General features: G+C 62.7%; 54 protein-coding genes and 2 tRNA genes (1 of these 56 running past the window's edge). 29 read left to right on the forward strand and 27 right to left on the reverse strand.

Features of this window, described 5'->3' with window-relative positions:
* Positions 1-163 (reverse strand): sigma factor-like helix-turn-helix DNA-binding protein (locus A3A9_RS39625; RefSeq protein WP_033838837.1); only part of this gene is annotated, 163 nt, incomplete at its 3' end.
* A 50-nt stretch (positions 164-213) separates the two neighbouring features.
* Between A3A9_RS39625 and A3A9_RS0127565 the strand changes: the two genes are divergently transcribed.
* On the forward strand, positions 214-648 hold the full coding sequence (locus tag A3A9_RS0127565) for a hypothetical protein (RefSeq protein ID WP_027061519.1): 435 nt from the start codon (positions 214-216) through the stop codon (positions 646-648).
* Positions 649-750: 102 nt separating this feature from the next.
* On the opposite strand, the gene A3A9_RS0127570 is transcribed toward A3A9_RS0127565, so the two are convergent.
* Both A3A9_RS0127570 and A3A9_RS45890 read right to left on the reverse strand, forming a co-directional pair.
* Positions 751-1611 carry a J domain-containing protein gene (locus A3A9_RS0127570; protein WP_033838834.1) on the reverse strand — a complete coding sequence of 287 codons (861 nt, stop codon included), beginning with the start codon at positions 1609-1611 and terminating at the stop codon, positions 751-753.
* A 454-nt stretch (positions 1612-2065) separates the two neighbouring features.
* Positions 2066-2638: a hypothetical protein gene (locus tag A3A9_RS45890; RefSeq protein ID WP_245279138.1), complete on the reverse strand. Its 573-nt coding sequence runs from the start codon at positions 2636-2638 to the stop codon at positions 2066-2068.
* Positions 2639-2707: 69 nt separating this feature from the next.
* Here A3A9_RS45890 and A3A9_RS0127580 point away from each other — a divergent pair, with 69 nt between their 5' ends.
* The 4 genes from A3A9_RS0127580 to A3A9_RS0127595 all read left to right on the forward strand — a co-directional run bounded on the left by A3A9_RS0127580 (position 2708) and on the right by A3A9_RS0127595 (position 5101).
* A complete protein-coding gene (locus tag A3A9_RS0127580; RefSeq protein ID WP_027061522.1) occupies positions 2708-3139 on the forward strand; it encodes a cupin domain-containing protein in 432 nt (143 codons plus the stop codon).
* A 158-nt stretch (positions 3140-3297) separates the two neighbouring features.
* Positions 3298-4056, forward strand: a complete 759-nt coding sequence (locus A3A9_RS0127585) for a copper homeostasis protein CutC (protein ID WP_027061523.1) — start codon at positions 3298-3300, stop codon at positions 4054-4056.
* The gene (locus tag A3A9_RS0127590) at positions 4053-4541 is read left to right on the forward strand and encodes a GNAT family N-acetyltransferase (protein WP_027061524.1); all 489 of its coding nucleotides are present in this window, start codon (positions 4053-4055) and stop codon (positions 4539-4541) included. The genes A3A9_RS0127585 and A3A9_RS0127590 overlap by 4 nt, the downstream gene beginning before the upstream one ends.
* A 62-nt stretch (positions 4542-4603) precedes the next feature.
* Positions 4604-5101, forward strand: coding sequence for an SRPBCC family protein (locus A3A9_RS0127595; protein WP_027061525.1), 498 nt, complete (start codon positions 4604-4606; stop codon positions 5099-5101).
* Position 5102: 1 nt separating this feature from the next.
* Here the strand turns inward: A3A9_RS0127595 and A3A9_RS0127600 are convergent, their stop codons facing one another.
* The 4 genes from A3A9_RS0127600 to A3A9_RS0127615 all read right to left on the reverse strand — a co-directional run bounded on the left by A3A9_RS0127600 (position 5103) and on the right by A3A9_RS0127615 (position 10201).
* Entirely contained in the window at positions 5103-6125 is a 1023-nt protein-coding gene (locus A3A9_RS0127600; RefSeq protein WP_027061526.1) for an acyltransferase family protein, read from the reverse strand.
* A 280-nt stretch (positions 6126-6405) separates the two neighbouring features.
* Positions 6406-7203 carry an FAD binding domain-containing protein gene (locus A3A9_RS0127605; RefSeq protein WP_027061527.1) on the reverse strand — a complete coding sequence of 266 codons (798 nt, stop codon included), beginning with the start codon at positions 7201-7203 and terminating at the stop codon, positions 6406-6408.
* 12 nt (positions 7204-7215) lie between these two features.
* On the reverse strand, positions 7216-9567 hold the full coding sequence (locus A3A9_RS0127610; RefSeq protein WP_027061528.1) for a xanthine dehydrogenase family protein molybdopterin-binding subunit: 2352 nt from the start codon (positions 9565-9567) through the stop codon (positions 7216-7218).
* Between the two features lie 133 nt (positions 9568-9700).
* Complete coding sequence (locus tag A3A9_RS0127615; protein ID WP_027061529.1) at positions 9701-10201, reverse strand: (2Fe-2S)-binding protein; 501 nt, start codon at positions 10199-10201, stop codon at positions 9701-9703.
* Positions 10202-10398: 197 nt separating this feature from the next.
* On the opposite strand from A3A9_RS0127615, the gene A3A9_RS0127620 reads away from it, so the two are divergent.
* Together A3A9_RS0127620 and A3A9_RS0127625 are read left to right on the forward strand one after the other, a co-directional pair.
* Positions 10399-11634: an FIST signal transduction protein gene (locus A3A9_RS0127620; RefSeq protein ID WP_027061530.1), complete on the forward strand. Its 1236-nt coding sequence runs from the start codon at positions 10399-10401 to the stop codon at positions 11632-11634.
* A gap of 4 nt (positions 11635-11638) precedes the next feature.
* Positions 11639-12979, forward strand: coding sequence for a hybrid sensor histidine kinase/response regulator (locus A3A9_RS0127625; RefSeq protein WP_027061531.1), 1341 nt, complete (start codon positions 11639-11641; stop codon positions 12977-12979).
* A 118-nt stretch (positions 12980-13097) separates the two neighbouring features.
* Here the strand turns inward: A3A9_RS0127625 and A3A9_RS0127630 are convergent, their stop codons facing one another.
* Positions 13098-13781 (reverse strand): response regulator, encoded by a 684-nt coding sequence (locus tag A3A9_RS0127630; protein ID WP_027061532.1) that lies wholly within the window; start codon positions 13779-13781, stop codon positions 13098-13100.
* A 189-nt stretch (positions 13782-13970) separates the two neighbouring features.
* Between A3A9_RS0127630 and A3A9_RS0127635 the strand changes: the two genes are divergently transcribed.
* The 3 genes from A3A9_RS0127635 to A3A9_RS0127645 all read left to right on the forward strand — a co-directional run bounded on the left by A3A9_RS0127635 (position 13971) and on the right by A3A9_RS0127645 (position 16483).
* On the forward strand, positions 13971-14669 hold the full coding sequence (locus A3A9_RS0127635; protein WP_027061533.1) for a fumarylacetoacetate hydrolase family protein: 699 nt from the start codon (positions 13971-13973) through the stop codon (positions 14667-14669).
* Positions 14666-15316, forward strand: coding sequence for a maleylacetoacetate isomerase (gene maiA, locus A3A9_RS0127640; protein ID WP_027061534.1), 651 nt, complete (start codon positions 14666-14668; stop codon positions 15314-15316). Before A3A9_RS0127635 ends, maiA begins: the two co-directional genes overlap by 4 nt.
* A gap of 126 nt (positions 15317-15442) precedes the next feature.
* Positions 15443-16483: a zinc-dependent alcohol dehydrogenase family protein gene (locus tag A3A9_RS0127645; protein ID WP_027061535.1), complete on the forward strand. Its 1041-nt coding sequence runs from the start codon at positions 15443-15445 to the stop codon at positions 16481-16483.
* 19 nt (positions 16484-16502) lie between these two features.
* On the opposite strand, the gene A3A9_RS0127650 is transcribed toward A3A9_RS0127645, so the two are convergent.
* Complete coding sequence (locus tag A3A9_RS0127650; RefSeq protein ID WP_027061536.1) at positions 16503-17366, reverse strand: DMT family transporter; 864 nt, start codon at positions 17364-17366, stop codon at positions 16503-16505.
* A gap of 105 nt (positions 17367-17471) precedes the next feature.
* On the opposite strand from A3A9_RS0127650, the gene A3A9_RS0127655 reads away from it, so the two are divergent.
* Entirely contained in the window at positions 17472-18890 is a 1419-nt protein-coding gene (locus A3A9_RS0127655; protein ID WP_027061537.1) for a PLP-dependent aminotransferase family protein, read from the forward strand.
* 2 nt (positions 18891-18892) lie between these two features.
* Here A3A9_RS0127655 and A3A9_RS0127660 read toward each other — a convergent pair whose 3' ends face one another.
* Complete coding sequence (locus A3A9_RS0127660) at positions 18893-19783, reverse strand: LysR family transcriptional regulator (protein WP_027061538.1); 891 nt, start codon at positions 19781-19783, stop codon at positions 18893-18895.
* 129 nt (positions 19784-19912) lie between these two features.
* Between A3A9_RS0127660 and A3A9_RS0127665 the strand changes: the two genes are divergently transcribed.
* Positions 19913-21379 carry an MFS transporter gene (locus A3A9_RS0127665; protein ID WP_027061539.1) on the forward strand — a complete coding sequence of 489 codons (1467 nt, stop codon included), beginning with the start codon at positions 19913-19915 and terminating at the stop codon, positions 21377-21379.
* A gap of 179 nt (positions 21380-21558) precedes the next feature.
* On the opposite strand, the gene A3A9_RS0127670 is transcribed toward A3A9_RS0127665, so the two are convergent.
* The 3 genes from A3A9_RS0127670 to A3A9_RS0127680 all read right to left on the reverse strand — a co-directional run bounded on the left by A3A9_RS0127670 (position 21559) and on the right by A3A9_RS0127680 (position 24086).
* Positions 21559-22056 carry a MaoC family dehydratase gene (locus tag A3A9_RS0127670; protein ID WP_027061540.1) on the reverse strand — a complete coding sequence of 166 codons (498 nt, stop codon included), beginning with the start codon at positions 22054-22056 and terminating at the stop codon, positions 21559-21561.
* A gap of 201 nt (positions 22057-22257) precedes the next feature.
* Positions 22258-22686: a phasin family protein gene (locus tag A3A9_RS0127675; RefSeq protein WP_027061541.1), complete on the reverse strand. Its 429-nt coding sequence runs from the start codon at positions 22684-22686 to the stop codon at positions 22258-22260.
* A 104-nt stretch (positions 22687-22790) separates the two neighbouring features.
* A complete protein-coding gene (locus tag A3A9_RS0127680; RefSeq protein WP_027061542.1) occupies positions 22791-24086 on the reverse strand; it encodes a DUF445 domain-containing protein in 1296 nt (431 codons plus the stop codon).
* Between the two features lie 285 nt (positions 24087-24371).
* Here A3A9_RS0127680 and rirA point away from each other — a divergent pair, with 285 nt between their 5' ends.
* Positions 24372-24836, forward strand: a complete 465-nt coding sequence (rirA, locus tag A3A9_RS0127685) for an iron-responsive transcriptional regulator RirA (RefSeq protein WP_027029396.1) — start codon at positions 24372-24374, stop codon at positions 24834-24836.
* Positions 24837-24878: 42 nt separating this feature from the next.
* Here the strand turns inward: rirA and A3A9_RS0127690 are convergent, their stop codons facing one another.
* The 5 genes from A3A9_RS0127690 to hemP are packed head-to-tail and all read right to left on the reverse strand — an operon-like array spanning position 24879 to position 29024.
* Positions 24879-25670, reverse strand: coding sequence for a heme ABC transporter ATP-binding protein (locus A3A9_RS0127690; protein ID WP_027061543.1), 792 nt, complete (start codon positions 25668-25670; stop codon positions 24879-24881).
* Positions 25671-25688: 18 nt separating this feature from the next.
* A complete protein-coding gene (locus A3A9_RS0127695; RefSeq protein WP_027061544.1) occupies positions 25689-26792 on the reverse strand; it encodes a FecCD family ABC transporter permease in 1104 nt (367 codons plus the stop codon).
* Positions 26793-26803: 11 nt separating this feature from the next.
* Complete coding sequence (locus A3A9_RS0127700; protein ID WP_027061545.1) at positions 26804-27700, reverse strand: heme/hemin ABC transporter substrate-binding protein; 897 nt, start codon at positions 27698-27700, stop codon at positions 26804-26806.
* Between the two features lie 11 nt (positions 27701-27711).
* Entirely contained in the window at positions 27712-28773 is a 1062-nt protein-coding gene (locus A3A9_RS0127705) for a hemin-degrading factor (RefSeq protein ID WP_027061546.1), read from the reverse strand.
* 41 nt (positions 28774-28814) lie between these two features.
* Entirely contained in the window at positions 28815-29024 is a 210-nt protein-coding gene (gene hemP / locus A3A9_RS0127710; protein WP_027061547.1) for a hemin uptake protein HemP, read from the reverse strand.
* A gap of 200 nt (positions 29025-29224) precedes the next feature.
* Between hemP and A3A9_RS0127715 the strand changes: the two genes are divergently transcribed.
* From A3A9_RS0127715 to A3A9_RS0127730, 4 genes are read left to right on the forward strand one after another with little or no spacing between them, the layout of a single operon-like run.
* A complete protein-coding gene (locus A3A9_RS0127715; RefSeq protein WP_027061548.1) occupies positions 29225-31468 on the forward strand; it encodes a TonB-dependent hemoglobin/transferrin/lactoferrin family receptor in 2244 nt (747 codons plus the stop codon).
* A gap of 5 nt (positions 31469-31473) precedes the next feature.
* Positions 31474-31917 (forward strand): hypothetical protein, encoded by a 444-nt coding sequence (locus tag A3A9_RS0127720; protein WP_027061549.1) that lies wholly within the window; start codon positions 31474-31476, stop codon positions 31915-31917.
* 1 nt (position 31918) lies between these two features.
* On the forward strand, positions 31919-33049 hold the full coding sequence (locus A3A9_RS0127725; protein WP_343286141.1) for an energy transducer TonB family protein: 1131 nt from the start codon (positions 31919-31921) through the stop codon (positions 33047-33049).
* 60 nt (positions 33050-33109) lie between these two features.
* Positions 33110-33424, forward strand: a complete 315-nt coding sequence (locus A3A9_RS0127730) for an antibiotic biosynthesis monooxygenase family protein (RefSeq protein WP_027061551.1) — start codon at positions 33110-33112, stop codon at positions 33422-33424.
* 6 nt (positions 33425-33430) lie between these two features.
* Here A3A9_RS0127730 and putA read toward each other — a convergent pair whose 3' ends face one another.
* A complete protein-coding gene (putA, locus tag A3A9_RS0127735) occupies positions 33431-37039 on the reverse strand; it encodes a bifunctional proline dehydrogenase/L-glutamate gamma-semialdehyde dehydrogenase PutA (protein WP_027061552.1) in 3609 nt (1202 codons plus the stop codon).
* Positions 37040-37202: 163 nt separating this feature from the next.
* Here putA and A3A9_RS0127740 point away from each other — a divergent pair, with 163 nt between their 5' ends.
* On the forward strand, positions 37203-37655 hold the full coding sequence (locus tag A3A9_RS0127740) for an Lrp/AsnC family transcriptional regulator (RefSeq protein ID WP_027029407.1): 453 nt from the start codon (positions 37203-37205) through the stop codon (positions 37653-37655).
* Between the two features lie 2 nt (positions 37656-37657).
* On the opposite strand, the gene A3A9_RS0127745 is transcribed toward A3A9_RS0127740, so the two are convergent.
* Together A3A9_RS0127745 and A3A9_RS0127750 are read right to left on the reverse strand one after the other, a co-directional pair.
* The gene (locus tag A3A9_RS0127745; protein WP_027061553.1) at positions 37658-38857 is read right to left on the reverse strand and encodes a cytochrome-c peroxidase; all 1200 of its coding nucleotides are present in this window, start codon (positions 38855-38857) and stop codon (positions 37658-37660) included.
* A 7-nt stretch (positions 38858-38864) separates the two neighbouring features.
* Entirely contained in the window at positions 38865-39314 is a 450-nt protein-coding gene (locus A3A9_RS0127750; RefSeq protein WP_027061554.1) for a FixH family protein, read from the reverse strand.
* A 151-nt stretch (positions 39315-39465) separates the two neighbouring features.
* On the opposite strand from A3A9_RS0127750, the gene A3A9_RS0127755 reads away from it, so the two are divergent.
* A complete protein-coding gene (locus A3A9_RS0127755; protein WP_027061555.1) occupies positions 39466-40386 on the forward strand; it encodes a sugar kinase in 921 nt (306 codons plus the stop codon).
* Positions 40387-40517: 131 nt separating this feature from the next.
* Here A3A9_RS0127755 and A3A9_RS0127760 read toward each other — a convergent pair whose 3' ends face one another.
* From A3A9_RS0127760 to A3A9_RS0127770, 3 genes are all read right to left on the reverse strand, one after another.
* Positions 40518-41540, reverse strand: a complete 1023-nt coding sequence (locus A3A9_RS0127760) for an aldose epimerase family protein (protein ID WP_027061556.1) — start codon at positions 41538-41540, stop codon at positions 40518-40520.
* A 92-nt stretch (positions 41541-41632) separates the two neighbouring features.
* Entirely contained in the window at positions 41633-43090 is a 1458-nt protein-coding gene (locus A3A9_RS0127765) for an NAD-dependent succinate-semialdehyde dehydrogenase (RefSeq protein ID WP_027061557.1), read from the reverse strand.
* Between the two features lie 193 nt (positions 43091-43283).
* Positions 43284-44234 carry an AEC family transporter gene (locus A3A9_RS0127770; protein WP_027061558.1) on the reverse strand — a complete coding sequence of 317 codons (951 nt, stop codon included), beginning with the start codon at positions 44232-44234 and terminating at the stop codon, positions 43284-43286.
* A 111-nt stretch (positions 44235-44345) separates the two neighbouring features.
* Here A3A9_RS0127770 and A3A9_RS0127775 point away from each other — a divergent pair, with 111 nt between their 5' ends.
* Together A3A9_RS0127775 and A3A9_RS0127780 are read left to right on the forward strand one after the other, a co-directional pair.
* On the forward strand, positions 44346-47366 hold the full coding sequence (locus A3A9_RS0127775) for a caspase family protein (RefSeq protein WP_027061559.1): 3021 nt from the start codon (positions 44346-44348) through the stop codon (positions 47364-47366).
* A 102-nt stretch (positions 47367-47468) separates the two neighbouring features.
* Positions 47469-48017, forward strand: a complete 549-nt coding sequence (locus A3A9_RS0127780; protein ID WP_027061560.1) for a histidine phosphatase family protein — start codon at positions 47469-47471, stop codon at positions 48015-48017.
* A 59-nt stretch (positions 48018-48076) separates the two neighbouring features.
* On the opposite strand, the gene A3A9_RS39630 is transcribed toward A3A9_RS0127780, so the two are convergent.
* Positions 48077-48586: a hypothetical protein gene (locus A3A9_RS39630; RefSeq protein WP_063827795.1), complete on the reverse strand. Its 510-nt coding sequence runs from the start codon at positions 48584-48586 to the stop codon at positions 48077-48079.
* 11 nt (positions 48587-48597) lie between these two features.
* Positions 48598-48840 (reverse strand): hypothetical protein, encoded by a 243-nt coding sequence (locus A3A9_RS0127790; RefSeq protein ID WP_245279139.1) that lies wholly within the window; start codon positions 48838-48840, stop codon positions 48598-48600.
* Positions 48841-49101: 261 nt separating this feature from the next.
* Between A3A9_RS0127790 and A3A9_RS0127795 the strand changes: the two genes are divergently transcribed.
* From A3A9_RS0127795 to A3A9_RS0127830, 8 genes are all read left to right on the forward strand, one after another.
* Positions 49102-49176: transfer RNA gene (locus A3A9_RS0127795), tRNA-OTHER, on the forward strand.
* A gap of 1 nt (position 49177) precedes the next feature.
* A tRNA-Asn gene (locus A3A9_RS0127800) sits at positions 49178-49243 on the forward strand.
* Between the two features lie 363 nt (positions 49244-49606).
* Entirely contained in the window at positions 49607-50749 is a 1143-nt protein-coding gene (locus tag A3A9_RS0127805; protein ID WP_027061562.1) for a slipin family protein, read from the forward strand.
* Positions 50750-50983: 234 nt separating this feature from the next.
* A complete protein-coding gene (locus A3A9_RS0127810; protein ID WP_027029416.1) occupies positions 50984-51277 on the forward strand; it encodes an acyl carrier protein in 294 nt (97 codons plus the stop codon).
* Between the two features lie 55 nt (positions 51278-51332).
* On the forward strand, positions 51333-52523 hold the full coding sequence (locus A3A9_RS0127815; RefSeq protein WP_027061563.1) for a beta-ketoacyl-ACP synthase: 1191 nt from the start codon (positions 51333-51335) through the stop codon (positions 52521-52523).
* Between the two features lie 48 nt (positions 52524-52571).
* Positions 52572-53843 carry a beta-ketoacyl-ACP synthase gene (locus A3A9_RS0127820; protein WP_027061564.1) on the forward strand — a complete coding sequence of 424 codons (1272 nt, stop codon included), beginning with the start codon at positions 52572-52574 and terminating at the stop codon, positions 53841-53843.
* A 37-nt stretch (positions 53844-53880) separates the two neighbouring features.
* Entirely contained in the window at positions 53881-54909 is a 1029-nt protein-coding gene (locus A3A9_RS0127825; protein ID WP_027061565.1) for a zinc-binding dehydrogenase, read from the forward strand.
* 5 nt (positions 54910-54914) lie between these two features.
* On the forward strand, positions 54915-55901 hold the full coding sequence (locus A3A9_RS0127830) for a lipid A biosynthesis lauroyl acyltransferase (protein ID WP_027061566.1): 987 nt from the start codon (positions 54915-54917) through the stop codon (positions 55899-55901).
* A 70-nt stretch (positions 55902-55971) separates the two neighbouring features.
* Here A3A9_RS0127830 and A3A9_RS0127835 read toward each other — a convergent pair whose 3' ends face one another.
* On the reverse strand, positions 55972-56099 hold the end of the coding sequence (locus A3A9_RS0127835; RefSeq protein WP_027061567.1) for a L,D-transpeptidase. The gene runs 304 nt beyond the window's last position; the window shows 128 of its 432 coding nt (coding positions 305-432); its start codon lies off the right edge, out of view; the stop codon is at positions 55972-55974.

Consider the following 56099-nt stretch of genomic DNA (forward strand, 5'->3'; position numbering starts at 1 on the left):
CAAGCCTGCTCGGCCGCTCTGGAACCTTGAACTTCGGCTCTACCTCGCCCACCCGCAGGTATTTGCGCACCGTATTCCGAGACAGGCCGGTCCTACGGCTAATCTCTCGGATCGATAAATGTTCTCGATAATGCCAGCGTCGGATCACGCTCAATAATGCCATGTCGATCACTCCGTAATCCCCGCTGAAAAAACGCAGGGTAAGGGTCAAACATGGGTCAATTCTCGGTGGAAATATCCTGGGTTGCCGGGTCAGTTCTCAGTGGCAATCAACAGGAAGAGAAGCAGCATGCCGAGTTTGTGCGCATGGCCGACCAGAGCCTTGACCGCTTCAGGGACACCCACAGCGAGCCACAACAGCAGTTCATCGTCGACGCCTATGTGGAGACCGGAGAAATCCTTGCTGGTGAAGCCTACGGCATCGACGAGGTGGAGGCGGCTGTGGTCGAGACTGCATTCACTCAGCACCTCGACCGCAACGTGCTTAGGCAGCATGGGCTGAACCTTCAGACCTACTTCGAGCATGTCGACGAGGCGGATTATCGGGCGCTGCGCAGGGCTGCAGCCAAGGGTGAATGGCATGTCTTCCATGGGCATGCCCAAGCCATAGCAGCCGCCAGGCAGACCGGCACGGCCTTCGCTGACTGACGCAATTCTCACCCCGATGCATCGCCCCAAGAGGTGTGTCGGGGTAGGCCTTTCCACAGGCTACCGTCAGAATGACTGCCGCTCTCAGCATCATCCGAAGGGCTATTCTTCGGCATCCGGTTCCAACTGGAACTGATCTGCATACTCGTCAGATACCCGATAGCGGCGTTTCGAACCCGCCGGCCGCTCCAAAATGCCCAACTCAAGCGCTTTAAACAAGGTCAGCCGCAACCTCTCAGAGCTATTTATTCGAAGCCAGCGAAGTAGTGGATCCCCTCCAAACAAATCGCCTCGGCTCGCGATTTGCGGCGACAGGTCTTGAATGACAAACTCTCTCTTTGACAAGCCGAACCGATTGAGTTCCTCGATGCAAACCTCTTCGTCTCCGAGACTTTCGGTGAACGCCCCAACACGATGATTGTAATCGGATACGAGAAACTGCAGGATAGCGCTAAGAGCCCCGAAGGAAATCGCTATCATCTTGTATGTATGCAATTGTTCCGGGCCAAATCCCTGTGCATCCAGTTGCATGGCTTCGCCACCAAGCCAACCGATGGCTCCGGCCATCGCCGTACCGAGAAAGGCCATGTACTTCACAAGCTGAAAGGGTCGGGTAACACGTGTCGCAATCTTTCGCGTCAGTTCGTCAGCAGACCGCTTCGCTTCTTGACCCTCAAGTGCCCGGCGCTGGGCGACGGCGGTTTGCTCTATCACCTGATTGTTGCGGGCTACTACTTCGGCGAGGTCCTGAACAGCGGTTGGGATGATGGCCCTGTTGGCATGATGCTCCGATAGGAGCTTGTGAGCTTGGTTTAGTAGAGACTGGACCTCGCCATCTCCACTCACATCGGGATGATGTTTCTTGCTCAGTTTGCGAAACGCCTTTGTCACTTCGGGCATTGGCGTTGCATCTGAGACACCCAGCAGTTGCATTGCCTTTTTGATGTCTAATCCAGCTTCCATGTCTACCACCCCGTGTGTACTTCCGCCTATAACAGAGCGGATCAAGCCTTGCACTCCAGCTTGTGAGTTGCTCTGGCTATAAGGAGACGTCGTTGTTCGCTATTTTGCAGACGCACACAGCGCAAAATAGGGTTGACCAAGAGATACACCGCTGCTACCCCTTGAGATACACCAAGGCGGTCAACGTTTTGGGGAGACGGTCGCAGCAAGCGATTGGATTTAAAAGATTTTTTGGCCTTTTTGCACCCGGTTCGATTTATCTAACTTGTCCGGCCCGGGGAGCCAAAAACTTCAAATGCTTCACGACAAGACCGCCCCGTTTAGCAAACGGCCAACCACCTCAGGCAGCCTGCAGGTGGTATTCAAACTCGTGTATCGTTAGCGCTATCCCGGCGTGTTCAGGATGTGGACATAATCCTCGACCCCATAAGTCCGATGTCATCCGGCAGTGCCCTTACGCGATACCGACAAGAATTCGCGCGTGGGCATGGAGCTGTCGGGCTGCCTGACGGTATTCGATCGCGTCACCGCTGCAAACAAGCAGGAACTGCGCCGCGAACTCCTGCGTGTTTGTAGCCGAGATGGCAAGCATCGCCTGCACGATCTCCGACATGTCCTGATAGACGCGTTTCAGATCGCAGTCGGAAATGTCGAAGGAGATCGAATTCATCAGTGCCTGCCACCGGCGGAAGCTAGCCAGGATGGGGCTTTCGTTCGAGTTTGCGGCAAAAATCCCTTCTGCCGCCGCAGCTCCGGTTGGCGGAAAGGAGACGGTCGTGCCTGCCACAGCGCGTTTGGTCATTGCATCATACGTCATATCCGAGCTCCTACGACTGTATGCAACCTTATGGGGTTGCCGATCCGACGCCGCATTGCGCTGGGTCAAATCCGGCAACGCCGAAGGCCGGGGTAGAACCAGCCCTGTCTCCTGACGAAGACGATAAACAGACCAACTGATCGGCCCTCGATGGAAGAGGCGGCGGCGGAATATGAAGGAAGATTTCGGCTCGTGGGTCGATGGAGCCATTCATCGCGCCGCTCCCGCTTGCGCGCGGTTTGCCGCCGCGCGATAGATGCGTCGGTTCAGGGAGGAATCATGCGGAAAATCCTGATATCGGTGCTGCTGCTTGCTACTGCACTTTATGCAAATTGCGCCCTGGCACTCGACAGCAGCGGCACGCCTGTCGTCGTCACGCCGCTTGCATCACGCACGACCACCGCGTCCGGCCAGCCGATCACGCTGCCGCAGAAGAACGTGCAGGTGCTGGTGTCGACCTACGACATCGCGGTCGGCGCAACCTTGCCGGTGCACCGGCACCCCTTCCCGCGCTACGCCTATGTCGAGGCCGGAACGCTCAAGGTCACCAATGTCGAGACCGGCAACAGCAACACCTACAAGACCGGCGATTTCATCATCGAAATGATCGGCCAGTGGCATCAGGCCACCAATATCGGTGATATCGAGGTCAAGCTCCTGGTGATCGATCAGGTCGAGGAAGGCGCCAAGAACACGGAATTGCGCCAGTAGCCACCAAGCCTATGCCCGCAACGAAGGCGGCGGGAAGGCACTGCGCCGCCCGCTTGCCCCGGCTGCTGCTTGGCCCAAATGGCGACGCACCATTCATGCTTTCCTGGCAACCGGTCCGATGCTAGGGCTTTGCGCAACTTCATGGAGTGGATCGTCCTTTGACCGCAGAAAGCCGCCCGCCACTGATCGAAATCTGTGTCGAAGGCATTGATGGCCTGCTCGCCGCGCAGGCCGCCGGCGCCGACCGGGTCGAGCTGTGCGCCAGCCTGGTCGAAGGCGGCATCACCCCAAGCCTCGGCACGGTGCGCGCGGCCCTCGATCAGGCAACCGCGCCGTTTCACGTCATGGTGCGGCCGCGCGGCGGCGATTTTCTCTACAGCGAGACCGAGTACCGCTCGATGCTTGTCGATGTCGAAGCACTTCGCGATCTCGGCGTGCCCGGCGTGGTGTTCGGCTGCCTGAACGCCGACGGCACCATCGACGAGAAGCGCATGGGCGAACTGACGCAAGCGGCAGGGCCTTTGAACGTCACCTGCCATCGCGCGTTCGACATGACGCGCGATCCGACCGAGGCGCTGGAGGCGCTGATCCGCTGCAAGGTCGGCCGTGTGCTGACCAGCGGCCAGCGCGACACGGCGATCGAAGGCCTGCCGTTGCTGGCGGATCTGGTGCGACAGGCCGGCGACCGCATCATCATCCTCGGCTGCGGCGGGCTCGATCTCGCCAACATCGCCGAGGTGCGCGAAGAGACCGGGCTGGCCGAAATGCATTTCGCCGCGCTGAAGGATGTGCCGAGCGCCATGCGCTACCGCAATGCCAAGGTCGGCATGGGCGGCTCCGATCTCGACCGCGAATACCGCAACACATTGACGGACACGCCGCTGGTGGCAGCGACGATCGCGGCGGCCAAGGCATGACCTCCGAGATAGACCGCATAGCGCAAGACGACGAAGCAGCCATTCTGGCGCTCAACAACGAACATGCCGCCGAACTGTCCTGGCTCGAGGCCGAGCGGCTGTCGTTCCTGCTTGGCGAGGCATTCTACGCGCGCCGCATCGGCGATCTCGAAGCTTTCATCATGACCTTCGACCAGAAGGCCAATTACGACAGCCCGAATTTTGTCTGGTTCCGCGAACGGTATGAACGCTTCATCTATGTCGATCGCGTGGTCGTGGCGGCGCATGCAAGGGGCCGCGGCCATGCACGCCGGCTCTATCAGGACCTGTTCGAGCATGCGGAGCGCGCCGGCCACACGCTGGTCACCTGCGAGGTCAACGCCGATCCGCCCAACCCGGCCTCGGATGCCTTCCACGCCGCCCTTGGTTTCGCCGAAGTCGGCGACGCGGTGATCCATGGCGGCAAGAAAGCGGTGCGCTACTATGCCAGGCAGATCACCGCCTGACCCGCTAGAAACATAAAGAAGCTCCACCTAATATAAGGGTTCCGCCAACAGGAGGAACCGCGATGCCAAGCAACGTCTTCCGCTTCGACGAAAGCTGGCACATTCCCGAAGGCACGCCCCAGCAAGTGTGGGACGTGCTCTCCGACGCCGAATTGCTGCCGCTGTGGTGGGGCGAGGTCTACAAGGAGGTCGTGCCGCTCGACAAAAAGGGCAAGGCGGCCGTTGGCGCGCGGGCAAGAGCGCGGGCGCGCGGCGCCCTGCCCTATGAGCTGAACTTCATCATCGAGGCGGCCGAACTCGACCCTGGCCGGCTGGTCGTCGTGAAAACCTTTGGCGACTTCGACGGGCTGTGGCGGGCCGAACTGTCGCCGTTGGGCACCGGCACCCATGTCCAGCTGACTTGGCAGGTCACGGTCGAGAGGCCGATCCTCAAATTCCTCGCCCCTCTGCTGCGGCCGGCCTTCGCCTGGAACCATCGCTGGACAACGCCGCGCGGCGAAGCCGGCCTGCGGCGCTATCTCAGGCTCGGAACAACAGTGCCTCGGCGCGATGAGGCCTGAATCACCAGTTGCGGTTCAACCATTCGCGCGCCGGACGCTCGATCAGGTAGTAGCTGCACAGCGCGCAGGCAAAGACCCCGGCCAGCATCGGCCATGGGTTGCTGCCTTGCTCGTAGACGAATTTGTAGAACGGTTGCTGCCACAGATAGAGCGAGTACGACCACAGGCCGAGCATCGTCATCGGCAAGGCGGACAGCACTCCGCTGAGGTAGCCGCTGCTGAAATCGAGTGTATTCACGGCCAGGGCCAGCAACGGCACGGCGAGAAGATAGTGGATCGGCGTCGGCACTGCGTCCATGAACAGCAGAACCGCGGCCGCGGCGGCAGCCGGAGCGACAAAAGGCCCTTTCAGCAGCGCCGGAAGTTGATCGTCTGCCTTCAGCAGGCAGATTGCCGCCGACAGCAGGATCGACGCGATGTGCACATCCGTCCGCCAATAAGACGTCTCATAATCCATGTGGAGAAACCAGTACGAGACCGCACCGTTGACCATCGCCAGCAAGGCCAGCGCCACAAGCAGCGGGACGACGCGGCCGCGGCTGGCAACGAACACGCTGATCAGCGCCAGGATCACATAGGCATGCTCCTCGACGCAGAGCGACCAGATATGGTCCAGCGCCCCGGCACGGGTGACGAGAATCCCGGCGTAATTGTAGGTGAATGTCAGCGCCGTCAGAGCCGCCTTCCATTTGAAGGCGATGAACGTGCCGGAGAGCGCGACCATGGCGATGACGACGAAGACCAGAAGTGCTGGATAGATGCGTGAAAAGCGGCGTTTGAAGAACTTCTTCAGCGGATAGCGTTCGATGAACAGGATCTCGGCCATCAGCCGGCCGGAGAGCACGAAGAAGAACTCGACGCCCAGCACGCCGAGATTGATTCCAGGAACCGGAAAAAAATGACCGATCAGCACCAGGGCGATCGACAGGCCGCGCCAGCCATCGAGATAGGCCAGTCTTGTCCTGGCCGGTCTGTCGACGACGGACTGGGACGGAATCATATGGGTCGCGGAAATTTCGGACATGCCGATCCTTTCGCACTGGTCATGCGAAAGGGCACGGCGGTACGCATTCCGAACCCGGCTCGCATCCCCGGCCAAGCCCATACTGCAGTGCAATATAAATTTGTGCAAGTGCGAGATTGCCGCCGACGCGGTTTCCGGGCCAGTCCGAGCCGGAATTGCTTCAAGCAAAAGGGATGTGCGCTGCTGCTATCCAATCGAGAACTGGGCGGGGCTACCGGCCGCCACGGACGAAAAAGGGGCCACGCCGGCCCCTTTCCTCGTCGACAACTATGAGTTCGCGTCAGGCGTTGGCCGCTGCCACGGCGCGCTTGGCCATCACCGCGATCAGATTGGCGCGGTAGTCTGATGAAGCATGGATGTCGCTCATCAGGTTCTTCGCCGGCACCTTGACGCCGGCGAGCGAGGCGGCGTCGAAATTCTTTGCCAGTGCTGCTTCGATTTCCTTCGAGCGGAAGACACCGTCGTCGCCGGCGCCGGTCACGGCAACGCTGACGCCGTCCTTGCCCTTGGCCACGAACACGCCGACGATCGCGTAGCGCGAGGCCGGATTGCGGAATTTCTCGTAAGCCGCCTTTGCCGGCGCGGTGAAGGTAACCGCCGTCACGATCTCGCCATCCTTCAACGAGGTTTCGAACAGCCCCTTGAAGAATTTGTCGGCCGGTATCTCGCGCTTGTTGGTGATGATGGTGGCACCGAGCGCCAGCAGTGCGGCCGGATAATCCGCCGCCGGATCGTTGTTGGCGATCGAGCCGCCGATCGTGCCCTTGTGGCGCACCGCCGGATCGCCGATCAGCGATGCCAGATGCGCCAGCGCCGGACAGGCCTTACGCAGCTTATCGTCATTGGCAACATCGAAATGCGTGGTGGCGGCACCGATGGTGACCGTCTTGCCCGACACTTTTATCCCCTGCAAATCCCTTATGCGTGAGAGGTCGACAAGGTCGGAGGGTGCCGCCAACCGCGTCTTCATGGCCGGGATCAAGGTCATGCCGCCGGAGAGCAGCTTGGCGTCGCCACTCTTCACGAGCTTGGCGGCGTCAGCGACCGAGGCGGCACGGTGATAGTTGACCGAATACATGGTTGTTCCTCCTCAGTGCTTCGTCACGGCGCGGATCGCTGCCCACACGGTGGACGGCGAAGCAGGCATGCCGAGATCATTGCTGCCGATGGCATCGGTGATGGCGTTGATCACCGCCGGCGGCGAGCCGATGGCGCCCGCCTCACCGCAGCCCTTGATGCCAAGCGGGTTGCCCGGGCATGGCGTGTTCGAGGTCGAGACCTTGAATGACGGCAGATCGCCGGCGCGCGGCATCGTGTAATCCATATAGCTCGCCGTCAGCAGCTGGCCGCTATCGTCGTAGTGAGCACCTTCCAGCAGCGCCTGGCCAATGCCTTGGGCAATACCGCCATGCACCTGGCCCTCGACGATCATCGGATTGATGATGTTGCCGAAATCATCGGCGGCGACGAACTGTATGATCTCGGTCGTGCCGGTCTCCGGATCGACCTCCACCTCGCAGATGTAGCAGCCCGCCGGGAAGGTGAAGTTCGACGGATCGTAGAACGCCGTCTCCTTCAAGCCGGGTTCCATACCGCCCGGCAGATTGTGAGCGGTATAGGCGGCAAGCGCCATCTGGAACCACGGCACATTCTTGTCTGTGCCAGCGACCTTCAGCGCGCCATTCTCGATGATGATGTCGCCCTCGTCGGCTTCTAGCAGGTGGGCGGCGATCTTCTTGGCCTTGGCCTCGACCTTGTCGAGCGCCTTGACGATGGCCGACATGCCGACCGCACCCGAGCGCGAGCCGTAGGTGCCCATGCCCATCTGCACCTTGTCGGTATCGCCATGGACGATCGAAACAGAATCGATCGGCACGCCGAAGCGCTCATTGACCAGTTGCGCGAACGTCGTCTCATGGCCCTGGCCATGGCTGTGCGAGCCGGTCAGCACCTCGATCGTGCCGACGGCGTTGACGCGCACTTCCGCCGATTCCCACAGGCCGACGCCGGCGCCAAGGCTGCCTACCGCCGCCGACGGCGCGATGCCGCAGGCCTCGATGTAGCAGCTCATGCCGATGCCGCGCAGCAGTCCCTTTTTGGCGGCGGCGGCCTTGCGCTTGGCAAAGCCGGCGTAGTCCGAAGCTTTCATGGCCGCATCGAGCGAAGCCGCATAATCGCCGGCGTCATAGCACATGATGACCGGCGTCTGATGCGGGAACGAAGTGACGAAGTTTTTGCGCCGCAACTCCGCCGGCGAAACGCCGAACTGGCGGGCAGCGGTCTCCATCAGGCGTTCCATGACGAAGGTCGCCTCCGGCCGTCCTGCCCCGCGATAGGCATCGACAGGTGCGGTGTTGGTGTAGATCGCCTTCACATTGGCGTGGATAGCCGGAATGTTGTACTGGCCCGACAGCAGCGTCGCGTAGAGATAGGTCGGGGTCGCCGACGAGAACAGCGACATGTAGGCGCCGAGATTGGCCTGCGTCTCGACCTTGAGACCAAGGATCTTGTGATCCTTATCGAAGGCCATTTCGGCATGGGTGTGATGGTCGCGGCCATGCGCGTCGGTGAGGAAGCTTTCGGTTCGGTCAGCCACCCATTTGACCGGAACGCCGGTCTTCTTCGAGGCCCACAGGCAGACCAGCTCTTCCGGGTAGATATAGATCTTCGAGCCGAAGCCGCCGCCGACGTCAGGCGCGATGACGCGCAGCTTGTTTTCCGGCGCGACATTGTAGAAGGCGCTCATCACCAGCCGCGCGACATGCGGGTTCTGCGACGTCGTCCAGCAGGTGTAGTGGTCCTCGGCCTTGTCGTAATGGCCAAGTGCGGCGCGCGGCTCCATGGCATTGGGAACCAACCGGTTGTTGATGATGTCCATCTTGACGACATGAGCTGCCTTCTTGAAGGCGGCGGCGGTGTCGTCGGCATTGCCGATGTCCCAGTCGAAGATCAGGTTGTTTTCGGCCTCCGGATGGATCTGCGGTGCGCCCTTGTCCATGGCCTTCGAGGCATCGACGACAGCCTTCAATTCCTTGTAGGTGATCTCGACCGCTTCGGCCGCGTCACGGGCCTGGCCCTTGGTCTCGGCGACCACGATGACCACCGCATCGCCGACATAGCGGACCTTGTCGAAGGCCAGCGGCGACCACGCCCCCATCTTCATCGGCGAACCGTCCTTGGAATGGATCATCCAGCCGCAGATGAGATTGCCAATGCCGTCGGCCTTGAGCTCCTTGCCGGTCAGCACACCGATGACGCCGGGCATGGCTTGCGCTTTCTTCACGTCGATCTTCTTGATCTGCGCATGAGCGTGCGGGCTGCGCACGAAGGCCGCATGCTTCATGCCGGGAACCACCATGTCGTCGACATAGCGGCCGGCGCCGGTAATGAACCTTTTGTCTTCCTTGCGCGCGACCCGAGCGCCAACGCCTTCAATGGCCATAAGAAATTCCTCCCGAGATAGCGAATAGTGAGTAGCGAATAGGGAGTAGCGAGCGGCGAAGAACGGCGGGGTGGAGCTTGTCAGAGGGACACTGACTACTCGCTATTCCCTACTCGCTACTCGCTCATTTCCCTCACGCCGCTTGCTTGGCTTTGCCCTTCGACACCTTCGACATCGTCTTCGATGCGGCGAGGATCGCCTTGACGATGTTGTGGTAGCCGGTGCAGCGGCAGATGTTGCCTTCGAGCTCGGCCCGCACCGTCGCCTCGTCGAGGCCCTCCGGATGGCGGTTGATCATGTCGGTCGCCGTCATGATCATGCCTGGCGTGCAGAAGCCGCATTGCAGGCCGTGATGTTCCTTGAAGGCTGCCTGCACGGGATGCAGATCGGCGCCGTTGGCGAGGCCTTCGATCGTCACGATGGTCGACCCGGAGGCCTGTGCAGCGAGCATGGTGCAGGACTTCACCGCCTTGCCGTCGACATGGACGACACATGCGCCGCATTGCGAGGTGTCGCAGCCGACATGGCTGCCGGTGAGGCCGAGATTCTCGCGCAGGAAATGAACCAGCAACGTTCGATCCTCGGCGGCGCCGCTGACCCGCCTTCCGTTCACAACAAACGAAATATCAGACATGAATCCTCCCTGGGTATCAACCTTGGTCGTCACGCTGCCGACGCGCCGCTGGCACTTCGGCCATGCGTTATTCGTACACTGCATAACGGGCAAAAAACAGCGCGCCGAAAACGCCGAACCTTGTACTTTCGGTCATGGCCAAGCCCAAAGTTGCATTGCCAGCCGGCCCATTGCCAAAGCACGGATTGGGGGCAACAATGCCGACCGACGCTGGCGCGCCCGACGCGCACAAAAATGCGTCGGAGGAATTTCGGAGAACGCCGCTGGCCAGTTCACGGACGCGCTACGCATGCGGCTTGTCGGCGTTGACCACGGACGAGCCCGACCCGGATATTTTTGCACGCGCGGTGGCCACCGAGGCGGCTGCAATCAACGCCGGCTTTGCCCTCGTCTTCTTTTCCCAGAGCCTTGTCGAGGCCGGGGCCCTGTCGCGGGCACTCATGGCCTACGCGCCAGGACTCCATCATGCCGGCTGTTCCACCGCCGGCGAGATCACGCCGCAAGGGCTCGAGGAAGGCCATATGCTGGCGATGCTGCTTCCCTCGGTCGCATTTACCGCGGTCAGCACCATGGTCGACAATTTGTCCTCGTCGGGCATGGACAGGATCACCGGCGAGGTCGAGGCCTTGCGGCGCACGCTGCGCGGCCGGGTTGGCGTGGAGCAGACCAGCAACACCTTCGCGCTCTGCTTCATCGACGGGCTGTCCTATGCCGAGGAAGCAGTCAGCTCCGCCATCCATTGGAGGCTCGACGACATACCGCTGCTCGGCGGCTCGGCCGGCGACGATCTGAAATTCGAGACGACCCGCTTGATCTCCAACGGCCGGGTCACCTCGGATAGTGCCATCATCGTGCTGATATCAACGGAAATTCCGTTCCACGTCTTCAAGACCGACAATTTCGTTCCCACCGACGAAAAGCTGGTGGTCACAGCGTCCGACGCCGATCACCGCATTGTGCGCGAGTTCAACGCCACCAATGCGGCGGAGGAGTATGCCGCTTCCGTCGGCATCGTGCCGCAGACCTTGACGCCGCTGAGCTTCGCCTCGCATCCGGTGGTGGTGAAGGTGGGCGGCGAATATTACTGTCGCTCGATCCAGAAGATGCACCCGGATGGCTCGCTGTCGTTCTTCTGCGCGATCGACGACGGTGTCGTGCTGTCGATCGCCCAGCCCAAGGACATGGTCGAATCGACACGCGCGGCCCTGCGCGAAGTCGAGGAGAGGCTGGGCGGGATCGACATGATCCTCGGCTTCGACTGCGTGCTGCGCCGGCTCGATGCGCGCAACCGGCAGGTCTTTCGCGACATTTCGGAACTCTACCGGGTCAACAAGGTCATCGGCTTTGGCACCTATGGCGAACAGTACCGGTCGATGCATTTGAACCAGACCTTCACCGGCATTGCCTTCGGCGAACGGCAAGCAGCGGAATGACAAGATGCCGCTCAAGGACATAAACGACCTCGAAAAGCTGAAGAAGATCAACGCCGCCCTGGTCAGCCGCGTCGAGCGCTCGATGGACCAGCAAGGCAATGCCTTCTCGCTGTTCCAGACCGCGATCTCGCTGGAAAACCGCGTGCGTACGCGCACGGAAGAGTTGCACTCGACGCTGCGCAGGCTGGAACAATCCAACATCGATCTCAGCGCCGCAAAGGAAAATGCCGAGCTGGCGAACCTCTCCAAGACGAGGTTCCTCGCCGCCGCCAGCCATGACGTGCTGCAGCCGCTGAACGCGGCCCACCTGTCCGTGTCGGCACTCGCCGAGGTCCAGACCAGCGACGAAGGCCGGAAGCTGGTGCGGCAGGTCGAGCGCTCGCTGGAAACGATGGAGGACCTGCTGCGCACCTTGCTCGACATTTCCAAGCTCGACGCCGGCGTGGTGGAGCCTGATATCGGCGACGTCAGCCTGGAGGCGCTGTTCTCGTCGCTGCGCTCGGATTTCCAGCCTGTCGCGGAAATGAAGGGCCTGTCGCTGAAGTTCCGGCCGGTCGGTGCCGTCGTCCGTTCCGACCGGACGCTGCTGCGCCGCATCTTGCAGAACATCCTCTCCAACGCGCTGGGCTATACACGTTCGGGCGGCGTCCTGGTCGGCACCAGGCATCGCGGCGACACCATCCGCATCGATGTCGCCGATACCGGCTGCGGCATTCCCGAGGACCAGCGCGAGGCGGTGTTCGAGGAGTTCCATCGCGGCACCTCACCGGCCAGTTCGGAACGTGACGGCAACGGTCTCGGGCTCGGGCTTGCCATCGTACGCCGCATGGCCGGCGCGCTCGGCCATCCCGTGACCTTCTCGTCGAAGGTCGGGCGCGGCACGATCTTCCACATCGATGTCCCCGTCGGTATCGGCGCGCCCGCCGACGCCATCGCCAGCGCCACCAGTCTGGAGCGGTCGCGCGGCTACGGCCTGTTCGGCACCAAGGTGCTGCTGGTCGAGAACGACATCGAGGTGCTGGAGGCCATGACCTTCCTGCTCGAGCGCTGGCAGTGCCTGGTGCGGTCCGCGACCTCGACCGACGATGCAATGGACCTGCTCGGCGACACCGACTGGGTGCCCGACATCGTCATTGCCGACCAGCATCTAGACGGCGGCGACTTGGGCACCGCCACCATATCGGAAGTCCGCGACTATCTAGGCCGCGCCGTGCCGGCGCTGATCGTCACCGCCGACAGTTCCGAAGCCGTCGCCAAGGCGGCAAGGGCCGGCGGCATCGAACTGATGCGCAAGCCACTGAAGCCGGCGCAGCTAAGGGCGCTGCTGGCGCATTTGCTGGCCTAGGGGCTTTACCCTCCCCTTGATGGGGAGGGTCGGCGCGTAGCGCCGGGATGGCAGCGCCAAGCTCCCCTCCCCGCTCCGCTTCGCGGATCGACCCTCCCCACAAGGAGGAGGGTAAAGATCAAAATCCCGCCTGATCCCTAAACAGCTCGGCATTATCCAGCTTCGAAACCTCGATGACCGCTTGCGTGCGGCTATATACATTCAGCTTGCGCAGGATCTCCGAGACATGCGCCTTCACCGTGGTCTCGCCCACCTGCAGCTCATAGGCGATCTGTTTGTTGAGCAGGCCCTGGCGCAGCATCTGCAGCACCCGCAGTTGCTGCGGCGTCAGCTTGGACAGGCGCTGGACCATGTCGGCGCGGTCGACGCTATCGGCGTCCGCCGGCTGGCCTTCATAGATTTCCGGCACATAGATCGCGCCGTCCATCACCGTGCGGATTGCGGCGGCCAGGTCGCTCTTGCGCGCCGATTTCGGGATGAAGCCGGCGGCGCCATAGGACAAAGCCTCGGAAATGATCTTGGGCTCCTCGTAACCCGACACGATCACCACCGGCAGGCGCGGATAGCGGGTCCTGAGCTGCAGCAGCCCGTCGAAGCCATGCACGTCGGGCATTGAGAGATCGAGAAGCGCAAGGTCGAACGGCTTGGCGTCGGCCAGAAGTTCAAACGCCTCGGTGATCGAACGCGCCTCCACCGTGTCGACCTCCGGATAGGCCATCTGCACGGCACTGTGCAGCGCCTCGCGAAACAGCGGATGGTCGTCGATGATCAGGAACCGGGCGCGATCATTGGCTGCTGTCATGTGGCTCGTTCCGATTTACCGGCGACAGCATAGTCCCGTGACCATGGCCGGATTATTGCCAAATAGTATACCGCCGCCATCCGGATTCCTTGCACGATCTTTTGCGAATCGCTGCTGCGCCAGATGCGACGCTTGCCCGGCCCCCGAAATCGGTCAAAGGTGCCCGTGACCTTCCTGCAGAGACAGACCATGACCGACTTTGTTCTTCCCGTGCCCCCCACGCCTTCAGTCGCCATTGCGGGCTCCAGCGAACGCTTCGCAGTGCGGCGCATCTTCTGCGTCGGCCGCAACTATGCAGCGCATGCCCGCGAGTTCGGCAATGATGAACGCGATCCGCCTTTCTTCTTCACCAAGCCGGCCGACGCTGTCGTCGATTCCGGCAGCGAGATCCCCTACCCGCCACTGACCGAAAACCTGCATTTCGAAATCGAACTCGTGGTGGCGATCGGTACGGCAGGTTTTCGCATTGCCCGCGACCAGGCGCTTGATCATGTCTGGGGCTATGGCGTTGGCATCGACCTCACCCGCCGCGATCTGCAGGATGTCGCCAAGAAGGCGGCTCGGCCATGGGACTGGTCGAAGGCCTTCGACCGCTCCGCGCCCTGCGGCCCGCTTGTTCCCGCGCAGAAATCCAGGCACCCCGCGAATGGCCGCATCTGGCTCGCCGTCGACGGCGCGGTGAAACAGGACGCCGACCTCGCTGAGCTGATCTGGCCAATTGCCGATATCGTCTCGATCTGCAGCGAGGGCGTCGAATTGCAAGCCGGCGACCTGATCTTCACCGGCACGCCGGCCGGTGTCGGCGCCGTCAAGCCGGGCGAGACGATGACCGGCGGTGTCGATGGCATCGGCACGATCGAAGTGACGATCGGCCAGCCCCGGTTATGAGCGACATCGTCCTGCACAATTATTATCGTTCCTCCACCTCCTACCGGGTGCGGATCGCGCTGGAGATGAAGGGCCTCAGCTATAACTACGTCCCGCATCATCTGCGCCATGGCGATCACCTGGAACCATCCTATCTCGCGGTCAATCCGCAAGGGCTGGTGCCGGCATTGGTGCTCGACGGCGGCACGCTTCTAACGCAATCGCTGGCGATCATCGAATATCTCGACGAGATCCAGCCCGCGCCGCCATTGCTGCCCAGGGATGCACTTGGCCGGGCGCGCGTGAGAATGCTGGCGCAGATGATCGCCTGCGACATCCACCCGGTGAACAATCTGCGCGTGCTGACCTCGCTGCGCACCCTGTTTGGCGCCGGCGACCAGGACGTCATCAACTGGTTCCGCCACTGGGCGAACGAAGGTTTCCAGCCGCTTGAAAAGATTCTGGCTTCGTCATCCGAGACCGGGATATTCTGCCACGGCGAGACACCGGGGCTCGCCGATATTTGCCTTGCGGCACAAATCACCAGCAATGCCCGCTTCGGTGTCGACCTGGCGCCCTACCCGACGATCACCCGCATCAATGCCGCCTGCATGGCACTGCCGGCCTTCCAGAAAGCCGCGCCGCAGAACCAGATCGACGCCGAGTGATCTCATTTGTCCACGCAGCATCAGCATCCAGAGCAGCATGTCTGGCGGAATCGATTTCCGCTTGACCAGACAGGGAATCGGCTATCGTTTCCGGCAATGCGTGCCGTCTTAAGGGTGGAGTGACCGATGAAAGCCGTGGTCTTCGAGAAATTCGGCGAAGCGCCGACGATCCAGACCGTCCCCGATCCGAAGCCGGCTGCCGATGGCGTCGTCATCAAGGTCGAGGCGACGGGACTGTGCCGTAGCGACTGGCATGGCTGGATGGGCCATGATGACGGCATCACGCTGCCGCATGTTCCTGGCCATGAACTGGCCGGCATCGTGGTTGCAGCCGGCAAGCAGGTCACGCGCTGGAAGGCCGGCGACCGCGTCACAGTTCCGTTCGCCGTCGGCTGCGGCCGCTGCTTCGAATGCAACTCGGGCAACCACCAGGTCTGCGAGCACCAGACGCAGCCAGGCTTTACCGGCTGGGGCTCGTTCGCCGAATATGTCGGCATCGAGCACGCCGACACCAATCTCGTGCGCCTGCCCGCGGAGATGGAATACGCCACCGCCGCCAGCCTCGGCTGCCGCTTCGTCACCTCGTTTCGCGCCATCGTTGACCAGGGCCGGGTAAAGCCGGGCGAATGGGTGGCGGTGCATGGCTGCGGCGGCGTCGGCCTGTCGGCGATCATGATCGCCAGTTCGATGGGCGCCAATGTCATCGCCATCGACCTCACCGACGAGAAACTGGAGTTCGCCAAAAAGATCGGCGCCGTCGCCACCGTCAATGCATCGACGACGCCCAATGTGGTCAAGGCCGTCAAGCAGATCACCAATGGCGGCGCGCATATGTCGATGGACGCGCTCGGCCACCCGACCACCTCGTTCAACTCGATTGCCAATCTGCGCCGGCGTGGCCGCCATGTGCAGGTGGGGCTGATGCTGGGCGAGCACGCCCGCCCGCAGGTGCCGATGGACAAGGTCATCGCCTTCGAACTCGAAATCCTCGGCAGCCACGGTATGCAGGCCTATCGCTACCCCGCGATGATGGAGATGATCCGCCATGGCAAACTCAAGCCGGAGCTTCTGGTTGGCAAGAAGATCAGCCTCGACGAAGCGCCCGCAGCCTTGATGGCGATGGGTGGCTTCGAGGGCATCGGTATTGGGGTCGTAACGAAGTTCTAGGCGCGGCAGCCCTACCGAACTACCGCGCGAACTTCTTCGCCCCGAACACACACATCACCACACCCAGAGTAACGACCACCATCATGGGGCTGACCTGCTCATGCAGCAGTGTCGCCGCTAGCGCCAGACCGAAGAAAGGCTGCAGCAACTGCAATTGGCCAACGGCGGCAATGCCGCCTTGCGCCAGGCCACGATACCAGAACACGAAGCCGATCAGCATGCTGAACAACGAGACATAGGCGAGCCCGATCCAGGCGGGGGAGCCGACCGCCGCAAAGGATAGCGGCAGGGTCGCTAACGTCAGCACCAGCATGATCGGCAGCGACAGCGTCAGCGCCCAGCAGATCACTTGCCAGCCACCGAGCCTGCGCGACAGCGCGGCCCCCTCGGCATAACCCAGGCCGCAGACGACAATGGCTGCAAGCATCAGACCATCGCCGACCGGCGAGGCCGTCACGCCTTGCATCAGCGCGAAGCCAGCAACGAGCGCGCTGCCGATGCACGAGAACAGCCAGAACGCTGGTCGAGGACGCTCGCCGCCGCGCAGCACGCCGAAGATCGCTGTTGCCAGCGGCAGCAGGCCGACGAAGATGATCGAGTGGGCGGAGGTGACATGCTTGAGCGCCAGCGCGGTCAGCAAGGGAAAGCCGACCACCACGCCAAGTGCGACGATCACCAGCGACAACAGATCGCCCCGCCCCGGGCGTTTCTGCCGGAACAAGAGCAGCATTGCCAGGCCGAGCAGTCCGGCAATCGCGGCGCGGGCCGATGTCACGAATGTCGGATCGAAGTCCATCACGGCCACGCGTGTCGCCGGCAGTGAGCCTGAGAAGATCAGCACGCCGATAAATCCGTTCAGCCAGCCGCTCGCGGTCTTGTCCATTCCAGGCTCCCTATCTTTCGCCCTCTATCGGACAGATGCCATGGCGCGGCCAGAGACAATGGGGTACAATTCAGCGAAACTGTAATGGTCAAATGAGCAGTACGGATGACGGATATCGCTCTTGAAACTGACGGCGGGGGAACCTTGGTCAGTCCTACGCTGGTCGAAAGCGTCATGGCGACCATCCGCCAGCGGATCGCCTCGCGCAGCCTGACACCGGGAGCGCGGCTGCCTTCGATCCGCGCCTTCGCCCAATCCATGCAAGTGTCCAAATCGACGGTGGTCGAAGCCTATGAGCGGCTCGCCGCCGAAGGCACGATCCGGTCGAGGCCGGGTTCAGGCTTCTATGCCGCCGGCTCACTGGCGCCGCTATCGCTGGCCGAGATCGGTCCCCGGCTCGACCGTGCCGTCGACCCGCTCTGGGTCTCGCGCCAGTCGCTGGACGCCAGCGACGAGACCCTGAAGCCCGGCTGTGGTTGGCTGCCGGCCTCGTGGATGCCGCAGGCCGGCTTACGTCGCGCATTGCGCACGGTCGCACGCGCCGACGATGTCGCGCTTGCCGATTACGGTACGCCGCTCGGCTTGCCACCGCTGCGGCAATTGCTGGCGCGGCGTATGGCCGGGCATGGCATCGAAGCCTTTCCCGAACAGATCATGCTGACGGAATCGGGCACGCAGGCCATCGACCTCCTATGCCGCTTCCTGATCGAGCCCGGCGACACCGTGCTGGTCGACGACCCCTGTTATTTCAATTTCCACGCTTTGCTGCGCGCCCACCGCGCCAAGGTCGTCAGCGTTCCCTATACGCCGTCGGGTCCTGACATCGAGCTGTTCGCGCAGGCGCTGGCCGAGCACCGGCCGCGGCTCTACATCACCAACTCCGCCATCCACAACCCGACCGGCGCGATCCTGTCGCCGGTCACCGCGCACCGTTTGCTCAAGCTCGCCGACCAGTCGGATTTGACCATTGTCGAGGACGACATCTTCGCCGATTTCGAGCACGCCCCTGCCCCAAGGCTGGCGGCCTTCGATGGCCTCAGCCGCGTCGTCCAGATCGGCAGCTTCTCCAAGACGCTGTCGGCATCGGTGCGCTGCGGTTTCATCGCCGCGCCCCGCGACTGGATCGAGGGCCTGACCGACCTCAAGATCGCCACCACCTTCGGCGGCGGACGGCTGGCGGCCGAGCTGGTGCTGACGCTGCTGAAGGACGGCAGTTACCGCAAGCACATGGATTTGCTGCGCGCGAGGCTCGCGCGCGCCATGGTCGAGACCGGCACGCGGCTGAAGGCAATCGGCATCACGCCCTGGATCGACCAGCCGGCCGGCCTGTTCCTGTGGTGCGGCCTGCCGGATGGCATCGACGCAGCCGAAGTCGCACGCCGGGCTCTTACCGACAATGTCGTGCTGGCGCCCGGCAATGCGTTCAGCCTGTCGCAATCTGCCAGCCGTTTTCTACGCTTCAACGTCGCCCAGTGCAAAGACGCGCGAATTTTCAAGGTAGTCGAGGCGGCAATGGCGCCCTGATCTCAGCGGCTCGCACAGACCTCCCGCACGCAGTCGCGCAGCCAGCGTTGCGCCGGGTCGGCATCGAGGCGCGGATGCCAGAGCATGGAGATGGTGACTTCCACGGTGGCGACCGGCAGCGGAAAACTGTGCATGCCTGAGCGCGCGCCGGCCGTGTGCCGCTCGGGCACACTGGCGATCAGCTCCGAGGCGCGCGCCATGGCGAGCGCGGCCGAGAACCCCGAGACCATGCACACGACCGTCCGCTGCAAGCCTAGCCCGCTCAGGGCCTCGTCGATCGGCCCTCGCTCGCGGCCACGCCGCGAGACACTGATATGCCGGCCCGCTGCATAGCGCTCCGGCGTCACCGCGCCCTCGCTCAGGGGATGACCTGATCGGACCGCGCCGATGAAGCGGTCGCGAAACAGCGCCTGGATGCGCACTTCGGGCCCAGTTTCACCGGCGACACCAATTTCCAGGTCGATCGCCGCTTCGCGCAGCGACATCACATCCTTGTCGGACTTGGGCGCGAAACGCAGCCGCACCCCTGGCGCATCGGCCTCGATGCGGGCGACCAGACGCGGCCCGAATTCCTCGACTAAGCCTTCGTTGGTGCGCAGCGTGAAGACCTTGTCCAGACTTGAGGGATCAAGCAACTCGGCAGGGCGCAGCAGCGCCTCCGCGTCCTGGACGACCGGGCCGACCTGCCGGCGCAATTCCTCCGCGCGCGGCGTTGCCACAAGGCCGCGCCCGGCGCGGACCAGCAGGGGATCGCCCGTTGCCTCGCGCAGCCGCGCCAGCGTCCGGCTCATTGCCGAAGGGCTGAGCCGCAGACGGCGCGCGGCGCGTGCCACGCTGCCTTCCGCCAGCAAGGCGTCGAGGGCGAAAAGCAGATTGAGATCGGGCGATGTCATTCGCGGATCGTAACATGATATGGCGTCAGGCACACTGATATGATGCAAATGCTGCGCCTTCCGCCATACCAAGCGCAGGACTAAATCTCCGACAGCCCCGTTATGGGGGCCAACGAAAAGGAGATCGCCATGACAGTCGACGAGCAAAATCTGGACGGGCTGGTGTCAGCCCCGCAACAGAACCGATCGGTTGGCTGGGCGCTGGCAAGCCTGTCGCTCGCCACGCTGCTGTCGTCGCTCGGCACCAGTATTGCCAGCATTGGGCTGCCCTCGCTGATGCAAGCGTTCGGGGCGACGTTCCAGGCCGTGCAATGGGTGGTTCTGGCCTATCTCCTTGCCATTACCACGCTGATCGTCAGCGCCGGACGGCTGGCAGACGTGTTCGGGCGTCGGCCCTTGCTGCTTGCCGGCATCGCCCTGTTCACTTCAGCATCAGTTTTGTGCGGCCTGGCGCCGACACTCTGGCTGTTGATCGCCGCGCGTGCCGTGCAAGGGCTTGGCGCAGCGCTGATGATGGCGCTGACGCTCGCCTTTGTCTCGGAAACCGTAAGCAAGGAGCGAGCCGGCAGCGCCATGGGTCTGCTCGGTGCCATGTCATCGGTCGGCACGACACTCGGCCCCTCGCTCGGCGGCTTGCTGATCGCCGGCCTCGGCTGGCGGGCGATCTTCCTGGTCAACGTCCCGCTCGGCCTGCTGACCTTCGCCATCGCCTGGCATGCCTTGCCCGCTCGCGGCAAGACGGCACAGGCCACTCAAGGCAAGTTCGACACGATGGGCACTGTCCTGCTGGCTCTGACGCTGGCCGCCTATGCACTGGCCATGACGCTTGGGCGGGGCAATTTCGGCGCGCTCAACATCGGCCTGCTGGCTGCGACAGGCATAGGCGTTGTTCTCTTCGCCGCCACGCAGGCGAGAGTGAAAAACCCTTTGGTTCAACTCGCCAGCTTTCGGGATCCACGGCTCAGCGCCAGTCTGGCCATGAACCTCATCGTCGCCACGGTGATGATGGCGACCCTGGTGGTTGCCCCGTTCTATCTGTCGCGAGGGCTGGGACTCGATGCGGCGATGGTTGGCGTGGTGCTTTCGACCGGGCCGTTTGTCTCCGCCCTGTCGGCGTTGCTGGCCGGGCGGCTTGCCGATCGATTCGGATCCCATAGGATGATGGTCGCCGGCCTGACCAGCCTCGCAACGGGCACATTCCTGCTCTCGCTGGCCATGACAAGCCTCGGCATTGTCAGTTATGTCGTTCCCATCACCGTCACCTGCTTCGGCTACGCCCTGTTCCAGACATCCAACAATGCGGCCGTCATGAGCGGTATCAGTGCCGGCGAACGCGGCGTCATATCGGGCCTGCTCAACCTGTCGCGCAATCTCGGCCTCATCACCGGCGCATCCTTGATGGGCGCGGTGTTTGCCATCGCTACGGGGCAAGGCACTGCGGACACGACGATCCTGTCGCCGGCCGCGGCCGCGCAGGGAATGCAGACCACTTTCGAAGCGGCAACCGGCATGGTGCTAGCTGCGCTGATCCTAGCCGTTCTTTCAGCCCGTTTTGCCAGCCGGATACCTAGCACGTCCGCCTCACAATATTCTTGATGCGGACCATTCAGGGTATGTGGAGATTCAGGTCAGGCCGAGCCGAAAACGGTGGATTCCGAGAACCGGAGCGGTGCGTACTGAAGTACGTGAGCACAGTTCTACTGCGACGCAGTAGAACTGGGAAGCGCAGGAAGCCAGCGTTTGCAGGCCGGCCTCACCTGAATATCGACATACCCTCAGGCCCCTGCCCGTTTGCGGCGCTCATAAAGCATCACCAAAGTTTCCGCCATCAGCGCCGGCTTTTCCTCGCCTTCGATCTCGACCGTGTTGGCTGCTTTCATCAGATATTGGCCGGGGCCCCTGTCCTCCATGGAAAGCAGCACCGCGCGCAGTCTGATGCGCGCGCCGACCTTGACCGGCGCCAGGAAACGCACCTTGTCGAAGCCATAGTTGAAGGCGGCCTGCGTGTTTTCCGGCACTATACCCATGCCGAGCGCCAGCGCGCCGATAATCGACAGCGTCAGGTAACCATGCGCGATCGTCGTGCGGAACGGGCTTTGCCGCCGCGCCCGCTCAGGGTCGACGTGGATCCATTGATGGTCGCCGGTGCATTCGGCGAACTGGTTGATACGGTCCTGGTCGACCGTGGTCCATTCCGAAACGCCAAGCTCCTGCCCGGACATCGTCCTCAACTGCTCGTAGGTCGGCGGCGTTTTAGGCCGTACTTCAGTCATTCCTGCTTTCCCGATAGCTTGCCGCGCCTCCGGACCACGAACGGACGGCCCCTGTCAATTCGCCTTGCATGAATCCGTTCCGCCGAATTCCGGCTGAATGGTGCCATGCCGCCAATCGCGTGGCGCGGATGCAACTGTGCGTGGGGCTAGGAGCAGCGGCCAAAGTGCTTGGGGAAGTACGGAACAACAGGCCATACAGGCCTATCTCTTCTCGTAGCCGCCGCGGACTTCCTCCATCGCGTCCTTGATCCGCGCGCGCAGGATATCGATCGATTCGGCGCCTGATTTCCGTGCCAGTTCAGCAACTTCACCGGCATTCTTGAGTGCGGCTTCGAAGGATTTCCTGGCGAACTCCGTCTGCTTGGCCAGGAGTTCCTGCGGATTGCCGGGCGCTCGGTAGCTCTGCGCCACTTCGGCAACCTCGCGCAGCGTGTCCTGCAGCATTTCGCGTTGCCTTGATAACAGCGAGGTCGCGCCAGTGGCACTGGCTCGCGCCGCCTTTTCCAGCGCTTCGAGGTTCTTGCGATGATGGGCGAGGATTGCCTCGACATCGACATTGGGCACCTTCAGGTCGCGGCCAAACTTGCCGAACATGTCCATGAAGGAATCGGATTCCGGTTGTTTTGCCATGGTGTCTTCTCCCCTGTCGCCGCGGATGCGGGTGCCCTCATGGCGAGGATAGCACTCGGGTGGCGTATGTCCATTTCGAACACAGGCCCGGCGATCGATACGCATCAATTGACCGGGAGCAGCAGCTCGATCGTATAGAGCACGATACCCGCCAGCCCGCCGATGATCATGCCGTTGAAGCGGATGTATTGCAGGTCCCTGCCGATATTCATCTCGATCAGCCGCGTCAGTTGCGCAAGATCCCAGCGCTTGACCTGATCGGCGATGAATTTCGACACGCCGCTCTTCTGGCTCTCGACAAAGGAGGCCAGCGCCACGACGAATCCCCCGTTCATATCGGCCCTGATCTGCGGATCGCTGGCGAGATGGCGGCCGACCTCGACGAACATGTTGGCAAGATGCGTGCGGATGATCGACTCGGGTGCCTTGGCGTCCTGCTCGATAAACTGGCTGAGGCTCGCCCACATGTCGCCGGCCAGCGCCCTGACTTCGGGCCTGGCCAGAAAATCGCGCTTCAGCTTCTCGGCGCGCTTGGCATATTGCTTCGATGTTCTGAGCTTTTCGATGAAGGCCAGGGCGAAACTGTCGAACTCGGCACGCATCGGGTGGTCGGGATCGGTCCGCACCTCGTCAAGCAGAGAACCGGCCGATGCGACGATCTTCTTCAGGAGATAGGCGTCGGCTCGAAACAGGTTGAACAGCGACGGCAGCTCCTCGCGGATTTTTTCGCGCATCGTCGCCAGCGCCTGCTCGTCATTGAGAAACCGGCCGATCACCTTGGTGAACTCGTCGAACAGTTTCTGGTGACGGCGATCGTCGGTAAGCGCCGACAAGAGTTCCGCCGCTAGTGGCGCCAGAGGCACCTTTTCGACCTGCTCCAGCATGCGGCTGGTGACGAAACCGCGCAGGCCGGATTGTTCGACCGCGGCCAGTGTCTGCGGCACCAGCCGCACAACGAAGCGCGACAGGCCCGCGGCGCGTTCGGCATCAGTCAGCCAATCGGCGACGAGTGCTGCAAAATCCACCTCGGCCAGTTTTTCTTGCACCGGCTCCGGCGCCAGGAAATTGGCCTCGATGAAACGGCCGAGATTGTCGGCGATGCGGTTTTGGTTTTCCGGGATGATGGCGGTGTGCGGGATCGGCAGGCCAAGCGGCCGCCTGAACAGCGCAACCACGGCGTACCAGTCGGCAAGGCCGCCAATGGTCGCCGCCTCGGCGAAGGCAGCGACGAACCCCAGCCATGGATGGGACTTCTCGAACGACTTGGCCAGGGCGAACACCAGCACGCAAAGCGCCAGCGCGGCTGTCGCGACGACTTTGGTGCGGCGCAGCGCCGAGAGCTTGACGGCCGCGTCGGCATCGAACCGAACGGGCGCCAGGGACGGAGCCGATTGGGACATGAATAAGATGCTCCTCGCCGAAATCCGGGTCTTTATCGGCCTATTTAGTGCGTCGGCCGCCAAAATGCCCGTGACAGCCGGTTTCCCCCACGTTCGGCCCACTTGCGCACATAAAGTTGACGAGAATATTCATCTATTATGCGAAGCTAGTCTGGAATTATTCCAAGGTATAGGCCATATTCGGCCAAGGCCAGTGTGGCGCATCCGAAATTCCGGATGAGCGCCGCGCCAACAAAGTTCGGGAATCTGGCGTGTTGCACCGCGTCAGCGCCTAGTGAGGACAATATGCGGCTTACCCGCCAGACCAATTATGCCATGCGCATCCTGATGTACTGTGCCGCCAACAATGACCGGTTGAGCCGCATTCCCGAAATCGCGGCCGCTTATTCGGTGTCGGAACTGTTCCTGTTCAAGATCCTGCAGCCGCTGGTCGAGCATGGTCTGGTCGAGACCGTGCGCGGCAGAAATGGCGGCGTCCGGCTTGGCCGCGCCGCGGAATCCATCAACCTGTTCGACGTCGTGCGCGTGACGGAAGAGAGCTTCGCCATGGCCGAATGCTTCGAGAACGATGCCGCCGAGTGCCCGCTGGTCGACAGTTGCGCGCTGAATTCGGCGCTGCGTGAGGCACTCAACGCCTTCTTCGCCGTGCTTGCCCGCTACACGATCGCCGATATGGTGGCGGCGCGGCCCAGTGTGCGCAACCTGCTCGGCATCGACATGCTGGTCGAACGCCGCGCTCCGGCTGCCTGATCGCACCGATTAAAGCCAGTCGCGGCCGGCCTCACCTGAATATCAGCTGCCCGATGATTGCGGCAGCACGAACGGCATGTTGCCGGCCGGCAGCACGCCGACGCGGAGCCGGCAATCGAAGACCTTTTCGATCAGGTCATCACTCAACACGTCCTGCGGTGACCCGGTTGCGGCCAGCCGCCCACGATGCATGACGAAAATCCGGTCGGCATACATGGCCGTCAGGTTGAGGTCGTGCAGGATGGCGACCACTCCACCGCCCCTTCTGGCGAAATCGCGGGCGATGTTCATGATGATCAGCTGGTGCTTGATGTCGAGGCTGGAAACAGGTTCGTCGAGGAACAGATAGCGCGGCTTGCCATCCAGCACCGGCGCCGGGACCTGGCACAGGATGCGCGCAAGCTGGACGCGTTGCTGCTCGCCGCCTGAAAGCTCCTGGTAGAAACGCCCGGCAAAGCCATCGAGATCGACGCGGGCCAGCGCCCGTTCCGGCAGCCGCGCATCCTCGCCCGGCAAGGCACCCGAGCGGCCGCCGACAAGGCCGAGCTTGACCACCTCGCGCACGGTGAACGGGAACGACAGCGTCGTCGCCTGCGGCAGCACCGCCCGCTGGACGGCAATCTCCACCGGCTTCATCGAAGACAGGTCACGGCCATTGAGAGCTACGTGCCCGGTATAGGCGAGGTCGCCCGACAGAGCCTTCAGAAAGGTCGTCTTGCCAGAGCCGTTGGGGCCGACGATGGCCGCGATCTCGCCGGGTCGCGCATCGAAATCGACACCGCCGACGATGCGCTTGCCGGAAATCGCCACGGAAACGTCCCTTGCCTCGATCATCCCAGCCTCACAGAAGTCTCACAGATCAATCACGCCGCGCTTGCGCAGCAGGATCCACAGGAAGAACGGCGCGCCTGATATCGCAGTGACGATGCCGATCGGCAATTCGGCCGGCGCCACGATGGTGCGGGCGACCGCATCCGCCAGAAGCAGCAGCGAGGCCCCGAGCAGCGCCGAGGCCGGCAGCAGATAACGGTTGTCCGGACCGATCAGCAGGCGCAGCAGATGCGGTACGACGATGCCGACGAAGCCGATGCCGCCACTGACGGCGACGGACGCGCCGACCGCAGCCGAGACACCGATGATGGCCGTGTACTTCAGCCGCTGCACCGGAATGCCGAGATGGCCGGCGGTCGCCTCGCCCAGTGCCAGTGCGTTGAGGCCCCGCGACAGGAACGGCATCGCCGCCAATGCCACTATGATGATCGGCCCCACAGAACCGATCTTCTGCCAGGTCGCGCCACCGAGCGACCCCAATTGCCAGAAGGTCAGGTCGCGCAATTGGCGATCATCCGCCATGAAGATGAGGATGCCGGTCAGCGCGATGGCAAGTGCTGCCAGCGCGATGCCGGCGAGCAGCATGGTGGCGACCGAGGTTTGCCCGCGCCGGGTGGCGACCTGATAGAGCACCAGTGTCGTGGCAAGGCCGCCGACGAAGGCGGCCAACGGCAGTGCAAGCGTGCCGAACAAGGCCGTTACCGGCGCTAGCACCGTGGTGCCAAGCACGATGACGGCCACCGCGCCAAGGCTGGAGCCAGCGGAAACGCCGATCAGGCCGGGATCGGCCAGCGGATTGCGGAACAATCCCTGCATGACGGCGCCCGAGACCGCGAGCGCAGCGCCGACCAGCATGCCGAGGATGACGCGCGGCAAGCGGATGTCGTAGACGATCAGGCTGTCACGGGCGCTCAGCGCTGCATCGCGGGGAACGGCTCCAAGCAGCCAGTCCCTGATAACGTTGACGGCCGAGGCATCCGATGCCCCTGATGTGAGCGACAAAAGCACGGCAGCGGCAAGCCCCAGGCACAGAAAAAGGATAACGATGCGGGCGCGACCCGAGCGGTCGCCTTCAGATGCACTCGCCAACACCTTCACCGGGCTGGCGATCGATTGATCGACCATTATATGCCTGCTCAGTCCGTGATTTCAGCGCCATAGAGCGAGACAGCGAGGTCGTGGATGGCTTCAGCCGTGCGCGGCCCGAAGCCGAGCAGATAGCCGCCATCGATGCGGATCACCTTCCGTGCGGTTCCAGCCGACGTCGAGGCGATCGACGGATTGCCGAACAGTTCGTCGTCCGATACCGGCGGTCCGGCATTGCTCATCATCAGGATCACGTCAGGCCTGGCGGTGACGATTGCCTCGTCGGACATCTGCTTGTAGCCGGAGAAGCCTTCGACGGCGTTGACCCCACCCGCCAGCTTGACAATGCCGTCGGCCGCGGTTTCGCCGCCGGCGGCCAGGATCTTGCCACCCTGTATCGACAACACGAACAGGATGCGCTTGCGCTCCCTGATCGAGGCGGTCTGCTTTTCGGCTGATGTCAGCTTGGCATCGAGCTCCTTGGCCAGCACCTCGGCCTTGGCGTCGACGCCGAGCGCCTTGCCGACGATACGGACCTTCTCGAGGATACCCTCGTGGGTATAGTGCTCGGGCACTTCGATGAACGGAACGCTGCTCTTCTTCAGCACGTCCACAGCTTCCTTGGGACCGCTGCCGTGCAGTGCCAGGATGCCGGTCGGATTGACCGACAGCACGCCCTCCGGCGACAGCGCGCGCATATAGCCGACATCAGGCAGGCCGAGCGCCGCTTTCGGATAATTGCTGGTGGAATCGCGCGCCACCAGATGTTTCTCCTCGCCAAGCGCATAGACGATCTCGGTGATCGAACCGCCTATGGCGACGATCTTCGACGGATCGGCGAAGACCGAGATGCCTTCGGTGGCGCCAGCCGGTTGCAGCGCGGCAAAAACAAGGGAAAGGCCGACCATTGCGCCACGCATGGTCGGCGATTTCGAGAAGAAAGACATCGTTATGTTCCTCAGGCTGCCGTCGGGTTCGGGATTCGCGGCAGGTTCTCGGCCAGGAAGCGCCAATCGTCGCGCTCGCTTTCGCCTTCGTGGCGTTTGCCGAAGAACTGGATGATCATCTCGCCGTTCGCAGCGTAGACCTCGAGCGAAGTGACATGGCCGTCCTTGGTCGGCTTGCGCACCGCCCAGATTTCATGGATGTGGTCCGTGCGCAGGTGCAGATGGAAGGTCTCATCCAGCACATTGATCCAGGGCCCCATCGGCTTGATCGATTTGATCGGGCCGGAGTGGATCTGGATGCAGCCGCAGTTGCCCACAAAGCACATGATCGGCATCTCGCCTTCGGCGGCGTGATGGAACATGGCCCGGACCGCGTCATTGTCGAGCAGCCAGGCATAGTCGGTGCCGACCATGCGCACCGCCTGGCGGCGGCTGAGCTTCAATGTCTTCAGCATGCCGAAGAACTGGTGCACGTCGGTCAGCCGGCTCCAGCGGTCACGCAGATCGTCAAGGTTGGCGGTCGTCGCTGTGGCTTCGCCCTCTTCGTCGAAGCCATGCCCTGAAATGTCAGCCGTCGGTTCCTGGTTGGACGATTCCAGCGAGGCGACCAGCTTCTGGTAGGCATAGAGGTTGGAGGCCGGCCGCAGATGCACCTTGTGCACGGCCTCGCCGGCCGCATCGAAGAACTGCAGGCTGCGGCGGATCTCGTCGCCATCGCGCTTTTCCACGGCAAAGCCATGTGCCCAAACTTTTGGGAAGATGCGCAGGTCGATGTTCTCGCCAAGCACCATGGCATTGTGGTTGCCGGTGACGACCTTGTCGTAGACGCCGATCTTTTCGTGAACGGCGCTTTCATTGCGGGTCAGCGCCATCACCTCACCGACCGCTTCGAGGCCGGTCAAGAGATCGTTGACGCGTGGCTCGATGCGCAGGACACCGTCGCCGCAATGCGCGGCGACCAGTTCGGCTTCCGAAATGCCGAGTTGGGCAGCTAGGTCACGCTCGCGCGTTTTCGGATTTTCCGTCCGTGCCCGCCGGATTTCATGCGGGGCGGGTTTTACGCGCTGGTCCATGTCTCGTCCCTACTGCCATGCCTTATTTGTTGAAATGGGCCTTACTTGTTGAGAATGAGCTTGCCCTGGCGGGTAATCTTCAGCCGGTAGAGCGCGCCATGATGTTCGATGCCGATCTCGTGCTCGCCCTGGAACAGCGTGTTGCTGGACAATGTTCTGACCGCCATCGGAACCCGATCGAAATGGGTGACGGGGGCTTCGTCGGAACGGCGGACGCGGTAGCGAAAGTCATTGGGATTGTGGGTGTTCATCTGGATGGATCCCTTTCCTGTGCCGGGCGACTGGCTAGGCGTTGCGTAAATCCGATTCATTTCTTGACTTGAATAATCATGTTTATTAGTCAGTGCAATACCGGATTAAATGAGTCAACATTTAACACGCCGGACGCGATCAAAAATGCCAGCGAGCCCCGGGCCAGCCAGCACGAAACCTGGAATTCTGGAGTCGGGGCATGGGGTTGATGATTTGGGAACGGCGCGGCCGGTCGGCGGCGAGCGGTATGGCGGCTTTGTTGGCAAGCGTGGCGGCAATCGCGCTGTGCGCGCCATCAGCCCACGCACAGCAGCCAACGCAGCCGGCAGGCCAGCAGACGGATCAATCGAAGAAGGCTGATGAGAAGAAAGCCGCGCCTGCGGGCGCGACGCTGCTCGACAAGATTCTCGTCATCAGCCGCACCGGCGAGACGGCGATCGAATCACTGGCGTCGGCCAGCCATCTCGACCAGGAACAGCTCGACCGCCGCATGGCGACGACGCCCAACGAGATGCTGTTCGGTGTACCCGGTGTCGCGGCACAAGCCGACGCCAGGCGCGTCAGCACCAGCATCAACATTCGCGGCCTGCAGGATTTCGGCCGCGTCGCGGTCATCGTCGACGGCGCGCGCCAGGATTACCAGCGCTCCGACCACGGTACGCAGTCGACCTTCTACATCGACCCCGAGCTCATCAAATCCGTCGACGTGATCCGGGGTCCTGTCGCCAACACCTATGGCTCGGGCGCCATCGGCGGCGTTGTTTTCTTCGACACCAAGGATGCCGCGGACTTCCTCAAGCCGGAAGAAACATGGGGCGCTTCGGTAACCGGACGCTATGAGAGCAACGGCAAGGGCTGGACCACGAGCGCAACCGGCGCGTATCGCGTCGACGAGAACTGGGATGTGCTCGGCAACATCGTCTACCGCAACTATGACGACTACAAGGACGGCGGCGGCAACACCGTCAAAGGCACCGGCTTCGACGTGCTGAGCGGCATGCTCAAGACCAGCATTCGCCCAACCGAGAACAGCGAATTGAAGCTTGGTTGGGTCGGTTCAAGCGATGGCTGGAGTGAAATCAGCGGCGGCATCCCGGTCAATGATGTCGACCTGAAGTCGAACACCTTCACAGCCCGCTACAACATCACGGACGAAGACAAGAGCTGGCTCGATCTTCACATCAACACCTCGTACAACAAGACCAATCTCGATCTCACAACGCTTGTTCCGCAGTCCCGGTTTAATCCTTCGACCGGTCTGCCGGTGATCCTGCCGGCGGGTTCGCAGTCGACGTTCGATGTCGGCACGACCTCAATCGACATCTGGAACACATCGCGATTCGAGACGGCCGGCATCGCGCACGAGTTGACCTATGGCGGCGACTGGGTGGGTGACGACGTCAAGACCGGCGGCGCCGCCGGTGGCGACAGCTTCTACACGCCTTCCGGCAAGCGCAATGTTTCCGGCGCCTATGTCCAGGACAAGCTCAGCTGGGAATGGCTCGAAGTCATCGCCGGGCTGCGCTATGACAATTACAGCCTCAAGGACAGCAACCACGAGACATCAGGCGACCGGCTGTCGCCGCGCATCACCGTCGGTGTCACGCCATTTGAAAGCGCCGGCCTCGATGGGCTGCAATTCTACGGCACCTACGCCGAGGGCTATCGCTCTCCATCACTGACGGAAACGCTGATCAGCGGCCGCCACCCGGCGGGCGTCACCTTCCCGTTCCTGCCCAATCCGAACCTTAAGCCCGAAACCGGCAAAACAGTCGAGGCTGGCATCAACTACAAACAGAACGATATTTTCGAGGCCGGCGACGCGCTTCGTATCAAGGCGGCCTATTTCAACAATGACGTGGGTGACTACATCCAGGGCGTGTCTTTCCCCGCGTCATTCACGAACCCCGCAAGCGCCTGCCCCGTTGACTTCAGCCAACTGGGAAGCAACCCCGGCTACATCCCGATCTGCTTCCAGTATCAGAACTTCGCCAAGGCCAAAATCAACGGCATTGAGATCGAAAGCGTCTACGATGCCGGATGGGGCTATGCCGGTCTTTCCGCATCGATCACCAATGGCCACACCATTTCCTATGCCGGAGTGCGCGGTGAACTGCTCACCATCCCCTCCTCACAGGTCACTGCTCAGCTCGGCCTGCGCTTCCTCGAGGACAAGCTGACCGTCGGCGGCGAAGTGCAGTACAACGGCAAGCCGAAGGGCAGCCCGATCGCTGACGACTACACGCTGGTCAATGCCTTCGTCAGCTATCAGGCGACCGACAATCTGAAGATCGATTTCCGCGCCGACAATCTGTTCGACGTCAAATATGCCAATGCGCTCAACGTCGTCCCGGCCACGACGCCCGGCGCGCAGTCGACATTCGCGGCCTACGAGCCCGGCGTAACGTTAAAGCTGGCGGCAACAATGCGATTTGGAGGCTGATAACCATGAAGAGCTTGACGACATCCCTTCGTCTGCTGACCTCGACGTTTGCGATGTCGCTGGCGATGGTTCCGGCGTGGGCTGAAGAGTCCGCGCCGGTCCCCGCGCTGACCCTCGAACTCAACGCCGCGCAACCATCCGAAAAAGGTTGCCGGCTGACCTTCCTGGTCAACAACAACCTTGGTGCCGACCTCTCCAAGGCGGCGTTCGAGATCGCGCTGTTCAACCAAGCGGGCGTCGTCGACCGGCTGACCGTGCTTGACTTCAAGGACCTGCCGGCCGGCAAGACCAAGGTGACGCGCTTCGATCTGGCCGGCACCGACTGCACCAAGGTCAGCCGCGTGCTGATCAACAGCGCCACCGAATGCGCCGGCACCGGCGTCGAGACGAGTGCCTGCATGCGCAAGCTGAAGACCGACACCAAGACCGGTATCGCTTTCGGCGTCTGAAGTGGGACTGCATCGCGCATTCCCCGCAAAGACCGTGGCAGGACCCCTGGCCGGCTTCGATTGGTTGCCGTTTGAGGCAACCGATCTTGATTTGGCAAGTCTACGCGCGTCGCTGCAATTTCCCGCCCGCGACATGCAGGAAATCAGTCCCCTCCCCGACGCTGGCAGCGAGTTGGCAATAGCGCCGGCCGAGCGGCTCGCGCCGGCGCGGCCGTCTGCCTGGAGTGGCAAGTGGACAGCGGCGATCGTTATCTCGTGCGTGCTCCATGCCGCAGTGGCGGCCGCCTTTCTGATCTCGACCGCCGGCAGATCCGATTTACAGGACACCATGCAGTCGGAAGGCAGCGATCAGACCGGCGACAAGGTCGCCGGCAGCGCGCTGGACAAGGACCCGGCGGCAATCAATGTCACACTGGTGCAAAAACCGGAGCCTGCCAAACCGGAACCCGCAAAGGCAGCCAGGCCGGAGCAGCCGACAAAACCGTCGCAGCCCGTACAAGAAGCCGTGCAGCATACTCTCACGCCCGAACAAGCGAAGCCACTGCCTAAGCCCTTGCCGGAAGCTGTCAAACAACCAGCGGTCACGCCAGACATACTGGTGGCGGCGACCCCGCGCCCCGATGACCAAAGCGTGGCTGCCAAAGCCGAGACGCCGGCACAGCCGAGCGCGCAGGCCGAAGCCATCGAAATGCCTGTCGCCGCTCCAGAGCAACCGCCGATCCCAAGCGCCAGGCCAACGCCGGCGGCCGTCCCTTCAAAAGCTGTGGACGAGAAGCGCGGCACCGCTGACGGCCAGGACCGGCTGGCTCAGGCGGCCAGCAAGGGCAAAAAACAGGAAGAGCCAGGCAGCGCCGCAGAAGACAGCTACCGCGGCGACGTGATCAGAAAGCTCAGTCGTGTCAATCGAGCCGTCCCGCCTTCCCTGCAACTGACCGCGCGCAACAATGCCGTTGTGACCTTCGTTATCAGCAGCAGAGGCGGCATCGATGACCTGCGTATCCTGGAAAGCTCCGGGTCGCAGACCTTCGACCAGATCGTGCTTGGCATCGTTCGCAAGGCAGCGCCTTTCCCGCCTATCCCACCCAAAATCGGCAGCAGCCTGGAGTTCACCGGCGCCATCGGACCGTTTTGAATGCCCCCCTTTCAAGCCATTAGAAATCCCTGCAATCCATTGATTTTAAAAGGAAAGCCCATGTACATCGCCATGAACCGCTTCAAGGTGCAGAACGGCTCGGAGGCCGATTTCGAGGCTGTCTGGAAAAACCGTGATTCCAGCCTTGCCGAGATGAAGGGTTTTCGCGAATTCCACCTGCTGCGCGGCCCGGTCAACGAGGCCGAGGGCTACACGCTTTTTGCCTCGCACACGGTGTGGGCGAGCCACGATGATTTCGTCGTCTGGACCAAGTCGGAGAATTTCCGTGCCGCCCACAGGAATGTCGGCACGACCAAGGTCCACTATCTCGGCCACCCGCAATTCGAGGGCTTTTCCGTCGTCGAGGGCGCTTAGGTCGGATCAGGCACTGGCGAGCAGGCTGGCATTGCCACCCGCCGCCGTGGTGTCGACGCAGACAGCGCGCTCATGAGCATAGGCCGCCGGGTTGAGCACTTCGCTGACCAGCGGCACAATCGGGCCAGTCCAATCGGCGATGACCTTGCGCACGATGCGTGCGGCTTCTTGTGTCCCGGAAAAAGCGACGACATCGACGCGCAGCGAGCGCGCTTCGACCGGATCAGGCCGGCCATCTATGGCCGCCAGCGGCAGGCCCTTGCCGGTCAATGCGGAAAGTGCGGCCGGTGCCCCTGGAGCCACGGCCAGCACCGCATTGCCGGCGGCGAGCGCCTGGATCGTCTGGGCGAGCAGAGTGTCAGCGTCGGGACCAAGGCACAGCACGCGCCCGCGCGGCGACAGCGACAGCGTGTTGGCCTCGCCGGTTGGTCCAGGCAGATCGACCTGACCGAAATCGATTGCAGCGGCCGCACCAATGGCGGCCGCCCCCTTGCCGCGCAGATGTTTTCTCAGGATCGCAATTCGATCCGGCCGCGTCGACCAGCCGCCAAGCGCTGGATCGGGCAGATTGTCGGCAAGCTCGGTCGCGGTCACCTTGTGGCCTTCTCCCACATGCGTGCCGGCCTCAGGTCCCCTGCGGAAGCGCCGAAGATAATGCGGCCCACCGGCCTTTGGCCCGGTGCCGGATAGGCCTTCGCCGCCAAATGGCTGCGAGCCGACGACGGCGCCGATCTGGTTGCGGTTGACATAGATGTTGCCTGCATGAATGCCATCGACGAAATGCTGGACACGGCCCTCGATGCGGGTGTGCAGGCCAAAGGTCAGGCCGTAGCCCTTGCGGTTGATCTCGGCGATCACCGTATCAATCTTGTCGGCATCGAAACTGGCGACATGCAGCACCGGCCCGAACACCTCGCGCTCCATCTCCTCGATGCCTTTGACGCGGAAGACATGTGGCGCGACGAAGCGGCCATCCTTCGGCGCCTCGAGCTTGGCGATCAGCCGGCCCTGCAGGCCCATTCTGGTGCAATAGTCCCGGATGGAGCTTTGGGCCTCCTCGTCGATGACCGGACCGACATCGGTCGAGATTTGCCAGGGATCACCGATGTTGAGCGCCTCCATGGCGCCTTTCAGCATCTCCAGCATCTTTTTCTCGACGTCCTTCTGCACATAGAGCACGCGCAGCGCCGAGCAGCGCTGGCCAGCGCTCTGGAAGGCCGAGGCCAGGATGTCGCGCACCGCCTGTTCGGGCAGCGCGGTGGAATCGACGATCATCGCATTCAAGCCACCGGTCTCCGCGATCAGCATCGCGTCGGGTGCGGCGGTCTCGGCCAATTGCTTCTCGATCAGCTTGGCAACCTCGGTCGAGCCGGTGAAGCAGACACCGGCAATGCGTGGATCAGCGGTCAGCGGACCACCGACCGAAGGGCCGTCACCGGGCAGAAGCTGGATGACATCTTCCGGCACGCCGGCCTCGCGCAAAAGTTCGACGGCGCGGAAAGCGATCAGCGGTGTCTGCTCGGCCGGCTTGGCGATCACCGAATTGCCGGTGACGAGTGCGGCAGCGATCTGGCCGGTGAAGATGGCGAGCGGGAAATTCCAAGGCGAAATGCAGACAATGGCGCCGCGCGCCTCGGTGCCGGCTTCGTTGTTGGCCGCCGCGGCGGCGTAGTAGCGCAGGAAGTCGACGGCCTCACGCACCTCGGCGACACCGTCGGCCAATGATTTGCCGGCCTCTCTTGTGGCGAGCGCGAAGAATTCGACGGCATTGGCTTCATAGAGGTCGGCGGCGCGGTTGAGGATAGCGGCCCGCTCGGCGACCGACCGCCTCGCCCAGGCCGGCTGCGCCTCGACCGCGAAGCGCACGGCGGTCGCAACCTGCTTGGCGGCGGCCTCGTGAACCGTGCCGACCACTTCCTCAGGCTTGGCCGGATTGACGATCGGACGCTGTTTGCCATAGCCGGCAGCCCGCGTGATCGGCTTGGCATGCCAGCGATCCGAGCCGGCGAAGGCCGCCTTGGCCTTGTCGATCGCCGCCAGCGTCACCGTGTCGGTGATATCGAATCCCTTCGAATTATGGCGGCCGGCGCCAAAGATCTGGGACGGCCGAGCAATCGCCGGATTGGCGGCAGGGCCTTGATCCTCGACTGTCTCCAGTGGATCGCGCGCGATATCCTCCGGCTCGACATCCTCGTCGGTCAGCTGGTGCACGAAGGAGGAATTGGCGCCGTTCTCCAGCAGCCGGCGAACCAGATAGGCAAGCAGGTCGGAATGCGCGCCGACCGGCGCATAGATGCGGCAGCGTGTGCCCTCCGATTTACGCACCGTCTCATGCAGCGCCTCGCCCATGCCGTGCAGGCGCTGGAACTCGAAGGTGTCGCGATTGTCAGCCATCGACAGGATGGCAGCAACGGTATGCGCATTGTGGGTGGCGAATTGCGGATAGATGCGGTCGGTCATGCCAAGCAGTTTTTTCGCGCAGGCCATGTAGGAAACGTCGGTGTTGGCCTTGCGGGTAAAGACGGGATAGCCGGTAAGCCCAAGCGTCTGCGCCCGTTTGATCTCGGTGTCCCAATAGGCGCCCTTGACCAGCCGCACCATGATGGTGCGGTCGTACTTTTTCGCCAGCGCGTAGAGCCAGTCGATGGTGAAAGCAGCCCTCGGGCCATAGGCCTGGACGACGACGCCAAAACCGTTCCAGCCGGCGAGTTCCGGATCGGCCAGCACCCGCTCGATCACGTCAAGCGACAGATCGAGGCGATCCGCCTCTTCGGCGTCGATGTTGAGGCCCATGCGCGAATGTCTGGCTGCGAGCGCCAGCGCCAGAAGCCGCTCGGCCATGACCGGCAGCATCTCTTCCTTCTGCGCCACCTCGTAGCGTGGATGCAGCGCCGACAGCTTGACCGAAATGCCGTGATTCTGCCTGATATCAGGACCGTTGGAGCCGGAATCGAGCGATGAAATCGCATCGGCATAGGCCTTGAGGTAACGCAGGGCGTCAGCCTCGGTGCGAGCCGCCTCGCCCAGCATGTCGAAGGAGTATAGATAGCCCTTCTGAATCATTGGCCGGCCGCGCTTGACGGCTTCCGCAATGGTGCGGCCGAGCACGAACTGCTCGCCCATCTCGCGCATGGCGGCGGCCACCGCCTTGCGGATGACCGGCTCGCCCAGTCGGCGCACCATCGAGCGCAGCGTGCCTTCGATGCCGCCCTCGCCCTCGTCGAGGACGCGGCCTGTCAGCATCAGTGCCCAGGTCGAGGCATTGACGAAGATCGAGCTCGAACCGCCGGAATGCGCCGACCAGTCGTGCGGCGCGATCTTGTCGGCGATCAAATCGTCCATCGTCTCGGTGTCCGGCACGCGCAGCAGCGCCTCGGCCAGGCACATCAGCGCCACGCCTTCCTTGGTGGAGAGTCCATAGGCCGAGAGGAAGACCTCCATCAGCCGGGGCTCGGATGAGCCGCGCACCGCCCGCACCAGATCGGCGGCTCGCGCCGAGATCGTATTGCGATCTTCTGCCGAAAGCCCTGTCGCCTCGGCCAGCCGTTTCACGGCCTCGTCCTCGTCAGGCAGATAGTTGGCGCGGATCTGCTGGCGGATGGCATCGAGCGGCATGGCGGTCCCGTGGATCGAGCAAAGGGGAGCGGGCCGGCGGTCACCGGACCGAATGGCGCAAGCTAGCACAGCTCCGAATTTTGAGCCGGTCCAAAGAAATCGACATAGCAGGTCATTCGAACTATCATGGAGGCCCCAGATAAGTATGTGGACTGCAATTTAGATGACAGAAGATCAATTGGACCGCATCGACCGGAACATCCTGTCGGCGCTGGCAAGCGATGGCCGGCTTTCGATGTCGGAACTCGCGGCAAAGGTCGGTCTGTCCAAGACGCCCGTGCAGGCACGGGTCAAGCGGCTCGAGAAGGATGGCTATATCAGGGGCTATCAGGCGATCATCGACCGCGAGCGCATGGGTGAAGGCCATGTCGCCTTCGTCCAGGTGAAATTGTCCGATACCAGGTCGGCAGCGCTCGACGCTTTCAACCGGTCGGTGCAGGCCGTGCCGGAGATCGAGCAATGCCATATGATGGCGTCGAGCTTCGATTATCTGCTGAAAGTCCGCACCCGGGACATCGCCGCCTATCGCCGCGTGCTCGGCGAGCGTATCTCGGCCCTCCCGCATGTCGCCCAGACCTCGACCTTCGTGGCGATGGAGACGGTGAAGGACAGGTGACTCTATTCCGACAGCGTCTTTAAAAACGCCACCAGCGCGGCGCGCTCGCGGTCCGACAGCTCCAGCGGGTGAATCTCGCTTGTCCCCTCCACACTCGGCGCCGCCTTGGCGTAGTGCGCCACAACCTCGTCAAGCGACGAAAACTGGCCGGCATGCATGTAAGGCGGCCGCGTTGCCGCGCCCCGCAGCGACGGCGTCTTGTAGGCGCGCATCAGTTGCGGCGCATCCTTGACCATGAACCGCAGTTCGCCGCATGCGCTGGCATCACCATCGCGATAGGCGCCAAAACAGTTGAATGGATCGGCCTCGACCTGTGCCACAGCGTCAATGCGACCGCGATCCAAGGGCAGGTCGGCGACAGGCGGCGCCCCGGTGTTGTGAAAGCTGTTATCCGTTAAGCGCGGGCCGTTGTGGCAGATCACGCAATTGGCCTTGCCGATGAACAGTTTCAGCCCAAGAATTTCTTCCCGTGTAAAGACGGCGTCGTCCTTGGGCTCGGCGCCGGTAGCAAGGTCCAGCGCGAAGCGGTCGAAGCGCGTCTGCGCCGGCTCGATCGAGCGTTCGAAAGCCGCTATCGCCTTGCCGATATTGGCAAAGACGCGGTTTATCGCGTCGCGTTGCGTATCGCTCATCGCGTTCCAGGCGGCCTTTTCGGCATCGGTTCCAAGCGGGCTGGCGTTCAATGGCAAGCCGGCAAAATCGGGCAGCGGCCCGAAGATGCGCTCATAGCGCTCGCCGAAACGCGTCTTGATATAATGCGCGTAGGCGGCGCGGTTTCCCGCCTGCTCCAGTGGGTTCTCAAGCGGCGTCACCGCTTGCGCCCACAGGCTGTCGCGGCGACCGTCCCAGAAGAACCAGGGGTCGCGTGCCACGCCGGCCAGCGCCATGGTGCGTCGGTTGGTGCGGCCGACGCCGACAGCTTGCGGCAGATCGTCCTGGAACTGGCGGTCGATCTTGTGGCAGGTCGAGCATGACACCGTGCCGTCGCGACTCATGCCCAGATCGAAGAACAGCGTCGAGCCAAGCGCGGCAGCCGCCGGCACGTCGGCAAAACGATTGGTGGTGTCGGGCTGCAACGAAGGCAATGTGTTGAGGGCCAGCGAAGCGATGGTTTTCTTCTCGGCGTCGGAGAAATCCGGCTTGCCGCAGCCGACAAGGATGACGGCCACGGTCAGCGCCAAAAAGCAGAAAAGGCGCTTCATCGGCCGCTCACAGCACCACGTTGAACAGCACCGTATCGGAGCCGGCAGAGGCCGAGATGGCGAAATGCAGCTGCCACAAGCCACTCATCGTGAACTTCACCCCTTCGATCCGGTAGCGCCCATCGCCGAGATAATCGGTCGCCTGCGGGCTGGTCGGCAGGCCGTGATCGTGCTGCGGCATGCCGCCGGAGATCGCGATCGCGGCTCCTTCCACCGGCGCGCCGGCCTTTGTCTTCAAGGTGAGCAGCCAGGATTCCAATTCGCCCTGCCGCACAACGCCCCGCTCCGGCGAAAAACTTGCCACGAACAGCCCGTTGTCGCTGTTTCGCGTGCGCGAGACATCCGGGCCGACGGTCTGCGCCGATTGCGGCGCCGTCAGATAGACGACCGCCAGAATGCCGACCAGCAACGCAGCCAGACCAAGACCCGCCAGGAGATAACGCCATAATGATGCCAAACCGGTTCCTCTTCTGCGGACAACGTTCCGCCGGGCGGATCGCGTCCCGCCAGCCTGTGGGAAAACGCTGTGGCGCAAAAATGCCTGCTTGCCAAGCATGGCGCTGCCGCTGGCAAAAAGCTACAGCACCGAAATCACTGGAGGATTGCAGATGGCGGGAAACGGCGTCGCCTCGATCGGCGAATGCATGCTCGAACTGTCGGGCCAGACCGGCCCGAACTGGCGCATGGGTTTTGCCGGCGACACGTTCAACACGCTGTGGGCGCTGCATGCGTTGAGCGGCGACCGCCCTGCAACCTATGTCTCGGCCTTCGGCGACGACCCCTTCTCGCAGGGCCAGATCGGCTTCTTCGCTGAAAACGGCATCGGCATCGGTTCCAGTCCGGTGATACCGGGCGCCCGCCCCGGCCTTTATGCCATCACGCTGACCGGTGCCGAGCGCTCCTTCACCTACTGGCGCGGCGACGCCGCCGCCCGGCAGCTTGCCTCGGACCCTACGGCACTCTCTAAAAACCTTGAAAATCAGGCGCTTGTGTACTTTTCCGGAATCACTTTGGCAATTCTGGACGATGCCGCGCGGGCCACGTTGCTGGCGGCTGTCGCCAAGGCACGGGCGGCGGGCTCGCTGATTGCCTTTGATCCCAACTACCGGCCACGGCTGTGGCGCAATCGCGAGGACGCGCAGGCAGCGATCGTCGCGGCGCTTGGCGTCACCGACATCGCCCTGCCGACCTTCCCTGACGAGCAGATGCTGTTTGGGGATGCGACACCACAGGCGACCGCCGAGCGGCTCCGGCAACGTGTCGGCGAGGTCATCGTTAAGAATGGCGAGCAACCGGCGCTGATTGCCGAAAACCGAATAGTGCACGACGTCCCGGCGATCCATGTCGCGGCGCCCGTCGATACCACCGGCGCTGGCGATTCCTTCAATGGCGCCTATCTGGCGGCGCGTCTTGCCGGCCATGGCCCGCAGGAAGCGACAAGCCGAGCCCATCGCGTCGCCGCCGCCGTGGTGCAGGTCCGCGGCGCGCTGGCGCCATTCGAGACGCTACGAGTAGCATTCGCCAACTAAGGTCTGTTGAGATTCAGGTCAGGCCGAGTCGAAAATGGTGGCTTCCGAGAACCGGAGCGGAGCGTACTTTTCGTACGTGAGCACCGGAAGCTGCCATTTGCAGTCCGGCCTCACCCGAACATCAGCAGGCCTTAAGGCAGGCGGAAGCGGTATTCCGTGACATGGTGATAGATCGCGCCAGGCCACAGCGTCGCCTGTGGAAAATACGGCCGATTCGGTGCATCCGGCCATATCTGCGGCTCAAGGCAGAAGCCGGAAAAAGCCTTGTAGTCCCGCCCTTCCAGCCCCTTGCGCGGCGTCACATACTGGCCGGTATACAGCTGGACGCCGGGCTCCGTGGTCCAGACCTCCATCTCGACACCGGAATTCGCGCCTTGCGCCCATGACGCTTGCCGCAGCGGCCCGCGCGCCGAGGCAAGGCAGAAATTCTGGTCGTAAGGCAGCTGCTCACCCTCAGTCTCCATGCGCAGTGGCCGCGCCTGGCGGAAATCGAAAGGCGTGCCGTCGACTGGCTTGACCACGCCAGTCGGGATCATGTCACCATCGACCGGCAAGTAGGCGCCGGCATTCAGCATCATCCGGTGGTCGAGAATGTCACCGGCGCCGCCATCATCGAGGTTGAAGTAAGAATGCTGGGTGAGATTGCACAGCGTCGGCTCCTCGCAGGTCGCCGTCAGCTCAACGCTGAGCGTGCCGGGGATCTTCAGCCGGTAGGTGCAGGTGACGTCGAGTGCCCCGGGAAAGCCCATCGTGCCATCGGGATCGTGGAGCGTCAGCGTGACGAAATCCCGACCGTGCAGCGAAACCGTCCATGGCCGATGGGAATAGCCTTGCGAGCCGCCATGCAGCGTGTGCTTTTCCAGGAAGTTTTGTTCGGTCTGGTAGCGATTGCCGGCAATGGCAAAACGGCCATCATGGATGCGATTGGCGTAGCGACCGACGATCGCGCCAAAGAACGTGTTATTGGTCTCATAGGCTTGCAGATTGTCGTAGCCGAGCACCAGCGGCGCATCGTGCCCGGTCAGGCGCAAATCCTGGATGACAGCACCGAACCCGATGATGTTGGCAGTGATACCGCCGCCCCTGATCGTGAAGCGGCGCACCGCCTCGCCCGCCTGCGTCGTGCCGAAAACCTCGCCGTCCTTCATCACCATGCCCGCAAACGCCAGTTAATCCAAGGACTCGGCAGGTTCTTGCCAACCTAAGGCAGGCAGGTCATGGACCTGCCAACCTTAGGGCCAGTCTATCAGAGGCCGAGGCCGCCGATGCACACATATTTGGTATCGAGATAGTCTTCGATGCCCTGATGTCCGCCTTCCTTGCCAAGGCCCGATTCCTTGACGCCGCCGAACGGCGCCTCTGGCGTGGTGATCAGGCCTTCATTGACGCCAACCATCCCGTATTTCAGCCCTTCCATGACGCGGAAGGCGCGGCCGAGGTCGCCGGTGTAGAAATAGGCGGCAAGGCCGAACTCGGTATTATTGGCGAGCGCGATGGCTTCCGCTTCGGTCTCAAACTTGAACACCGGGGCGATCGGGCCAAAAATCTCTTCCTTCATGAAGCGCATGTCGGGCTTCGCATTGGCGATGACGGTCGGCTGGAAGAACGAACCGCCAAGCGCGTGGCGCTTGCCGCCGGCAACGACCTTGCCGCCCTTGGACGTGGCGTCGGCGATGAATTCCTCGACCTTCTCGACAGCCTTTTCGTCGATCAGCGGCCCCTGCTGCACGCCCTCTTCCAGGCCCGAGCCAACCTTCAGGGCATTGCTGGCGGCGACCAGCTTCTCGACAAACTTGTCGTAGACACCGGCCTGCACGAGGAAGCGGTTGGTGCAAACGCAGGTCTGGCCTGAATTGCGATACTTGGCCGTGATGGCGCCGGCAACGGCACGCTCGATATCGGCATCGTCGAAGACGATGAACGGCGCGTTGCCGCCGAGTTCCATCGACACTTTCTTGACAGTGACGGATGACTTCTGGATGAGCATTTTGCCGATCTCGGTCGATCCGGTGAAGGTGATCTTCGACACCAGAGGGTTGGCGCAGATCTCGTCGCCGATCTCGCTGGCCGAACCGGTCAGGATGTTGACGACGCCCTTGGGGAAGCCGACTTCCTCCGCCAACGCACCCCAGGCGAGCCCGGAATACGGCGTCTGCGAGGCAGGCTTCACCACGGCCGTGCAGCCGGCGGCGAGAGCAGGCCCGAGCTTGCGGGCGAGCATCGAGGACGGGAAATTCCACGGCGTGATGGCGGCGATGACGCCAACCGGTTCCTTGGTCACCAGAATGCGGCGGTCCGCCCATGGCGACGGCACAACGTCGCCATAAGTGCGACGGCCCTCTTCGGCGAACCACAAGATATAAGCCGCGGCAGAGCCGATCTCGCCCTTCGATTCGAACAGCGACTTGCCCTGCTCGATGGTCAAGAGTTCGGCCAGCACGTCCTGATTGTCCATCATCGCGTCATGCAGCTTGCGCAGCAGCTTCGAGCGTTCGAGCGCTGTCGTCTTGCGCCAGGTCTTGAACGCTTCGGCGGCGGAGTCGATGGCACGGCGGGTCTCGGCCTTGCCCGACTTCGGCACGGTGCCGATCTTGAGGCCGGTGGCCGGGTTGTTGACGTCGACCGTCTGGCCGCTGTCGGCCTGCACCCATTCGCCGTTGATGAGATTGGCCTGCCGCATGAAATGGCTGGTTTTCTGAAGCATGGTGTAGCCTCCGCTCGGCGCACTGACGGGCCGGTATCTGGATTTTCTTCGATGAACGTGCCCGATGGTATCGAGGCCGGGACACTGGAGCCAGTGCTCTTTACCTAGGGCAAGCCACGCAATCAATTGCAAGATGGCATATAGGCTTTGGGCCAGTACGAAACCAGCCGGAGACGACCTAGCCGTAGACGAACTAGCCGTAGACATGGAGAACCACGGTCAGCCAGAGGGCCGTGGTGACGGCGGCACAGGCCGTGGCGATGGTCATCTGGTTCGATGCCAGCGCCTGCCCGGTGTTGAACTGCACGGCAATCAGATAGGAATTGATGCCGGAGGGCAGTGCCGCCACTACGACTGCCACCTTGGCCGTCAAGGGCGGCAGGCCGAGCAGCCAGACGAAGGCGAGAACCAGCGCCGGCATCAAAAACAGCTTCAGCGCTGAAAGCGCCAGTGCCGGCCGGACATTGCCTGATATGCCGAAGCGGCGCAGGCTGAGCCCCATGGCAAACAGCGCCACCGGCCCGGCGGTATCGGCCAGCGCATCGACCAGCCGCATGACGAGATCCGGCAGTGGCACACCGGTCAGGCGCCATGCAAGCCCCAGCAGAATGCCGATGATCAGCGGATTAAGGAACAGCCGTCTCAGGAAACTGCGGATAACACGCAAGGGATGCACGGGTTCGCTACCGCTGCGGCCGAACATCTCGAAGAGCACGATCGAGGCCATCATCATGATTGGCAGGTGCACGGAAACCAGCAGAGACAGCACTTCGAAGCCGCTCGGGCCGAATATGCCCAGGATGAACGGTGCGCCGAGCAGAACTACGTTGGAATAGGCGGACGAGACGCCGCCGACCACGCCGGCGCGCGCGTCGCGCCCGAATATCCGCGTGGTGACGACATGGCCGGCTGCCCAGGTGATGGCCACTGCCGCGAAATAGGCGCCCCACAGCGACCATGGCGCCACGCCGTGGAAGTCGGAATTCACCATGGTCTGGAACAGAAGCAGCGGCATCGCCACCGAGACCGCGAAATCGGATATCCCCTCGCCACTTGACGGTTTCAGATAGCCGGTGAGCCCGGCGAGATAGCCGAGCGCCACGAGGCTGAAGACGAAGAGGACCGTTTCGGTAAGCGGCGACATTCTTCAGGGATAGGCGAGCCACGGTCGCGGCGCAATCACGCCCGAATTTGATCATGGTCCAATGGCAGCGTTATAGAGGGTTTGGAGTATCAGGGCGGAAACGAACGACAAATGACCTTTGTCGAAACCTCAGGACGCAATTTTTTAGCACGGATGCGGCTGACGGCTTTCGTCGCCGCGCTGTTTTGTCTAGCCGCGACGGCGCTTGCATCAGCTGAAACGAAGAGCCTCAAGGGCGTGGCGCTGATCATCGGCCAGTCGAATTACCTGCACATCGCTGCCCTCGCCAATCCGGCCAACGATGCCCGCGACATGGCCAAGATGCTGACCGATCTCGGCTTCGACGCCCGCAACGTCACCGATCGCGATGCCGCCAAGCTGAAACGCGACCTGGAACGGTTCGTCGAGGATGCCGAAGGCGCCGACGTCGCCTTCATCTACTATTCCGGCCACGGCATCGAGGCCGGCGGCGAGAATTATTTGGTTCCGGTCGATGCCGACGTCTCCTCGCTGAAGGATGCCGACAATGCGCTGGTGCCGATTTCCGCCGTTATGGACGAACTGAAAAAGACCGTGCCGGTGACGATCGTGCTGCTCGATGCCTGCCGCACCAATCCGTTTCCGCCGGATGCGGTCGTGCGCCGCGCGCCGACCGCTTCCGCCGAGCCGATCGGCGCTGGCGGGCTGGAGCCGGTGCGTGGCGCCAAGGCGCTCGGCACTGCGCCTGCGACCGATGCGAGCCTCGGCACCGTAATCGGCTTCGCTGCCGAGCCGGGTCGCCCGGCGCTGGACGGCGCGGCTGGTGAGAACAGCCCCTATGCGGCCGCCCTGCTGCGGCACCTCGCGGCGATGAAAGGCACCGAATTCGGCTCAGTCATGCGCATGGTGACCGAAGAGGTCTATCTCGACACCAAGGCAAAGCAGCGCCCCTGGGTCAATGAAAGCCTGCGACGGCTGCTTTATTTCGGCGTGGCACCGCCCGAACCGACCGGCGATGACGCGCTGATCACCGGTGAACGGCGGCAACTGCTGTTGACCATTTCCGACCTGCCAGACCCCAAGCGGGCACAGGTGGAACTGGCATCACTGCAAGAGGGCGTGCCGCTCGACGCGCTTTATGGCGTGCTAAGGGCGCTCGGCACCGAAAAAATCCCGGAAGATCCGTCAGAGCTGCAAAAGGTGCTCAATTCCCAGGCCGAGCGCCTGAAGAAGATGATGGCGGAACGCAATGCGCTGCGCACCGACGATCCGGAGATCACCCGCCTCGTCGCCTCGGCCGACAAGGCCATCGGCCAGGGCGCCATGGCGACGGCGCGCAAATTCCTCGATGACGCGGTCGGCAGGGTCGAGCAGAACAGCGGCGCTGTCGACCAGGCCGAGGAACTGGTCAAGCAGAAACGAATCGCCGACGCCGCCATCTATGCCAAACGCGGCGACGCCTCGGCGCTGATCTTCGATTACAAATCCGCCGCCAACGACTACGCCAAGGCGTTCTCGCTGGTCGAGAAATGGGACGAGAAGCTGCGCTGGAACTACAAGAACCAGGAAGCCGAAGCGCACAACTCTTACGGCTATGCCACCGGCGATCTCGATTCGCTGCAGCAGGCGATCGAAGCCTACCGCATCATCCTGAACTTCATTCCCAACGGCGAACAGAACCGCGACTGGGCGATCACCCGCAACAACATGGCGGTGGTGCTGCAAAACATCGGCGAGCGCGAGACCGAAACCGCGCATCTCGAAGAGGCGGCACAGATCTTTCGCGATTCGCTTGTCGTCTTCGAGCGCGAGAAAGACGATCGCAACTGGGCCGCGGCACAGAACAACCTTGGCAATGTTTTGCTGAAGCTCGGCGAGCGCGAGAGCGATCCCAAGCACTTGAATGAAGCGGTGGCGGCGATGCGCGCCACACTCGACAAGCGTCCGCGCGACAAGCTTCCGCTCGACTGGGCATCCTCACAGAACAATCTCGGGCTCGCCCTCTATGCGCTCGCCGAGCGTGAACCCGTCGGCGAGCACCTGAAGCAGGCCGAAGCCGCCTATAGGCTGGCGCTTGAGGAATACACGCGCGCAAAAACGCCGGTGGAATGGGCGATGGTCGAGAACAATCTCGGCAACACGCTGGTGACGCTTGGCATCCAGCTCAACGACAAGGCGAGGATCAACGAGGCAGCCGATGCGTTCCGCGCCGCGCTCAAGGTGCGAACCCGCGAAACCTTTCCGGTATCCTGGGCGACCAGCCGGCTCAACCTCGGCAACGCCCTGAGCGGCGTCGCCCGCTTCGATATGGACACAAGCACGCTCGACGAGGCGGCGGCGGCCTATGATGATGCGCTGACGGTGTTTACCCGGCAGCGCTTCCCGTTGGATTGGGCGTCGGCGCAGAACAATCTCGGCTCGATCTATCAGACGCTCGGCCAGCGCACCCGTGACGCGGCCAAGCTGGAACAGTCGGCGGCAGCGTTCCAGGCAGCCCGGCAGGTCTATGTCAGGCGGAAATTCCCGCAGGACTGGGCGATGAGCTACTACAATCTCGGCAACACACTGCAGCTTCTCGGCGGCGTGACGGACAAACCCGAGCACTACAGCGAGGCTGAAGACGCCTACCGCAATGCATTGCGCGAATACAAGCGCGAGACGAATCCGCGGCAATGGGCGCTGACCCAGGCTGGCCTGGGCTCAACGCTGCACTGGCTGAGCATGAGCAACGCCGATCCCAGGATCCTGCAGGATTCGATCGCAGCGCGCAGGGCGGCACTCGAAGTGCTGACCATCGAAGCGGCCCCGATCGACTGGGCCAACGCCCAGAACGGCATCGGCATGAGCCTGCTCAATCTCGGCAACCTCCAGCGCACCGGCAAATACCTCGACCAGGCCGAGGCGGCTTTCACGGCGACGTTGAAGGTGTTCACCAGGGAAAGCCAACCGCTGCAGTGGGCCTTCGAACAGAACAACCTCGGCGACGTCTACTGGAGCCGCGCCAGCTATGGCGGCGGCAAGCCGGAATATCTCAAAGCCATCGAATTCTTCGAGAATGCCAAGCAGGGCTTTACCGAAGCCGGCTACACGATCCCCATTCCGCTTACCGACCAGAAGATCGACCTGGTGAAAAAGCAGATCGCCAAAAAGTGAGGCTGCCGAGGCCGCGGACGCTTCGCTTGTCTTTGTGCCCGCTTTCCAATCCCTATATGCGAATGGTCGGAGTCTGATGCCAGGCTCCTGGGAAGGGTTGCGATGATCCGATTTGCCTTGGCGCTGTTCCTGCTTGTTGTCCCGGCCGCGGCCCATGCCACGGATGCCGGATGGGCGCTGCTGCGCGATGGCGGCCATGTGGTGCTGCTGCGCCATGCCATGGTCACCGGCACCACCGACCCCGCCAATTTCGACATCGACAGCTGTGCCACCCAGATCAACCTGTCGGCGCGTGGCAAGCAGCAGGCAAGCAAGATCGGAGCCCTGTTTGCCGCACGCGCGGCCCCCATCGAGCGTGTCCTGTCCAGCCGCTATTGCCGTTGCCTCGACACCGCGCGCATCGCCTTCGAGGCCGAGCCGGAGCTTTTTGCGCCGCTCGATCTCTTGAAGGGCGACGATGCCCAGAAAGCAGCGCAGATCGCCGCCATCATGAAGGAAATCCGCGCCTATTCCGGCTCCGACAATCTGGTCATGGTTACCAATCTGGAAGATATCGTGGCGCTGACCGGCATTTCGCCGCGTGAGGGCGAGGCCGTGGTCGTCGAGCCGCAGGGCGATGGTCTGCGCGTCCTCGGCCGCGTCACGTTCTAGAGCAATTCCAGGAAAAGTGTGAAGCGGTTTTCCGTCCGGAATTGCGTCCAAACAATGAGTTAGAGTAATTCGCCGTTTCCGTGAAACGGTGAAATACTCTCGCGATGACCAGTGCCAACTGACGTCTCAGTAAGCAGCCACGCATCGATGCGGAATTTCCACGTCTCGATCATGCGCGCGAAGGCATCCTCCGTCAGTTCAGACAGATAGGATTCTCCCGCCGCGTTCAGAGCCGTGAACGTATAGTCAATCGATGCTTCGGTGCCGCCATCAGCAGTCGAACGGCAGGCCACTTCGACAAATCCGAAACGCGAGTCTGGCGTGACCCTGACATAGCGGACACGATGCGCGGTTGGATCCCAATCGGCGCAAGCCCAGAGCGTCGTCTCGTCGCCGTGGACGGTTCGGAAAACCATGCCTTGCCGCGTTTGTCCGCTTTGCGGGTGCAGAAATTCCGGGTCCCAGCCCTCTACCCACAAGGTCTCGCCGATCGGCGTGAACAGCGGGAAGACCCGGTCGACCGGACCGGAAAGGACGATGCTGTGGCTGCGTTCAAGATGGTTTTTCATGCGCCTTCCCTTTACATTCCGTCAGAGGATGGCGCGTCAATGAGACCGTGGCTGTCCGCCGCGCCAAGTTCCAGCCCATAGATGCGCTTCAATTGGCTGATCGTTTCGAGCGTTTCGGGTGAGAACGGCGCCTGCCCTTCGAAAGCATGCAACACGATGCCTTCGATGAGATCACCGAGACTCATGTCGCGATGTTCGGCCAGCGCCTTGAGCACCTTCACCAATCGTTTTTCCAGACGAACCCCGGTCTGCACGCGTTCTATATCCATAGTCAGATATGTACCATGGTACATTGGTACATGCAATCGCCGATGGGCTGGTGTTGCCGAAATGCCACCGCCGAAAGAAGCCGCAAATTCGCCGCGACAATGCCGCTTGCGACAACCCGTCGCAGGGGCTATAGGCGCGCTCCCGGTCACGAGAACCGAAGCGAGCACAACGGTTGGAGCTTTCGTCTCCGCCCGTGCAGACGGCTTTGCCGCCCTGTATACGGCGCCGCTTTGGGGATTGGGATTGCGGGTGTAGCTCAGAGGTAAGAGCGCCGGATTTGGGTCCGGAGGTCGAGGGTTCGAGTCCCTTCATCCACACCACGGATAGCTCAGTTTGGTAGAGCATCAGATTGTTAATCTGACTGTCGAAGGTTCGATTCCTTCTCCATTGGCCCGATAAGCCAGCACCCTGCCACGGTGTTATCTGAAAAACGGTTCGGGGACTGGAATGCTGAAGACCTGACGGACGACCGAACCTTCGGGCTGAGGGCGTATCGCAAGGTCCGACGCCATCGGCTCGCGGCCAGGCCCGCGGTGATGGTCAAGGCGCAGCGTCGTCGGCAAGGCAGGCCAAGGCTTGCCGAGCCCGCGTCCCTGCCCCGCGATCCGCTCCCGCAGGCCCGCCACGGATTGATGCCACCAGTCCCCGGATCATTCGTGCCCGGAATGACGATGTGAAACGAGAAACGAAGGGAAGATCGACGCATGAGTTGACGCCTCGCATGGGGCCATGCCCGACAGGAGTAAGACAATGACTGTTCTCGACAAGGTTCTTGGACGCGAGCGCGTCCTCGTAAAAGAAAACGAACGTGCCCTCACCCTCTACAAGGGGGAGATCAAGGCTGTCTTGCTGCCGGGCGAGCACGCGCTCGTCAACCGGCGCGGCAACCTTGAGGTGTCCCGGCACGATCTGAAGAACCCGGAATTCGTTTCGGCATACGAGAAGGCGTTGTTCGACAAGCTCCCGGATGTGGCCGCGCGTCATTTCACTGTCGTTCGCACCGGGCGCACGGATGTCGCCGTCATCGAGCGTGACGACAATCTGCATGCCGTGCTGGCCCCGGATCGCAAGCTGGTGCTGTGGACGGATGCCGGGCCGTGGAAGGTGACGATGGTCGATACCGCGGCCGATCTCGCCATCGATCCGGCGGTCATGCGCCGGCTCGGCCAGGCCCGGAAGACGGAATTGATGTCCGTCCACCCGGTCGTTGACGGCCAGGCCGGATTGCTGTTCGTCGACGGTGTCCTGGTGCGGACGTTGTCGGCCGGAGTGCATGCGTTCTGGAATGTCGGACGCTTGGTGCAGGTGAAGGTCGTCGACCTCAAGCGCCAGTCGCTTGACGTCGCCGGGCAGGAAGTGCTGACCAAGGATCGCGTGACGATCCGCGTCAACATCGCAGCCGAATACCGGGTCGTCGATCCGGTCAAGGCGGTGAGTACGGTGAAGGACTTCTCCGAGGCCCTTTACCGCGCCCTGCAATACGCCTTCCGCAAGACGCTGAGCGCGCTGACGCTCGACCAGATCCTTGAAAAGAAGGTGACGGTCGACGAGGAAGCTGCGGCCAAGGTTCGTGCCGACATGGCCGAGATCGGGGTCGAGGTCAGCGATATCGCGCTCAAGGATGTCATCCTGCCGGGCGAGATGCGCGAGATCCTCAACCAGGTGGTTTCGGCCGAAAAGCAGGCCGAAGCCAATGTCATCCGCCGCCGCGAGGAGACGAACGCCACGCGTTCCCTCCTCAACACGGCCAAGGTGATGGCCGAAAACCCGGTGATGCTGCGGCTGAAGGAGCTCGAGGCTCTGGAAACCATCGCCGGCAAGGTCGAGCGGCTGACCGTCCACAACGGGACGAGCGGACTGCTCAACGACCTGGTCAAGCTCCGCGAGAGCTGATGCATGTCGCCCGAAAGTGGTTTCGGTTTTGGGAAAACGACATGCATCGAAACAGAGACTAACGTTGCGTCAATGGAAGGGCCGCCGGGTTGACCGGCGGCCCTTCTTGCGTTTCTTGGGTACGCTTCCCATCTGCGCCCGGACTATCAGGCCTTTTCCTGCCGGGAAAAACCGATTAGACAGCGCCGAAACAAGATGCGGACAGATTCCGCCCGCAAAGAAGGAAAAGCCCCGTTGTCCACCACGAATTCCACCACGTTCGACAAAGTCGCCAAGATCATTGCCGACACCAGCGAGATCGATATCGACACCATCACGCCCGAGAGCCACACGATCGACGATCTCGGCATCGACAGCCTCGATTTCCTCGACATCGTCTTTGCCATCGACAAGGAATTCGGCATCAAGGTGCCGCTGGAAAAGTGGACCCAGGAAGTCAATGACGGCAAGGCTTCGACCGACGATTACTTCGTCATGAAGAACCTGTGCGCCAAGATCGACGCGCTGGTCGCCGCCAAGACCGCCTGATATCGGCCGGCGTGCGGCCTTGACGGGCTGCGCTGCCTGACCCACAAAGCCGCTCATGAGCAGCCCCCGCGACGTCGTCATCACTGGTATCGGCCTTGTCTCCTCCTTGGGAGAAGGCCCTGACGCCCACTGGCAGAGGCTTGCGCAACCGGGCCTGCAGCCGGTGCTCGAAACCGCGCGCTTTGCGCCCTATACCGTCCATCCGCTGCCGGAAATCGACTGGAACCTCCAGATCCCCAAGCGTGGCGACCAGCGGCAGATGGAAACCTGGCAGCGGCTCGGCACCTATGCCGCTGGCCTTGCCCTGGACGATGCCGGTATCAAGGGCAATGACGAGCTCTGCACGACCATGGACATGGTTGTGGCAGCCGGCGGCGGCGAACGCGACGAGGCGGTCGATGCCGCCATTCTCGCCGCTTCGGAAAGCCGCAACGACCGCGACGTTCTGCTCAACGAGAAGCTGACCACCGAGTTGCGGCCGACCTTGTTCCTGGCCCAGCTTTCCAACCTGCTCGCCGGCAACATCTCCATCGTCCACAAGGTGACAGGCTCCTCGCGCACCTTCATGGGCGAGGAAGGCGCTGGTGTTTCCGCCGTCGAGACGGCAGCCGCGCGCATCCGCTCCGGCCAGTCCACGCATGTCCTGGTCGGCGGCGCCTTCCAGACGCAACATTCCGACATGCTGCTCGGCTACGAGCTCGCCGGCTATCTGCATCGCGGCCCCTGGAAGCCTGTCTGGCAAAGACAGGGCGCCGAGGGTGGTGGCGTGGTGTCCGGCTCCGGCGGCGCCTTCCTGGTGTTGGAACAGCGCGAACACGCGACAAGTCGTGGGCGGAAAATCTACGCCGAGCTCGGACCGGTCGTTTCCGGTCGCGCCAGGCGCTCGCGTGGAGAACTCGATGCCGAGATCGCCGCGTTGCTCGGCCGGGCGTCGCTGCCGAACGGCAAGCTGCTCGCCATGTCCGGCGCGTCCGGCGCGCACGCGGCAACCACTGCCGAGAAGAGAGCGCTCGATGCCGTCGAGGCGATCACGACACGCGGCTTCTCGACGCTGACCGGGCATATGAAGGAAGCGCAGTTTCCGTTCGCCGTGGCGCTGGCAGCACTCGCTGTCGACCGCAAGGCCGCCTACCCTGTCTTTGATGCCGCAGCCGAGAAGCCGTTTGACGGCATTCCCGCAAGCGTCCTTGCAACGGCGATCGGCTATCACCAATTCGAGGGCATGGCGCTGGTCAATGCCGCTTAAGGCGGCGCGCACCATGTTGCAGAGATTAAACCGCTCGAGGGCTTCCCGATGACCAATTTCAGAGATCACATGGGTAGGCCGATCGTCGCCGTCACCGGCATTGGCGTGGTGACCTCGCTCGGCGTCGGCAAGGCTGACAATTGGGCGGCGCTGACATCAGGCAAATCGGGCATCCACCCGATCACCCGCTTTCCCATCGATCATCTCAACACCCGCATTTCAGGCATGGTCGACTTCCTCGACTCAAGCTCGAAGGGCGCCAGCCCCCTCACCTACGAACTGGCCGAAACCGCCGCGCGTGAGGCCGTGGCCGAATCCGGTCTCGATTCCGGCGATTTCGGTGGGCCGCTCTTCCTCGCTTCGCCGCCGGTCGAGCTCGACTGGCATGAACGCTTCGCGCTCTACAATTCCGACAGCCAGGACGCCGGCGCCGAAAGGCTGCTGCGGGTGGCGCGCGGACTGAAGGAACTCGACATTTTCGAGACCACCCAGTTCGGCTCGATCGCCGACCGTCTGGCCGACCATTTCGGCACGCGCGGCCTGCCAATCACGCTATCGACCGCCTGTGCTTCGGGCGCCACCGCCATCCAGCTCGGCGTCGAGGCGATCCGCCGCGGCGAATGCGACCGGGCGCTGTCGATCGGCGCCGACGGTTCGGCGACCGCCGAGGCCTTGATCCGCTTTTCATTGCTGTCGGCTCTTTCCACCCACAATGACAATCCCGAAAAGGCGTCAAAACCCTTCTCCAAGGATCGCGACGGCTTCGTGTTGGCGGAGGGCTCTGGCGCCCTTGTGCTGGAATCGCTGGAAGCAGCCCTTGCGCGTGGCGCCAGCGTTCTGGGCATCCTCAGCGGCTGCGGCGAGAAAGCCGACGATTTCCACCGTACCCGCTCCAAGCCTGACGGTTCGCCGGCAATCGCGGCCGTCCGCGCCGCCCTCGCCGATGCCGGCTTGAGCAAGGACGAGATCGACTACGTCAATGCTCATGGCACGTCGACACCGGAAAACGACAAGATGGAACATCTGTCGCTGTCGACGGTGTTCGGCGAACGGATCGGCTCGATGCCGGTCTCGTCGAACAAGTCGATGATCGGCCACACGCTGTCGGCCGCAGGCGCCGTCGAGGCGGCGTTCTCGCTGATGACGATGCGCGAAAGCGTCATCCCACCGACCATCAATTACGACAACCCCGACCCGGCAATCGTGCTCGACGTGGTGCCCAACAAGAAGCGCAATGCCGAGGTTCGCAGCGTTTTGTCGAACTCCTTCGGCTTCGGCGGCCAGAACACTTGCCTTGTCATGGCGCGGGAACCGGTCTAAGCGAGCCACTTCCGCCCCAACAGAACCGACAGGCCTTATGCGCGCACTGCAACTTATCGAGGACCGCCGTCTTGAAACGGTGGACCTGCCGCCGCCGCCACCGCCCGCACTCGGCGAAGTAACGCTGCGCATCAAGGCCGTGGCGCTGAACCACATCGACGTCTGGGGCTGGCGCGGCATGGCCTTCGCCAAGCGCAAGCTGCCGCTGGTCGTCGGCGCTGAAGCTTCAGGCGAGGTCGAGGCCGTCGGTCCCGGCGTTTCCAGCCTGCGGCCTGGACAATTGGTGTCGATCTACGGCGCGCGCACCTGCGGCCTTTGCCGGGCCTGCCGCGAAGGCCGCGACAATCTCTGCGAACATGTTTCGGGCGTTCACGGCTTCCACCTGGATGGCTTCGCGCAGGAAAAGATCAACCTGCCGGCGCGCCTGCTGGTCCCCGCCCCGCCCGGCGTGACCGACATCGGCGCAGCTGTCGCGCCCGTCACCTTCGGCACCGTCGAGCACATGCTGTTCGACAACGCCAAACTGCAACCCGGCGAGACAATCCTCGTCCATGCCGGCGGCTCCGGCATCGGCTCGGCGGCGATCCAGCTGGCCAAGCGCATGGGCTGCACCATCATCACCACGGTCGGCTCCAATGAGAAGATCGACAGGGCTAAGGCGCTCGGCGCGGACCACGTCATCAACTACCGCGAAGACCGTTTCGAAGGCATCGTGCGCAAGCTGACCAAGAAGAAGGGCGTCGATGTCGTGTTCGAACATGTCGGCGCCGACACCTTTGCCGCCTCGATGCTGTGCCTGAAGCGCGGCGGCCGCCTGGTGACCTGCGGCTCGACATCAGGCGTGTCGACGCAGATCAATTTGATGCAGCTGTTCCAGCAGCAACTAAAACTGCTCGGCTCGTTCGGTTGCCGCATGGAGAACATGGCCAACGCCATGCAGAAAATGGCGGCGGGACAGGTTGCGCCGGTCATCGACACCGAAGTCGGCTTCGACGGTATCGATGCCGCGCTGAAGCGCATGGAAGGCCGCGACGTCTTCGGCAAGATCATCCTGCGCGTCGGCTAAAGCCTGTGTTCAAGAAGTTTCGCCGGGATCTGAGGTATCGCTACGGCAGGCAACTGCGCCAGCTGAACTACTGGCTGGTTGCCCGCGCGGCGATGATCATCATCTCGATACTGCGCCTGCTGCCTGCCGACAGCGCGTTGAATTTCGCCGACCGCATCGCACGCCTCATTGGTCCCAGGGTCGGACGCCACCAGGTCGCCATCGACAATCTGCGCAAGGCCTATCCGGACAAGAGCGAGGACGAAATCCAGGCCATCGCTTCCGACATGTGGGGCAACATGGCTCGCCTCGCCGCCGAATACATCTTCCTCGACGCCCTGTTCGACTATGACCCGGCTGCTAGCAAACCCGGCCGCGTCGAGGTCAAGGGAATAGAGCATTTCGTCGAGATCGCCGCCGAAAAGCAGCCGCACATCGTCTTTACCGGCCATCTCGGCAATTTCGAGCTGCTGCCGGTGGCGGCAGCCACCTTCGGCATGAACATCACGGCGCTGTTTCGCCCGCCTAACAACCCCTACCTCGCCGACTACATCCTTTCGACGCGCCGCTCGACCATGGGCTCGCTGCTGCCGTCGATGGCCGGCGCCTCATTCGCCTTGGCGGGTGTCCTGGAGAATGGCGGCAATATCGGCGTCCTGGTCGACCAGAAATTCTCCAACGGCCTGGACACGATCTTCTTCGACCGCCCCTGCCAGAGCAACCGGGTGCTCGGAACCCTTGCGCGCCACTACGAATGCGACGTCTATCCCGCGCGTTGCATCAGGCTGCCGGGCAACCGTTTCCGGCTCGAGATCGAGGACAAGCTGGTCTTGCCACGCACGGCTGACGGCAGCGTCGACGTCCAGGCGACGACCCAGATGCTGAACGACGTGGTCGAACGCTGGGTGCGCGAGGATCCCGGCCAGTGGATGTGGTTCCACAAAAGGTGGGAGATCAGCAACTGGCGGCGCAAGAAGCGGCCCCCGGCAAAGGCGCCGGCCGCGACCAGTTGAGCAAGTCGCCGGCGAGAACCGCGAGTTCCACGCCGGCCGACAGCATCTATGTCAGGCGAACCGCTTGCTGCTAGTTGGTCACGACAATGCGTGTGTTGCCGAAGCCGACTTCCTGCACCATCGAATAGAAGGTCGCGGCATTGGCCGTGTGCAGCCGCACGCAACCATGCGAGGCCGGCCGGCCAAGCTGCCTGACAG

The sequence above is a fragment of the Mesorhizobium loti CJ3sym genome (assembly GCF_000472785.1).
In the GTDB taxonomy this organism is placed as follows: domain Bacteria; phylum Pseudomonadota; class Alphaproteobacteria; order Rhizobiales; family Rhizobiaceae; genus Mesorhizobium; species Mesorhizobium loti_E.

Excerpts from the sequence above, each read along its gene's own strand:
- A3A9_RS0127825 (WP_027061565.1), top strand. The coding sequence starts at position 53,881 with ATGCGCGCACTGCAACTTATCGAGGACCGCCGTCTTGAAACGGTGGAC.
- A3A9_RS0127610 (WP_027061528.1), bottom strand. The coding sequence starts at position 9,567 with ATGGCCATTGAAGGCGTTGGCGCTCGGGTCGCGCGCAAGGAAGACAAA.
- A3A9_RS0127755 (WP_027061555.1), top strand. The coding sequence starts at position 39,466 with ATGGCGGGAAACGGCGTCGCCTCGATCGGCGAATGCATGCTCGAACTG.
- A3A9_RS0127745 (WP_027061553.1), bottom strand. The coding sequence starts at position 38,857 with ATGAAGCGCCTTTTCTGCTTTTTGGCGCTGACCGTGGCCGTCATCCTT.
- A3A9_RS0127660 (WP_027061538.1), bottom strand. The coding sequence starts at position 19,783 with ATGACATCGCCCGATCTCAATCTGCTTTTCGCCCTCGACGCCTTGCTG.
- A3A9_RS0127690 (WP_027061543.1), bottom strand. The coding sequence starts at position 25,670 with ATGATCGAGGCAAGGGACGTTTCCGTGGCGATTTCCGGCAAGCGCATC.
- A3A9_RS0127570 (WP_033838834.1), bottom strand. The coding sequence starts at position 1,611 with ATGGAAGCTGGATTAGACATCAAAAAGGCAATGCAACTGCTGGGTGTC.
- A3A9_RS0127775 (WP_027061559.1), top strand. The coding sequence starts at position 44,346 with ATGACCTTTGTCGAAACCTCAGGACGCAATTTTTTAGCACGGATGCGG.
- A3A9_RS0127760 (WP_027061556.1), bottom strand. The coding sequence starts at position 41,540 with ATGGTGATGAAGGACGGCGAGGTTTTCGGCACGACGCAGGCGGGCGAG.
- A3A9_RS0127600 (WP_027061526.1), bottom strand. The coding sequence starts at position 6,125 with ATGTCCGAAATTTCCGCGACCCATATGATTCCGTCCCAGTCCGTCGTC.
- A3A9_RS0127770 (WP_027061558.1), bottom strand. The coding sequence starts at position 44,234 with ATGTCGCCGCTTACCGAAACGGTCCTCTTCGTCTTCAGCCTCGTGGCG.
- A3A9_RS0127680 (WP_027061542.1), bottom strand. The coding sequence starts at position 24,086 with ATGTCCCAATCGGCTCCGTCCCTGGCGCCCGTTCGGTTCGATGCCGAC.
- A3A9_RS0127700 (WP_027061545.1), bottom strand. The coding sequence starts at position 27,700 with ATGTCTTTCTTCTCGAAATCGCCGACCATGCGTGGCGCAATGGTCGGC.
- A3A9_RS0127625 (WP_027061531.1), top strand. The coding sequence starts at position 11,639 with ATGCCGCTCAAGGACATAAACGACCTCGAAAAGCTGAAGAAGATCAAC.
- A3A9_RS0127740 (WP_027029407.1), top strand. The coding sequence starts at position 37,203 with ATGACAGAAGATCAATTGGACCGCATCGACCGGAACATCCTGTCGGCG.
- maiA (WP_027061534.1), top strand. The coding sequence starts at position 14,666 with ATGAGCGACATCGTCCTGCACAATTATTATCGTTCCTCCACCTCCTAC.
- A3A9_RS0127580 (WP_027061522.1), top strand. The coding sequence starts at position 2,708 with ATGCGGAAAATCCTGATATCGGTGCTGCTGCTTGCTACTGCACTTTAT.
- A3A9_RS39630 (WP_063827795.1), bottom strand. The coding sequence starts at position 48,586 with ATGAAAAACCATCTTGAACGCAGCCACAGCATCGTCCTTTCCGGTCCG.
- A3A9_RS0127650 (WP_027061536.1), bottom strand. The coding sequence starts at position 17,366 with ATGGACAAGACCGCGAGCGGCTGGCTGAACGGATTTATCGGCGTGCTG.
- A3A9_RS0127590 (WP_027061524.1), top strand. The coding sequence starts at position 4,053 with ATGACCTCCGAGATAGACCGCATAGCGCAAGACGACGAAGCAGCCATT.
- A3A9_RS0127620 (WP_027061530.1), top strand. The coding sequence starts at position 10,399 with ATGCCGACCGACGCTGGCGCGCCCGACGCGCACAAAAATGCGTCGGAG.
- A3A9_RS0127715 (WP_027061548.1), top strand. The coding sequence starts at position 29,225 with ATGGGGTTGATGATTTGGGAACGGCGCGGCCGGTCGGCGGCGAGCGGT.
- rirA (WP_027029396.1), top strand. The coding sequence starts at position 24,372 with ATGCGGCTTACCCGCCAGACCAATTATGCCATGCGCATCCTGATGTAC.
- A3A9_RS0127815 (WP_027061563.1), top strand. The coding sequence starts at position 51,333 with ATGAGCAGCCCCCGCGACGTCGTCATCACTGGTATCGGCCTTGTCTCC.
- A3A9_RS0127645 (WP_027061535.1), top strand. The coding sequence starts at position 15,443 with ATGAAAGCCGTGGTCTTCGAGAAATTCGGCGAAGCGCCGACGATCCAG.
- A3A9_RS0127670 (WP_027061540.1), bottom strand. The coding sequence starts at position 22,056 with ATGACTGAAGTACGGCCTAAAACGCCGCCGACCTACGAGCAGTTGAGG.
- A3A9_RS0127605 (WP_027061527.1), bottom strand. The coding sequence starts at position 7,203 with ATGTATTCGGTCAACTATCACCGTGCCGCCTCGGTCGCTGACGCCGCC.
- A3A9_RS0127765 (WP_027061557.1), bottom strand. The coding sequence starts at position 43,090 with ATGCTTCAGAAAACCAGCCATTTCATGCGGCAGGCCAATCTCATCAAC.
- A3A9_RS0127665 (WP_027061539.1), top strand. The coding sequence starts at position 19,913 with ATGACAGTCGACGAGCAAAATCTGGACGGGCTGGTGTCAGCCCCGCAA.
- A3A9_RS0127730 (WP_027061551.1), top strand. The coding sequence starts at position 33,110 with ATGTACATCGCCATGAACCGCTTCAAGGTGCAGAACGGCTCGGAGGCC.
- A3A9_RS0127720 (WP_027061549.1), top strand. The coding sequence starts at position 31,474 with ATGAAGAGCTTGACGACATCCCTTCGTCTGCTGACCTCGACGTTTGCG.
- A3A9_RS0127695 (WP_027061544.1), bottom strand. The coding sequence starts at position 26,792 with ATGGTCGATCAATCGATCGCCAGCCCGGTGAAGGTGTTGGCGAGTGCA.
- putA (WP_027061552.1), bottom strand. The coding sequence starts at position 37,039 with ATGCCGCTCGATGCCATCCGCCAGCAGATCCGCGCCAACTATCTGCCT.
- A3A9_RS0127615 (WP_027061529.1), bottom strand. The coding sequence starts at position 10,201 with ATGTCTGATATTTCGTTTGTTGTGAACGGAAGGCGGGTCAGCGGCGCC.
- A3A9_RS0127675 (WP_027061541.1), bottom strand. The coding sequence starts at position 22,686 with ATGGCAAAACAACCGGAATCCGATTCCTTCATGGACATGTTCGGCAAG.
- A3A9_RS0127630 (WP_027061532.1), bottom strand. The coding sequence starts at position 13,781 with ATGACAGCAGCCAATGATCGCGCCCGGTTCCTGATCATCGACGACCAT.
- A3A9_RS0127565 (WP_027061519.1), top strand. The coding sequence starts at position 214 with ATGGGTCAATTCTCGGTGGAAATATCCTGGGTTGCCGGGTCAGTTCTC.
- A3A9_RS0127595 (WP_027061525.1), top strand. The coding sequence starts at position 4,604 with ATGCCAAGCAACGTCTTCCGCTTCGACGAAAGCTGGCACATTCCCGAA.
- hemP (WP_027061547.1), bottom strand. The coding sequence starts at position 29,024 with ATGAACACCCACAATCCCAATGACTTTCGCTACCGCGTCCGCCGTTCC.
- A3A9_RS0127820 (WP_027061564.1), top strand. The coding sequence starts at position 52,572 with ATGACCAATTTCAGAGATCACATGGGTAGGCCGATCGTCGCCGTCACC.
- A3A9_RS0127705 (WP_027061546.1), bottom strand. The coding sequence starts at position 28,773 with ATGGACCAGCGCGTAAAACCCGCCCCGCATGAAATCCGGCGGGCACGG.
- A3A9_RS0127805 (WP_027061562.1), top strand. The coding sequence starts at position 49,607 with ATGACTGTTCTCGACAAGGTTCTTGGACGCGAGCGCGTCCTCGTAAAA.
- A3A9_RS0127780 (WP_027061560.1), top strand. The coding sequence starts at position 47,469 with ATGATCCGATTTGCCTTGGCGCTGTTCCTGCTTGTTGTCCCGGCCGCG.
- A3A9_RS0127655 (WP_027061537.1), top strand. The coding sequence starts at position 17,472 with ATGACGGATATCGCTCTTGAAACTGACGGCGGGGGAACCTTGGTCAGT.
- A3A9_RS45890 (WP_245279138.1), bottom strand. The coding sequence starts at position 2,638 with ATGGCTCCATCGACCCACGAGCCGAAATCTTCCTTCATATTCCGCCGC.
- A3A9_RS0127635 (WP_027061533.1), top strand. The coding sequence starts at position 13,971 with ATGACCGACTTTGTTCTTCCCGTGCCCCCCACGCCTTCAGTCGCCATT.